General features: G+C 66.7%; 49 protein-coding genes and 2 pseudogenes (1 of these 51 running past the window's edge). 26 read left to right on the plus strand and 25 right to left on the minus strand.

Translation table 11 applies throughout. The features are described from left to right. Positions 1-37: 37 nt before the first annotated feature. The 6 genes from QMX81_RS06915 to QMX81_RS06940 all read right to left on the minus strand — a co-directional run bounded on the left by QMX81_RS06915 (position 38) and on the right by QMX81_RS06940 (position 8362). Positions 38-2290, minus strand: a complete 2253-nt coding sequence (locus tag QMX81_RS06915) for a TonB-dependent receptor (RefSeq protein WP_282259976.1) — start codon at positions 2288-2290, stop codon at positions 38-40. Positions 2291-2514: 224 nt separating this feature from the next. Further along, complete coding sequence (locus tag QMX81_RS06920) at positions 2515-3513, minus strand: dipeptide epimerase (RefSeq protein WP_121036855.1); 999 nt, start codon at positions 3511-3513, stop codon at positions 2515-2517. Positions 3514-3698: 185 nt separating this feature from the next. After that, positions 3699-5141 (minus strand): serine hydrolase, encoded by a 1443-nt coding sequence (locus tag QMX81_RS06925; protein ID WP_282259980.1) that lies wholly within the window; start codon positions 5139-5141, stop codon positions 3699-3701. Between the two features lie 37 nt (positions 5142-5178). Beyond that, on the minus strand, positions 5179-6798 hold the full coding sequence (locus tag QMX81_RS06930; protein ID WP_282259982.1) for a D-aminoacylase: 1620 nt from the start codon (positions 6796-6798) through the stop codon (positions 5179-5181). Beyond that, a complete protein-coding gene (locus QMX81_RS06935; RefSeq protein WP_282259984.1) occupies positions 6798-7817 on the minus strand; it encodes an alpha/beta hydrolase in 1020 nt (339 codons plus the stop codon). The genes QMX81_RS06930 and QMX81_RS06935 overlap by 1 nt, the downstream gene beginning before the upstream one ends. Positions 7818-8164: 347 nt before the next feature. Continuing rightward, entirely contained in the window at positions 8165-8362 is a 198-nt protein-coding gene (locus QMX81_RS06940; protein WP_282259986.1) for a hypothetical protein, read from the minus strand. Between the two features lie 167 nt (positions 8363-8529). Here QMX81_RS06940 and QMX81_RS06945 point away from each other — a divergent pair, with 167 nt between their 5' ends. The 4 genes from QMX81_RS06945 to QMX81_RS06960 are packed head-to-tail and all read left to right on the plus strand — an operon-like array spanning position 8530 to position 13184. After that, positions 8530-9882 carry a TolC family protein gene (locus tag QMX81_RS06945; protein WP_282260069.1) on the plus strand — a complete coding sequence of 451 codons (1353 nt, stop codon included), beginning with the start codon at positions 8530-8532 and terminating at the stop codon, positions 9880-9882. After that, complete coding sequence (locus QMX81_RS06950; RefSeq protein WP_121036860.1) at positions 9875-10891, plus strand: efflux RND transporter periplasmic adaptor subunit; 1017 nt, start codon at positions 9875-9877, stop codon at positions 10889-10891. The genes QMX81_RS06945 and QMX81_RS06950 overlap by 8 nt, the downstream gene beginning before the upstream one ends. Next, entirely contained in the window at positions 10888-12075 is a 1188-nt protein-coding gene (locus tag QMX81_RS06955) for an ABC transporter permease (protein ID WP_121036861.1), read from the plus strand. The genes QMX81_RS06950 and QMX81_RS06955 overlap by 4 nt, the downstream gene beginning before the upstream one ends. Then, positions 12072-13184 (plus strand): ABC transporter permease, encoded by a 1113-nt coding sequence (locus QMX81_RS06960; RefSeq protein ID WP_152153148.1) that lies wholly within the window; start codon positions 12072-12074, stop codon positions 13182-13184. Before QMX81_RS06955 ends, QMX81_RS06960 begins: the two co-directional genes overlap by 4 nt. A 29-nt stretch (positions 13185-13213) precedes the next feature. On the opposite strand, the gene QMX81_RS06965 is transcribed toward QMX81_RS06960, so the two are convergent. Next, positions 13214-13570: a YkgJ family cysteine cluster protein gene (locus QMX81_RS06965; protein WP_282259992.1), complete on the minus strand. Its 357-nt coding sequence runs from the start codon at positions 13568-13570 to the stop codon at positions 13214-13216. A 157-nt stretch (positions 13571-13727) separates the two neighbouring features. On the opposite strand from QMX81_RS06965, the gene QMX81_RS06970 reads away from it, so the two are divergent. Continuing rightward, positions 13728-14975: an arsenic transporter gene (locus QMX81_RS06970; RefSeq protein ID WP_282259994.1), complete on the plus strand. Its 1248-nt coding sequence runs from the start codon at positions 13728-13730 to the stop codon at positions 14973-14975. 60 nt (positions 14976-15035) lie between these two features. Here QMX81_RS06970 and QMX81_RS06975 read toward each other — a convergent pair whose 3' ends face one another. From QMX81_RS06975 to QMX81_RS06995, 5 genes are all read right to left on the minus strand, one after another. Next, on the minus strand, positions 15036-15326 hold the full coding sequence (locus QMX81_RS06975; RefSeq protein ID WP_282259996.1) for a hypothetical protein: 291 nt from the start codon (positions 15324-15326) through the stop codon (positions 15036-15038). A gap of 82 nt (positions 15327-15408) precedes the next feature. Further along, a complete protein-coding gene (locus tag QMX81_RS06980; RefSeq protein ID WP_282260003.1) occupies positions 15409-16680 on the minus strand; it encodes a carbohydrate porin in 1272 nt (423 codons plus the stop codon). Then, positions 16677-18074 carry a c-type cytochrome gene (locus tag QMX81_RS06985; protein WP_282260006.1) on the minus strand — a complete coding sequence of 466 codons (1398 nt, stop codon included), beginning with the start codon at positions 18072-18074 and terminating at the stop codon, positions 16677-16679. The genes QMX81_RS06980 and QMX81_RS06985 overlap by 4 nt, the downstream gene beginning before the upstream one ends. Next, positions 18071-19711 carry a GMC family oxidoreductase gene (locus QMX81_RS06990; RefSeq protein ID WP_282260008.1) on the minus strand — a complete coding sequence of 547 codons (1641 nt, stop codon included), beginning with the start codon at positions 19709-19711 and terminating at the stop codon, positions 18071-18073. Before QMX81_RS06990 ends, QMX81_RS06985 begins: the two co-directional genes overlap by 4 nt. Positions 19712-19756: 45 nt before the next feature. Next, a complete protein-coding gene (locus QMX81_RS06995; protein ID WP_282260012.1) occupies positions 19757-20302 on the minus strand; it encodes a sugar dehydrogenase complex small subunit in 546 nt (181 codons plus the stop codon). Positions 20303-20482: 180 nt separating this feature from the next. On the opposite strand from QMX81_RS06995, the gene QMX81_RS07000 reads away from it, so the two are divergent. The 4 genes from QMX81_RS07000 to QMX81_RS07015 all read left to right on the plus strand — a co-directional run bounded on the left by QMX81_RS07000 (position 20483) and on the right by QMX81_RS07015 (position 24441). Continuing rightward, complete coding sequence (locus QMX81_RS07000) at positions 20483-20725, plus strand: hypothetical protein (RefSeq protein WP_121036869.1); 243 nt, start codon at positions 20483-20485, stop codon at positions 20723-20725. Positions 20726-20731: 6 nt separating this feature from the next. Beyond that, complete coding sequence (locus QMX81_RS07005; protein WP_282260015.1) at positions 20732-20890, plus strand: hypothetical protein; 159 nt, start codon at positions 20732-20734, stop codon at positions 20888-20890. A 139-nt stretch (positions 20891-21029) separates the two neighbouring features. After that, positions 21030-22616 carry an SDR family oxidoreductase gene (locus tag QMX81_RS07010; RefSeq protein WP_121041068.1) on the plus strand — a complete coding sequence of 529 codons (1587 nt, stop codon included), beginning with the start codon at positions 21030-21032 and terminating at the stop codon, positions 22614-22616. Positions 22617-22653: 37 nt separating this feature from the next. Then, positions 22654-24441, plus strand: a complete 1788-nt coding sequence (locus QMX81_RS07015) for a sensor domain-containing phosphodiesterase (RefSeq protein WP_282260019.1) — start codon at positions 22654-22656, stop codon at positions 24439-24441. Here the strand turns inward: QMX81_RS07015 and QMX81_RS07020 are convergent. Next, positions 24431-25114 carry a ChrR family anti-sigma-E factor gene (locus tag QMX81_RS07020; protein ID WP_282260021.1) on the minus strand — a complete coding sequence of 228 codons (684 nt, stop codon included), beginning with the start codon at positions 25112-25114 and terminating at the stop codon, positions 24431-24433. The genes QMX81_RS07015 and QMX81_RS07020 overlap by 11 nt on opposite strands. Next, positions 25111-25737 (minus strand): sigma-70 family RNA polymerase sigma factor, encoded by a 627-nt coding sequence (locus QMX81_RS07025; RefSeq protein ID WP_282260023.1) that lies wholly within the window; start codon positions 25735-25737, stop codon positions 25111-25113. Before QMX81_RS07025 ends, QMX81_RS07020 begins: the two co-directional genes overlap by 4 nt. Positions 25738-25931: 194 nt before the next feature. On the opposite strand from QMX81_RS07025, the gene QMX81_RS07030 reads away from it, so the two are divergent. The 5 genes from QMX81_RS07030 (at position 25932) to QMX81_RS07050 (ending at position 30482) form a co-directional block, all read left to right on the plus strand. Then, positions 25932-27071 (plus strand): SPFH domain-containing protein, encoded by a 1140-nt coding sequence (locus QMX81_RS07030; protein WP_121036873.1) that lies wholly within the window; start codon positions 25932-25934, stop codon positions 27069-27071. A gap of 21 nt (positions 27072-27092) precedes the next feature. Beyond that, positions 27093-28439, plus strand: coding sequence for a TFIIB-type zinc ribbon-containing protein (locus QMX81_RS07035; protein WP_121036874.1), 1347 nt, complete (start codon positions 27093-27095; stop codon positions 28437-28439). Beyond that, positions 28436-28702 (plus strand): hypothetical protein, encoded by a 267-nt coding sequence (locus QMX81_RS07040; RefSeq protein WP_282260025.1) that lies wholly within the window; start codon positions 28436-28438, stop codon positions 28700-28702. The genes QMX81_RS07035 and QMX81_RS07040 overlap by 4 nt, the downstream gene beginning before the upstream one ends. A gap of 70 nt (positions 28703-28772) precedes the next feature. Further along, entirely contained in the window at positions 28773-29720 is a 948-nt protein-coding gene (gene pip / locus QMX81_RS07045) for a prolyl aminopeptidase (protein WP_282260027.1), read from the plus strand. Between the two features lie 9 nt (positions 29721-29729). Then, positions 29730-30482: a sulfite exporter TauE/SafE family protein gene (locus tag QMX81_RS07050; RefSeq protein WP_282260029.1), complete on the plus strand. Its 753-nt coding sequence runs from the start codon at positions 29730-29732 to the stop codon at positions 30480-30482. Here QMX81_RS07050 and QMX81_RS07055 read toward each other — a convergent pair. Then, positions 30421-31887, minus strand: a complete 1467-nt coding sequence (locus QMX81_RS07055; protein WP_282260032.1) for a serine hydrolase domain-containing protein — start codon at positions 31885-31887, stop codon at positions 30421-30423. The genes QMX81_RS07050 and QMX81_RS07055 overlap by 62 nt on opposite strands. 144 nt (positions 31888-32031) lie before the next feature. Beyond that, the gene (locus tag QMX81_RS07060; protein ID WP_282260033.1) at positions 32032-35505 is read right to left on the minus strand and encodes an autotransporter outer membrane beta-barrel domain-containing protein; all 3474 of its coding nucleotides are present in this window, start codon (positions 35503-35505) and stop codon (positions 32032-32034) included. 202 nt (positions 35506-35707) lie between these two features. On the opposite strand from QMX81_RS07060, the gene QMX81_RS07065 reads away from it, so the two are divergent. Further along, a complete protein-coding gene (locus QMX81_RS07065; protein ID WP_282260034.1) occupies positions 35708-36931 on the plus strand; it encodes an MFS transporter in 1224 nt (407 codons plus the stop codon). A gap of 10 nt (positions 36932-36941) precedes the next feature. Here the strand turns inward: QMX81_RS07065 and QMX81_RS07070 are convergent, their stop codons facing one another. Both QMX81_RS07070 and xth read right to left on the minus strand, forming a co-directional pair. Next, entirely contained in the window at positions 36942-37739 is a 798-nt protein-coding gene (locus QMX81_RS07070) for a helix-turn-helix transcriptional regulator (RefSeq protein ID WP_152154324.1), read from the minus strand. A 104-nt stretch (positions 37740-37843) separates the two neighbouring features. Then, positions 37844-38620: pseudogene (gene xth / locus QMX81_RS07075) on the minus strand (exodeoxyribonuclease III); the annotation flags it as partial. Positions 38621-38801: 181 nt separating this feature from the next. Here xth and QMX81_RS07080 point away from each other — a divergent pair. The 4 genes from QMX81_RS07080 (at position 38802) to QMX81_RS07095 (ending at position 41687) form a co-directional block, all read left to right on the plus strand. Beyond that, positions 38802-39422, plus strand: coding sequence for a DNA-3-methyladenine glycosylase (locus QMX81_RS07080; RefSeq protein ID WP_121036883.1), 621 nt, complete (start codon positions 38802-38804; stop codon positions 39420-39422). Further along, positions 39419-39997 carry a M23 family metallopeptidase gene (locus QMX81_RS07085; RefSeq protein WP_121036884.1) on the plus strand — a complete coding sequence of 193 codons (579 nt, stop codon included), beginning with the start codon at positions 39419-39421 and terminating at the stop codon, positions 39995-39997. Before QMX81_RS07080 ends, QMX81_RS07085 begins: the two co-directional genes overlap by 4 nt. Before the next feature lie 89 nt (positions 39998-40086). Beyond that, entirely contained in the window at positions 40087-40584 is a 498-nt protein-coding gene (locus QMX81_RS07090) for a ferritin-like domain-containing protein (RefSeq protein ID WP_121036885.1), read from the plus strand. Between the two features lie 23 nt (positions 40585-40607). After that, positions 40608-41687 (plus strand): catalase family protein, encoded by a 1080-nt coding sequence (locus QMX81_RS07095; protein ID WP_152154320.1) that lies wholly within the window; start codon positions 40608-40610, stop codon positions 41685-41687. Positions 41688-41719: 32 nt separating this feature from the next. Here QMX81_RS07095 and QMX81_RS07100 read toward each other — a convergent pair whose 3' ends face one another. From QMX81_RS07100 to QMX81_RS07125, 6 genes are all read right to left on the minus strand, one after another. Continuing rightward, positions 41720-42343 carry a hypothetical protein gene (locus QMX81_RS07100; RefSeq protein ID WP_121036887.1) on the minus strand — a complete coding sequence of 208 codons (624 nt, stop codon included), beginning with the start codon at positions 42341-42343 and terminating at the stop codon, positions 41720-41722. A 3-nt stretch (positions 42344-42346) separates the two neighbouring features. Beyond that, positions 42347-42688, minus strand: a complete 342-nt coding sequence (locus tag QMX81_RS07105) for a type II toxin-antitoxin system prevent-host-death family antitoxin (protein WP_121036888.1) — start codon at positions 42686-42688, stop codon at positions 42347-42349. A gap of 94 nt (positions 42689-42782) precedes the next feature. Next, positions 42783-45077: a GH92 family glycosyl hydrolase gene (locus QMX81_RS07110; protein WP_282260070.1), complete on the minus strand. Its 2295-nt coding sequence runs from the start codon at positions 45075-45077 to the stop codon at positions 42783-42785. A 154-nt stretch (positions 45078-45231) separates the two neighbouring features. After that, complete coding sequence (proP, locus tag QMX81_RS07115) at positions 45232-46719, minus strand: glycine betaine/L-proline transporter ProP (RefSeq protein WP_121036890.1); 1488 nt, start codon at positions 46717-46719, stop codon at positions 45232-45234. A 280-nt stretch (positions 46720-46999) separates the two neighbouring features. Then, complete coding sequence (locus QMX81_RS07120; protein WP_282260043.1) at positions 47000-47329, minus strand: thioredoxin family protein; 330 nt, start codon at positions 47327-47329, stop codon at positions 47000-47002. A 9-nt stretch (positions 47330-47338) separates the two neighbouring features. Further along, positions 47339-47752 (minus strand): host attachment family protein, encoded by a 414-nt coding sequence (locus QMX81_RS07125; protein ID WP_152154312.1) that lies wholly within the window; start codon positions 47750-47752, stop codon positions 47339-47341. Positions 47753-48134: 382 nt separating this feature from the next. Here QMX81_RS07125 and QMX81_RS07130 point away from each other — a divergent pair, with 382 nt between their 5' ends. From QMX81_RS07130 to QMX81_RS07155, 6 genes are all read left to right on the plus strand, one after another. Beyond that, complete coding sequence (locus tag QMX81_RS07130; protein WP_282260047.1) at positions 48135-49259, plus strand: MFS transporter; 1125 nt, start codon at positions 48135-48137, stop codon at positions 49257-49259. A 75-nt stretch (positions 49260-49334) separates the two neighbouring features. Next, the gene (locus tag QMX81_RS07135) at positions 49335-50519 is read left to right on the plus strand and encodes a hypothetical protein (protein ID WP_282260049.1); all 1185 of its coding nucleotides are present in this window, start codon (positions 49335-49337) and stop codon (positions 50517-50519) included. A gap of 78 nt (positions 50520-50597) precedes the next feature. After that, on the plus strand, positions 50598-51275 hold the full coding sequence (locus tag QMX81_RS07140; protein WP_121036895.1) for a DUF3348 domain-containing protein: 678 nt from the start codon (positions 50598-50600) through the stop codon (positions 51273-51275). Between the two features lie 10 nt (positions 51276-51285). Further along, positions 51286-53691, plus strand: a complete 2406-nt coding sequence (locus QMX81_RS07145) for a DUF802 domain-containing protein (RefSeq protein ID WP_282260053.1) — start codon at positions 51286-51288, stop codon at positions 53689-53691. Then, the gene (locus tag QMX81_RS07150) at positions 53688-54335 is read left to right on the plus strand and encodes an OmpA family protein (protein ID WP_121036897.1); all 648 of its coding nucleotides are present in this window, start codon (positions 53688-53690) and stop codon (positions 54333-54335) included. The genes QMX81_RS07145 and QMX81_RS07150 overlap by 4 nt, the downstream gene beginning before the upstream one ends. After that, the gene (locus QMX81_RS07155) at positions 54325-54930 is read left to right on the plus strand and encodes a DUF2894 domain-containing protein (RefSeq protein ID WP_282260056.1); all 606 of its coding nucleotides are present in this window, start codon (positions 54325-54327) and stop codon (positions 54928-54930) included. Before QMX81_RS07150 ends, QMX81_RS07155 begins: the two co-directional genes overlap by 11 nt. Positions 54931-54938: 8 nt before the next feature. Here the strand turns inward: QMX81_RS07155 and QMX81_RS07160 are convergent. After that, positions 54939-55139 (minus strand): annotated as a pseudogene (locus QMX81_RS07160) (addiction module antidote protein); the annotation flags it as partial. A 240-nt stretch (positions 55140-55379) separates the two neighbouring features. Here QMX81_RS07160 and mdcA point away from each other — a divergent pair. After that, on the plus strand, positions 55380-56888 hold the 5' portion of the coding sequence (mdcA, locus tag QMX81_RS07165) for a malonate decarboxylase subunit alpha (RefSeq protein WP_282260058.1). The gene runs 135 nt beyond the window's last position; the window shows 1509 of its 1644 coding nt (coding positions 1-1509); it begins with the start codon at positions 55380-55382; its stop codon lies off the right edge, out of view.

A 56888-nucleotide genomic window follows, 5' to 3' on the forward strand; every position in this document is an offset into this window, starting at 1 on the left:
GCACCGGGAAGGTGCCGCGCCGCCCTGCCCCGCTCGATCAGAAGCTGTAATCGAGCGACACACCCACGGTCCGCGGCTGCATCATCACCGCATTCCAGCGGCGGTACTGCTGCGCGCCGGCGGCAGGAATCGTCCTGCCGGCCGCCACGTAGATGTCCTTGTTGGTGAGGTTGGTGACGAAGAAGCGCACCGTCGTGTTCTGGCTGCTCACTTCGGCAGTCAGGTCAACGGTGGTGTAGCTGGGCAGGTCGAAGGACTGCGTCGCCGCCACCGATGCCGCACGCTCGCCGTAATAGCGCAGCGCGCCACCGACGCTCCAGCCCCATTCGCCGCTCGTCGGGAACTGGTAGTCGGCCTGCAGGCTGCCGGCCCATTCGGGCACCTGCGGCAGCTGGGCACCGGATTCGGCCTGGTTCGGGCCGCCCGGGCGCGCCGGGGGAATCGGCGCGGTCAGCTTCGCGTCGGTGTAGGTCAGGCTGCCGCTCAGGCGCAGGCCGTCGACGGGCATCAGCGCGCCGGTGAATTCAACGCCCTGGCTGCGTGCTTCGCCGCCATTGACGCCATAGGAGATGCCCTGCGCCGTGAGCAGGTTCAAGCGGATGTCATCCCAGTCGATCCGGAAGGCCGCCACTTCCACCAGTGCACGACGATCCCAGAAGTGGCTCTTCAGGCCGGCTTCGTAGTTGATCAGCGTGTCCGACTTGACCTGCGACGGCACCTCCGGGGCGGCCGGCAGGATGGGATTCGGGCTGCCGGCGCGGTAGCCGGTGGCCACGCGCACGTAGGCCATGGTGTCTTCGCCCAGGAACAGGCGCGGGCTGGCGCTCCAGGTGGTCACGCTTTCCGAAGAGTCGGTGATCCGCTGCACCCCGTCACCGCCCAGCGGACCGCCGAGGGTCTGGCGGAATTGCTGGTCATTGCGCGCATGGCGCACGCCCAGGGCCAGATCGAAGCGGTCGGTGAACTTCCAGGTGGCATTGCCGAACAGCGCCTTTTCTTTATACGTGGTCAGCACCGAGGCGGTGAACAGGTCAAGCACCGGATTGAACGCCGGGCTCAGTGCACTGCCGCGCTCGATGTAGGCGGCATCTTCATCAGTATAGAACGCGCCTAGCTGCCATTGCAGGCGACTGTCGCCCTGGGAGGTCAGGCGGAATTCCTGGGTCCACTTCTTCAGTTCGATATCCGTGTCCAGGCCGGCGTATGCCATCACCGGGCCCACGCCGGGCTTCTGGCCCAGCAACGGGATGTACTCCACCGACTGGTCCTGCAGGCGCCAGGAGTTGGATTTCATCCAGCTGCTGGCGGAAGTGAAGTCGGCCCAGCCCAGATCCCAGTCCACCGTCAGGCCGTACACGTCGTACTTGATCGTGCTCGGCTGCAGGAACAGATACTCGTTCGAGTAACCGGGCAGCTTCGGCTTGAAGGTGGCCGGGTCGAGCGCGACCGTCGCGAAATTGTCGCCCTTGTTTTCCTGGCGCATCGCGGTGAGCAGCACGTCCACCGTATCGGAGGCCTTCCACAGCAGCGAAAGGCGGCCGGCGTTCTGGTACACATCGTTGGTGTCGCGGCGATGCAGGACGCTGTTGTCGATCCAGCCCGGACTGGTCTGCTCGGCGTAGCTGGCGCGCAGGGCCAGCTGACCCTTCACCAGCGGCACATTGACGGCGGCGCGCTCGGAATGGCCCACCCGGCCGCCATCGTCGACAACGCGCATCGTGGCGCCGGCGCGGCCCGAGAAGTACTCCAGGTCCGGCCGTTTGGTCACGTATTTGACCACGCCGCCCAGTGCACTGGCACCGTACAGCGTGCCCTGCGGGCCGCGCAGCACTTCCACGTTCTGCACGTCGTACGGCAGCAGGTCGAACATGCCGGAGGTGGCGCCGGACAGTGAGCCATTGGCGGTCAGCGGCACGTCGTCGACGTAGATCGAGGTCGCGGCGGTGTTTCCCATCGGGGTGATGCCGCGGATCGAGATCGTCGAGCGGCCCGGCGCACCGAGGCTGGTGATCTGCAGGCCGGGAACCAGCCCGGCCAGGTCATTCATGTTGTTGACCTGGAGGCGGTCGAGCTGCTCTTCGCTGATGACGCTGATCGACATCGGGATATCGGTGACCACCTCCACGCGTTTCTGCGCGGTCGCGGTCACGGTGCCCAACGTATGTACGTCGTCGCGGTTGGGGTTCTCGGCGGCGACCTGTGCCAGTGCCGTGGCGCTGCAGCCCAGGGCCAGGATGCCTGCAGTGCAGGCCAGCGACAACGCGTTCATTCGGAGCGAACAGTGACTCATGTGATGAGACCTCGGTAGCGAAGCTGGACGCCCACGGCAATGGGCACGGAATGCGGCAGTCAGGGCACCCCGTCGTGCTGGGGTGGGGGCCGGCCTGGCAGTGACGCTCCTGGGATGAATGGCTATGTGTAAGCCCATGTAGGACACAATAGTCCTGTTCAGAGAACTGTCAATCCTGCGTCGCAGCATTGACATGAATTCATGCGCCAGGCGCGCCCCGAACCTCAGCGTCCAGCGCCCCAGACCGCTTCGTCACACCAGATCGTGCCGTCGCGATAGAGCACCCCGGGGGTGCGGTCCTGCTTGAGGAACGTGGGCCCGTCCAAGTCGACGAGATCGCACAACTGCCCGACCACGAAGCCCGGCGCAGCGCCCAGGCTGCTGCAGACCATGCAGCCGACCATGACGCCCAGCTCGGCCTCGCGTGCCGCGGCGGCGATCAGCAGCGCCTCGGTCAGGCCGCCGCATTTGTCGAGCTTGATGTTGAATACGTTGAAGCGACCCTTCAGGCCGTCGACATCGGCCAGGGTGAGCGCGCTTTCATCGGCGGCCAGAGGAATCGGCGACACGAATCCATCCAGATCGGCCTCGCGCCCGCGGGCCAGTGGCTGTTCGATCAGCGCCACATCGGCGTCCACCATCGCAGCCACCAGCCGCTCGAGATCGCCAACCTGGTAACCCTGATTGGCATCGACCCCCAGCCATACCTCGGGGCGCACGGCACGGATCGCTGCGACGCGTGCGATGTCCAGGTCGAGATCACCGGTCAATTTGACCTTGATCGAACGCGCCTGGCGATACGCGACCGCAGCGGCCGCCATGGCCGCCGGCTCATCGGCGCCGACCGTGAAGGTCGTGGGGAGCGGCCGCGGCGGGGGCAGCCCGGCAAGCGCCCAGACGGGCTTGCCCGCCTGCTTCGATTCCAGCTCCCATAGGGCAGCATCCACCGCGTTGCGTGCGCCACCGGCTGGCAGGATCGTGCGCAGTTCCTCGCGCGTGGGGTGTGCCTCGATGGCATCACGCACCGCTTCGAGCTGGATGCGCATGGTCTCGATGTCTTCGCCCAGGTAATAGACGCCGGTCGCCTCACCGCGGCCGATGTGCGTGCCGTCATCCAGGGTGACAAGGCAGGCCAGCCGGCTGTCGAAGACGTGGCTGGCGATGCGGAACGGCGCGGCCAGGCGCAGCGCGTCAACCGCGATGCCGAGGGTGAGGCGGGCCATCAGGCGTTCACTCCGGATGCGGCCACGTCACGCGCCACAGCGGGCGTTGCCAACAGCTTGATCGAGTACATCTGGTTTCCCTGCCTCAAGGTGAGTAATTCTCACATTGAGACATTAGTTCTCCGTAAAGAGAACTGTCAATGGGCGCCGTGTCCGGCGCCCCCTCCCTCGTGACGCGTTACGGATTACTTCGCAGGTACCGGGGCCGGTGCAAGTGCGGCCGCGATCTGCGACAGATACTTGTTCCAGTCGAATTTCTGCCCTTCCGGCGTCCAGCCCAGACGCACGATCACCGCATCCTGCGAAGGAATCACCGCCATGATCTGATGGTTGTGGCCCATCGCCATGAAGGCATCGGGTGGCACGTCCTGCAGCACCTTTCGACCTTCTTCTGCAGCCGCGGGCCGGTTCAACCACAGCTGCGCGCCGTAGGAGGGGCGCGTTGATGCCGGCGTGGGCGTCACCGCGAACTGGAGCCATTCCGGCGACAGCAGCCGCTTGCCACCGGCCTCGCCGTGGTTCAGATGCAGCAGCCCATAGCGTGCCCAATCCCGCGCCGTTGCATATCCATAGGAGCTGCCGACCAGCACACCGGACTCATCCGGCTCGATCAGCGCGCTGCGCATGCCGGCCGGCTCGAACAACCGTGTCTGTGCAAATCGGGTCATGCCCTCCAGAGTGCCGCCGGTGGCCTCGAAGACGATCCGCGACAGGATGTTGGTCGTGCCCGAGGAATAGCTCCAGTGCGTGCCTGGCGCATGTTCAAGCGGCATCGCGGCGGCCAGCGCGCCCATGTCACCGGCTTCGAACAGCATCTTGATCGATTCGTTGCCGGGCTTGTAGCTCTCGACGAAGGCCAACCCGCTCGACATCGTCAGCAACTGGCGCAGTGTGATCGCGCCACGTGGATCGGCTTCGCCCTTCCATTCCGGCACCGGAGCGGGGTCATCCAGCTTGAGCACGCCGTCATCCACCAGCAGGCCAACCAGCGTGCCCATGATGCTTTTGGTGGCCGACCAGCCCAGCATGCGGGTGTTCTGGTTGAAGCCGGGCGCGTAACGCTCGGCAACGATCGCCCCACCCTGCACCACTACGATCGCACGGGTGTCCGGGTAACCGCCCACGTTCTGCTCATCGAAGGCCGCACTCACGGCCGCGTCCAGTGCGGCACGGTCGAGCTTCGCTTCTGCGGCGGCCTGCAGCGCCGGCACCGGGCGGTCGCCCTGCGGCCACGGCCGCGCCGCCAGTGGCGATAGTGGCGTGAGCTGGGCCGCCTGGGCCTTGAGCGCGGTGAGCGGCACGTCGCCCGTGGTCAGCGTGCAGCCGACCGCCGGGCGATGCAACGCCGTCCGGGTGGCCGTACCAGGCGCGGAGGCGGTGACCGTGCCTGCCTTGCGATCGACCGCCAGCGCCACCGTCCTGGTGAACGGCGCCAGTGCGTGGATGTCATCGCGCAGCACGTCGGCCTCAGCGCGGTTGGCCACGAAAATGCCGGCGCAGGCGATCTGTGCCGAGACCGCGGTGCCCAGATCCTCCGCGCTGGTGATCGGTGGTGCGGCGGCCAGTGCCGGCGCGGAGGCGGCGAGCGCCAGAGAGAGAAGACTCCAGCCGGAGGCGTGTCGGATCATGAGGTGTTTCCTGTGTCTGTTGAGGCGCGCACGTGGATCACCGCGCGCGGCATGGGTGGCGCAGCGCAGAGCCCGCCCGGGCGCCGGTGTGCTTGCCGCCCTCGAAGCTCACCACACCGTTGACGATCACGGTTTCGATGCCGGTCGGCGCGCCGGCGGGCGCATCCCAGCTCGCCACATCGTCCAGCGTGTCCAGATCGAACAGCACGATATCGGCGCGCATGCCCTCGCGGATCAACCCGCGATCGCTCAACCCCATCCGCTGTGCGGGCCAGCTGGTCATCTTGCGGACCGCGTCTTCCAGCGTCAGCACATGGCGCCGCTTGACGTACTCGGCGAGGATGCGTGGGAAAGTGCCGTACGCGCGCGGGTGCGGCAGGCCGATGGCACCGTCGCTGCCGTAGTTCACCGCCGCGGCGGCATCACTGCCGATGCTGACCCAGGGTTGGCGCAGCGCGAGCTGCACATCCTCTTCGCTGATCATGAAATACAGCGCGACCGCCCGGTTGGGCAGCCCTTCAAGCGCGATGTCCCAGGCCGCATCGGCCGGATCCAGATTCAGCTCGGCACCGATCTCGGCCAGCGTCTTGCCATGGAAGCGACGGTACTTGTCACTGAAGCTGTTGGCCAGGCGCACGTTCTGGAAGCCACCCGATGCATGCACCAGGTTCGACCAGCCCGGCATCGAACCGGCGGCGACCTCCTTCTTCATGCGCTCGCGCACCTTGGGATCGCGCACGCGCTCGATACCTTTCTCAAGCCCGTCGGCCCAGACCCAGCTCGGCGCGATGATTTCCAGCCCGGTGCCGCCGGCGGTGTACGGATACAGATCGGCGGCTACATCGACGCCACGGTCGCGGGCGGCATTGATCGTCGCCAGTGCCTGCGGCATCAGCTTGCCCCACTCCGGCGCATAGGCAGCCTTCAAGTGGAAGATCTCCACCTTGACCCCGCCCTTCTCACCAATCTCGATCGCTTCCTCGATCGCCTTGACCACGCCCTCGCTCTCATCACGCATATGCGTGGCGTAGAAGCCGTCGCATTGCGCGGCCACCTTGGCCAGCGAGACCAGGTCCGAGGTGCTCTGAAAGCTGCTGGGTGCATAGATCAAGGCGCTGGAGATACCGAACGCGCCGGCCTCCATCGCGATCTTCACCTGCTCGCCCATGGCATCCAGCTGCTTGCTGGTCGGCGCACCGGCGGCATCGCCCATGACATGCACGCGGGCCTGGGTGGAGGAGTAGTACGTGCCGAAGTTGACCGCGATACCCTGGGTTTCAAGCTGCTTGAAGTAGCCCGGCATGCCCGCCGCAGGCACCGGCGGTCCGCCCTCGCCGCCGATCAGCGTGGTCACGCCCATCCGCAGCTTGTTCTCCGCCGCGCCATCCTTGAGCAGCGCCGCGCCGGATTGATCCATCATGTCGATGAAGCCCGGCGACACATAGCGCCCCGTCGCGTCGATCTCGCGGGTGCCCTGCCCGGGGACCTGACCCACCCGGACCACGCGCCCCTCCTTGACCGCCACATCGGCACGGACCCACGGATTGCCGGCGCCGTCGAGGACGCGTCCACCGCGGATCACCAGGTCATAGTCGGCGGCGGCCGCATTGGCGGCGAACAGCATCGATACGCCCGCCCAGAGCAGGGTGCGCTTCATCATTTCATCTCCTTGTCGGTGCGCGCCTGCGCACGCACGTCATCCACGACCTCGCGAACCGCATCCACGACGCGGTCAGGCTGATCGATCTGGATGTAGTGACCGGAATCGCTCACGATCTGTTGCTGCCCACGGCTGGACAGGGCTGCCTGCTCGGCATGCAGGGTGCGCCATTCCTGCTTGAACCGCGCGCCCTCCTCCGCCGTCAGGCCCATCTTCTTCAGCTCGTCGGGCTTGAACGGTTTCAACGCGGTCAGCACGATCACCGGGCGGTCGCCAAACGACGTGACCGCGCGGGCATCGTCCATGGTGCTGTCGAAGCCGTCGAGTTCAGCGGTCGCGCCCGTGACCGAGGCACTGGAGAAGGCAGTGATCTCCGCGGCCTCATCCTTCGGGCGTGGGCCATGATCGGCGCGCGAGAACAGGAAGCGCACCAGGCCGGTCCGCGATAGTGTGGTGGCCGTATGCATCAACAGCGACACCTTCTTCGGGTGGACATCGATGCTCACCACACTGCCGAGCCGGGCGATCTGATCCGGGTGCGAGGGGTCGACCATCACCAGCCCGGCAACCTGCTCGCCGTAGCGCCCCACATAGGTGCGGATGTACGGCCCGCCGATGGAGTGGCCGACCAGCACCAGCGGATCGGTGATGCCCGCGCCTTTCAACAGGGCATGCAGGTCCTCGGCCACGGCCGACGCACGCTGCGGGGTGTCCTTGGCATCGCTGCGCATGATGCCGGCGCGGTCGTAGGCACAGGCGCGGGTGAAGCCGGCGATCCGGTCGTGCACCCGGGTCCAGTCCATCGTGCCGCCCGTGCCGAGGCCGGACTCGAAGATCACGGTCGGGGTGCCACTGCCGCGACACTCGATATGCATCTGGCGTCCGCCGATATCGACCATCTGGCCGCGCAGCGGGTGGTCCACCTCTGCATTGCGGCGCGCCAGCGCCTCGTACACCACCCCGACCAGGGTGAGAAGGATCACGAGCGCGAGCAGACCCAGCAGGATCCACTTCACCCATCGCCAAAACCGCCGCCAACCCTTTACTGCTGTCATGTCGTGCTCTCTTGAATGGCGTACTGAAGCGCGTGCCGCCCCGCGGATCCGGCCCGGGGAGCGTTCAAGGGAGGACTGACCCATGCGGCAGGCAATCATCCCGAATGGGATATAAACGTCCTGATGGGAGAATTGTCAATGTGCGGTGCGCCACCCCGCGGTCGTTTGGGGCGAGGTTGAGCGCGCAGATCGCACGGGGGCAAAGACGATGGCGGTATCAATGCCGGGCTGATCGCCTTATTCGGCGGGCGGAATCGCCGGGAGGTGCATGGTGTCGACGGGCCTCTGCCGCCCGCCGATCTCGAACTTCACCGGCATCCGGATACGACCGGCCACCGGCATCCGCACGCGTTGGCGTTCTCCGCTTTGCAATGCAGTTCAGCCAGGCTGACCCGGGCATTGGCCACGGTGCAGCTCTCGTCCAACATGGGCTGTGCCGATGCAGTTGTGGCGGCGAGGTAGATAATGACGGCCAACGTGCCTGCAGTGATGTAGCGCTTGTCCACGGTCAGTCCATTGATGGGCAAAGACAACAAGGGTACCGACATGTGTGAAGACCCGCACTTCACGCGGCGCACACTACCCTCTTGCCGTCACACCCCCATGGAGCTGCCCCCTCGTGAGCCGGCAATGGCCGCCAACGCGCGCGTTAAAAGGACTTACCAGTCTCCCCCTGATCCTCTGCAGTGCGTTTGCAGCCGCCCAGGTCGCGCCCGACGGCGCTGCAATCCCGGCATTGGACTGGCAACAGTCGCACCAGCGGCTGGAGCAGGTCTCCGATGCCTTGGCCGCCGCGGACGCGTCGGTGCGCAACAAGCAGGACCTGCAGGACGCCACCCGGCTGCTGCGCCTGCCGGAGATCACCGGTGAAGTGCGCCGCCTGCAGTTCCAGAAGACGCTGACCCTGCCCCTCGGTTCGCTGGCCCCGGTGGCCGAGGCGTTCGGTATCGACTCGCCGCTGCAGTTCACCGAGCGCGATTGGCGCACCCGCCCGGTGGTCACGGCGGTGTTGCCGCTGTACACCGGTGGGTTGATCCCTGCCGCCCAGCAGGCCGCGGCAGGCGCGACCGACCAGGCCAGCGCCGAGCGCGAATCGCAGCGCCAGTCGCTGAGCGTGCAGCTGGTCCAGGCCTATTTCGGCCAGCGTCTTGCCGAGCAGGCCGTAGACGTGCGCCGCGAGGTGCGCGATGGGCTGCAGCGTCACCTTGATGATGCGATGAAGCTGGAACGCGAGGGCTTCGCCACCCGCGCCCAGCGGCTGCAGGCCAACGTGGCCCGCGACAAGGCCGAGCGCGAGTATCAGAAATCGCTGAATGATCTGCAGACCCTGAAAGCGGCACTGGCCACGCTGTTGCGCAGCGGCGGTGAAGTCCGGCCGCTGTCGCCTCTGTTCGTGCATCGCGCGCCGATCGGTGCGCTGCCCACCTTCGAACGCGATGCACAGGCCCGGCAGCCGCAGATTGCCCGGCTGCGGGCCGTGGTGGCGCAGGCCGAACAAGGCGTGCGTGTGCAGCAGGCCAAGCTCAAGCCAACCATCTTCCTGTTCGGCCAGTACGATTTCCGCCGCCGCGACGAGATGCTCACCGACCCGGACTGGGCATTCGGCATCGGCCTGAAGTACACCTTCCTCTCCCCCACCTCGCGCCCCGCCCAGATCAGCGCCGCCCGCGCGCAGCAGGATCAGGCCGAAGCCGGCCTGCGCGAGGCCGAGAACCAGGTGACGCTGGGCGTGCGCAAGGCCTGGTACGAACTGGATACCGCCCGCCAGCAGTACCTGCTGCTGGACAGCAGCATCGAACAGAACCGCGAAAACCTGCGCCTGCAGGAGCTGGCCTTCCGCGAGGGCCAGGCCACCTCGCTGGATGTGATCGATGCACGCCTGGGGCTGGGCGGCGCGCAGGTGGAACGCGCACAGGCTGCCTATCAATATGACGTGGCGCTGGCCCAGCTGTTGGAGATCAGTGGACAGATGGACCGATATGAAGAATTCCGCCGCCGGGGCGACGAGGTGATCACGCATGAATGACACATTGCAGGCACCGGCCGACGCGCCGCCGCCGAAAAAACGCAAGGTCGGCCTCCTCATCGGGCTGGTGCTGGCGATCGTGGTGGTGGTCGGGCTGTGGCTGGCCTGGCGCACCCCGGCCGAACAGTTGCAGGGCATGGCCGACGCCGACACCATCAACGTGGCCGCGAAGATCACCGCCCGGCTGGCCGAGCTGAAGGTACGCGAGGGTGACCGGGTCGCCGCCGGTCAGGTGCTGTTCGTGCTGGACAGCCCGGAAGTCGCTGCCAAGGAGGAACAGGCGCACGGTGCACTCGAAGCGGCGCGTGCGGTGGCCGACAAAGCCGATGAAGGCGCGCGCAGCGAGGACATCCGCGCCGCGCAGGCCAACTGGAAACGTGCCGAGGCCGGTGCCACCCTGGCCGATGCGACCTATCAGCGCGTGCAGAACCTCTTCAACGAAGGGGTGATGACCCGCCAGAAACGTGACGAAGCACTGGCCCAGGCGCGCAGCTCGCGCGAGCTGGCCAATGCCGCACGCGCCCAGTACGACCAGGCACTGGCGGGCGCACGCGACCAGGACAAGCGCGCCGCACAGGGTCAGGTGCGCCAGGCGCAGGGCGCGGTTGCCGAAGTGAACGCCGCCCGCGAGGAGGTCAATGGCCGCGCGCCCGTGGCCGGCGAGATCAACAAGCGCATGTCGGATATCGGCGAGCTGGTGCCGGCCGGCTACCCGGTCTTCACGCTGGTCGACATCGACCGCATGTGGGTCTCGGTGAACCTGCGCGAATCGCAGATGCGGGGCCTGAAGGTCGGCGCCCGTCTGCGTGGCACGGTGCCCGCGCTGGATCGTGATGCGGAATTCGAGGTGTATTTCATCAATCCCGCCGGTGACTACGCCACGTGGCGTGCCACCCGGCAGTCCTCCGGGTATGACGTGCGCAGCTTCGAAATCCGGCTGCGCCCGGTCGCCCCGGTGGAAGGCTTCCGCCCCGGGATGAGCGTGTTGTTCGGGTGGCCGCAGGGATGAGCCGGCCGGTGTGGGCGAGCGCTGCGGCGTCGTTCCAGCGCGAGCTTCAGCACCTGCGCCGCGATCGTGCCGATCTGCTGCTGGTCACCCTGCTGCCGGCGCTGATGCTGGGCGTGATGGCCTGGCTGTTTGCCGCCTCGGTGATGCGCGATATCCCCATCGCCATCGTCGACCTGGACCGCAGCGCGGAAAGCAGACAGCTGGCCCGCATGCTCGATGCCAGCCCCGGCGTCAGCGTGGCCAGCCAGCCGTCCAGCCTGGCCGAGGCGCAATCGCAGCTGCGCCGGTTGGACGTCTTTGCAGTCGTACTGGTGCCGCGCGATGCCACGCGGCAGGCACTGCGCGGCGAACAGGGCACGGTGTTCGCGTACTACAACGCCACCTACCTCACCACCGGCCAATCGGCCGTGCGCGATATCGTCGAAGCGGTCAGCGCCTGGAATGCGCGGCTGCTGGGCGAGCGCATCGGCAAGCAGGTGGGCCCGGGCAAGCTGCGCGCGCCGCCGATCGCGGTGCAGTCGGACATCCTGCACAACCCGGCGCGCAGCTATGAGTTGTTCCTGCTGCCCTTGCTGTTCCCGGCCGTGCTGTCGCTGGGGCTGGCATTGACGGTCGCGGCCAGTCTGGGGCGCGAAGTGCGTGACGGGCACCTGCGCGAATGGCTCGGCGATGCCCCATGGTCGGCGATCGCCGGCAAGGTCGTGCCGTACGTGCTGCTGTTCTCGGTCTACGGTGCGCTCGGGGTGCTTTACCTTGCCCTGCTCCGTGGCGACGGCATCGCCGGCAGTGCCCTGCTGCTGATGTTGGGGCAACCGCTGTTCTACCTGGCCTGCGCGGCGGTGGCTCTGCTGTTTGTCGGGCTCACCCGTGACATGGGCACGTCACTGTCGGCGATCGGCTTGAGCATCGGCACCGCGCTGGCGTTTTCCGGCGCCACCTTCCCGGTGGTCGATGCGCCGCTGTTCACCCGTATCTGGAATCTCCTGCTGCCGCTGACCGCCTACGTGAAGCTGCAGACCCAGCAGCAGTTCGTGGGCGCGCCGTGGAGTGTCTCGCTGTGGCCGCTGGGCACGCTGCTGCTGATGGTGCTGGTGGCCGGTGGCATCGGTGGCTGGCGATTGATGGCGGCCGCGCGCAACGCCGATCCGGTGCTGCCGGGTGCACCGCGCGAGACCCGTGCATGAAGCGCTTCGTCGACAGCCTGCGCCTGACCCTGCGCACGGTGCTTACCGATCGCTATGCCGTCGTGCTGATGGTCGGCGCGGTAGTGCTGTACTCGTTCTTCTACCCGGCCGCCTACCGCCACCAGGTGGCCAGCAACCTGCCCATCGTGGTGGTCGACCATGATCAGAGCGCCACCAGTCGGGAATTGCTGCGCCGGGTGGACGCGCTGCACACGGTACGCATCGTGGATCAGCCGGCCAGCATCGACCAGGCCCGCGACGAGATGGAGGCCGGCAGGGCCGAGGGCATTCTGCTGATTCCGGCCAACCTTGAACGGGACGTCCTGCGCGGCGGCCACGGCTATCTGGTGTTGATGGGCAACGGTGCCTACCTTGGCCGCGCCAGTTGGGTGCTCGGCGGCGTGGCCGAGGCCCTGACCGCGTTCGCGCGCGAGGCGGCCGTGTCCCAGGCGGCGTTCATGGGGGCACCCCAGGCACCGCCGATCACGTTGGTGCAGCGGCCGCTGTTCAACACGCAGGAAGGGTACGGCAGCGCCATCGTGCCCGGCGTGGCCGAGCTGATCGTGCATCAGACGCTGCTGATGGGCATCGGCGTGCTGCTTGGCGCCCGGCGGTTGGCGCTGGGTCGGCGCCTGCGTTTCGATCTGCCCACATTGGCCGGCATGGCGGTGGGCTTCGGTGCCATCGGCCTGCTCGGGCTGCTCTATTACGCCGGTTTCACCGCGTGGGTGCAGGATTACCCGCGCGGTGGCAATCCACTCGGGCAGCTGCTGGGCGGCACCTTGTTCATCGCCGCCACGGTGGCATTCGGTTTGTTCGTCGGCAGTTTCTTCGCTACCCGCGAGCGTGCGTTCCAGGTCGTGATCGCCTGCTCGATACCGTTGTTCTTCCTGGCCAACCTGTCCTGGCCGGCGGTCACTTCGCCGCCGGCGCTGGTCGCGCTGGCGCACCTGCTGCCCACCACCCCCGGCATCAACCTGATGGTGCGGTTGAATCAGATGGATGCCCGCCTGGGTGAAGTCAGCCACGAGCTCTGGACATTGCTCGCGCTGCTGGTGCTGTACGGGGGCCTGGCGATATGGCGGCTGGGTGCCCGCAGGTCGAACTGATCCTGGGCCTCGCTGGAGGCCTCGCGCTGCTAGATGAGCACCTGCCGGGTGCTGCGCAGGAAGTGATGGATCTCTTTCTCCACCGATTCATCCAGCATGTAGACCGGCCGCTGGCCGTTGGGGCAGCGCAGGCTCGGAGTCGTCCCGAACATGCGGCAGATCAAGGGACGTTCTTCGTAGACCTCACAGCCCTGCTTGCCCAGATAGGGACAGCTCAGGTCCGCCAGCGCGGCAGCGTGCTCGGCATCGCTCTTGACCGGCAGCCGCGCCACTTCTTCGCTGGAGGCGGTGACCGGGCCACAACAGTCCGTACACCCCACGATGCAGCGGAAGGTGGGGATCTGGTCGCGCAGACGCTGGATCGCGTCGCGGGTGGCGTAAGGCATTGCGATGGGCCTTGGAACGGCGTCGGCGGTGGGCCATTTTAACGCGTTGGCAAACGCGACGTATCCAGGGTGCTTCATCTGGGCGCGCAGGCGTGATCCCCTCGTCCGCTGGGTATGATGTCGCGTTCGCCAAGCTGTGTGCCCAAGCAACCCCTCCATGCACGCCCCCACACCCTCCCTGATCATCTGGATAGTGACCGCCGTTGCCACCAGCGGCGTCATCTTCCGTCCCTGGCGGATCCCCGAGTATGTCTGGGCACTGGGCGCTGCCGTGCTGCTGGTCGCGACCGGGCTGGTGCCCATCCCCACGGCCATCGCGGCGGTCGCTGAAGGCGGCGATGTCTACCTGTTCCTGATCGGCATGATGGTGCTGGCCGAGCTGGCGCGTCACGAAGGCCTGTTCGACTGGCTGGCCATGTATGCCGTCCAGCATGCCAAGGGGTCTGGACGGCGCCTGTTTGACCTGGTCTTCCTGGTCGGCACGCTGGTGACCATTTTCCTTTCCAACGACGCCACCGCCGTGGTGCTCACACCGGCGGTTTACGCGGCCTGCAAAGCGGCCCGCGCCAATCCCCTGCCCTACCTGTTCGTCTGCGCGTTCATCGCCAACGCAGCCAGCTTCGTGCTGCCGATCTCCAACCCCGCCAACCTGGTGGTGTTCGGCAGCCACATGCCCTCGCTGCCGGAGTGGCTGCGGCAGTTCAGTCTGCCGTCGCTGGCCGCGATCTTGATGACGTACCTGGTGCTGCGTTTGGCTCAGCGCCGTGAGATCGCGCACCCGCTGGCGGAGCGGATCGAGCACCGCGCCCTGTCCGAGGGCGGTCGCCTGTGCGCCATCGGTATCGGGCTCACCGGCATCGTGCTGCTGGCGACCTCGGCGATGAACGGCCCGCTCGGCTTGACCACCTTCTGCGCCGGTGCGCTCACGTTGGCGGCGGTTCGCCTGCGCCAGCGGCGCAGTGCCATGCCGATACTTCGGCACGTCGCCTGGGGGGTGCTCCCGCTGGTGGCAGGCTTGTTCGTGCTGGTCGAAGCCGTCGCGCAGACCGGCGTGATCCGCACGGCCGCGCATGCATTGGAAGCACTCGCACGAACCTCGCCGAGCGAGGCCGGCTGGGCTGCGGGTATTGCCGCCGCCATGGCGAGCAATCTGGCCAACAACCTGCCCATCGGGCTGGTCGCCGGATCACTGGGGCAGATGGCTGATTTGCCGGCGCAGACGCGCGCGGCGCTGCTGATCGGCGTGGATCTCGGGCCGAACCTGTCGGTCACCGGCTCGCTCGCCACGATGCTGTGGCTGGTCGCGCTGCGGCGGGAGGGCGAGAACGTCAGCGCCCTGCAGTTCTTCAAACTGGGGGTACTGGTGATGCCGCCGGCGCTGATCGCGGCGTTGCTGCTGCTGTAGCGATGCTGATGCGCTAACGGTGCAACCGTGTCGTCGGGCTGCCGTGACGCTACATCCGTCTCAGGCGGCGTTCGGCGCCCACTGGCGCAGGGTGGCGGCTTTCAGCGACTGCTCGCCGCAGCCGGTGGGGCAACGCAGTACCCGCGCGGCCGCGTTGCTGACAAAGCCAGCGCCTTCCTGCGCCTTGAAGATCACCTCACACGACAGGCAGCGCGCCACCATCGAATACAGGTGAACGATGCGGCCGCTGCAGGGATCCTGCAGCGCGCTCACATCCAGCAGGTCGAAGTGGCAGCTGTCGGGCATCGCGCGGCGGGGAAACGGTGGGGAAACGGTCGTCTGCGGATTCACGCGTGCCAGCCTCGATGGTGTGGGCATCACTTTAGGCACCCGGATGTGGAGCGTGCGTGCATTGGACGACCGTCCCGCGTGATCACAACGTCGCCTGCGCCTGCAGCGTGAACACCCAGCTGTCCGGCCGGCTCTCATACGCCCCCGGCCGGGCCACATACTGCACCGCAGGCCGCAGGATCAGCCACGGGGTCACCTGCACACCGTAATTGAGCTCCACGAACTGCTCGTTGCTCTGCACGTCCTTGCCGGTGATGCGCTGGTACTGGGCAAGGCGGTCGGAGATGTCCAGCCGGGTCCACGCCAGGCTGAGCACATCATCCTCGCGTGAGGCCACCACACCGCGCCAACTCAGGCCGGCTTCCCACGAATACCGCATGAGTCCGGTCTTGGCATCGGCACGCGTGGCCACGCCGAATACCGACAGGCCGCGCACGGTGTCGCCTTCGGGCTTCAGCACGCGCTGCGCCAGCTGGATGTACGAACCGCTGCGATGCGAAGCGCGCGGCGCGGCCGGATTGCCGATGTCGTCGGCGTTGGAGGTATCCAGGTAGTAGCCGGCCTTGTAGGTACCGCCGTAATGCTCGCCGGTGTTGCCGTGGCTGTAGCCCACTTCCACGGGCAGGAACAGGCCGGTCTTGCCGCGGTCGGACACGCGGAAGCCACTGCCCTCCTGCTTTCGCATCGGCACGACATCGTAAATGCCGGTCTGTGCGTACCAGCCTGAGGGATCGGCCCACTTCACCCGCATGCCCCACTGGCCGGTCGGGTTGTCCAGCCAGCCGGAACTGTAGATCGGCCCCAGCGGATGCCCGCACTGGCCGTTGTTGTTGAAATTGCAGGTGTACGGCAAGCCGCCGAAGTCGTTGCCCATCGAGTAGAAGCCGCCCTTCAGGCTCAGCCGCTTGTCCAGCAGCCAGCGCTCGTAGGAGAGTTCGTTGAAGCGCAGGTTCTGCCCTTGGCCATAGAACGCCTGGTTCTGCACGTAGGAACCGGTCGAGCGGTCATTGACCGCATTGCCGAAGCGGTCGGAGAACACCACCCGCATCGTGCCGTCGAAGCCGAAGGCCTTGCCGGTATCGATCATGGCACCGAAATCAACGTGCTCGGCGGTGGACCAGCCGGTGCCTTTGTAGCCGTCGCTGTTGACGCCCGTGGCAATCACGATGCGGGCGCTCGGCGTCACGCCCCGGTCCTGCAGCCAGATCCGGGCCGCCCAGTCCGCGCTGAGCGGGGTCTGGGCAATGGTGTCCACCGGTTTGGGCGTGGGCGCATCGCTGGCGGCGGCCCAAGCCGGTAGGCTGGCGGCGATCGCCATCAGCCCGAGGCTGATCAGATAAGGGGTGTGTTTCATGTCGAGGCCCTCCGCAGCCTGCGTTTCTTCCAGGCGCGTCGCACCATCAGGATCACCACCACGAACGCCGCAAGCCCGAGGATGAGCAGCGGCAGCCACAGGCGCGCGATCTTGGCCAGCAGCGGTTTCTCACCGCCATCGCGGATCAGCGCGACCTGGGCTTCCGTGACCTGGTCACCGGGCCCAAAGCTGGTCCGCACATAGCTCGCGACCGCCGCGACATCGGCATCGCTCAGCGCCTGCACGTACGAGCCTTCCGAAAAGTGCGGCATCACTACGTGCTGGCCGTCCACCTCGCGGTCGATGCCGCCGATGATGGTGGCCACCAGATTCTGCGGCCGGGTCATGCCGACGGTGCTGTTGTGCACCAGCGAGGGGTAATAGCCGTCCTTGCTGCCCTCCCCTTTGGGGCCATGGCAGCTTGCACACAGCCCGGAATACAGCACTGCACCGGAGGCCAGGGGGGCATTGGTGCCACGCACCGGTTGTTCGCCCGGCGCCGCGGTGGGGTCACCCCAGGCAAAGGCCGCACGCGTGGCGTCCTTGTCGGCCACGGCAGGCACGGTGCGCAGGTAAGTCACGATGGCACGGATGTCTTCATCGCGCAGTTTGGAGAGGCTGTTCGTCACCGCTTCGGCCATACCGCCACCGGCCTGCCCCTTGCCCTCAACCCGGCCGGTCTTCAGGTACTGGGCCAGTTCGTCATCGGTCCACCCGCCGATCCCGCTGATCGGGTGCGAAGTGATGTTGGGCGCATACCAATCGCCCAGCGAACCACCGGCGAAGGCTTTACCGCCCACCTCCTGCATCATCAACCCGCGTGGACTGTGGCAGCTGGAGCAGTGCGCCAACCCTTCCACCAGGTAGGCACCCCGATTCCACTGCGCGCTCTGTGCCGGATCCGGTTTGAACGGGGTCTTGTCCAGGAAAAGCAGATTCCACACCGCCATGGACGAGCGCACGCTGAAGGGGAATGGCAGTTCGGTGGCACGTGCTTCCTCATCGACCGGTGCGACCGCCTGCATGAAATAGACGTACAGCGCGTGGATGTCCTCGTCGGTCAGCTTGGCGTAGGAGGTGTACGGCATCGCCGGATAGAGGTGGGCGCCGTCCTTGCGTACACCTTCGCGTACGGCCTGGGCGAAATCGGCCTCCGTGTAGTTGCCGATGCCGTGGGACTTGGACGGAGTGATGTTGCTCGCCCAGATCTCACCCAGCGGCGAGGCGATCGCGTAACCGCCGGCGTAGGGCTTGCCCTGCTTCGGGCTGGTATGGCACGCCACGCAGTCCGCGGCCACGGACAGGTAGCGCCCACGTTCGATGGTGTCATCGGCGCGCGCAGTGTGGCTGACGCCAGCCAACAGGCCCAATGCGATGAGCAGAAAGGCCTTCATACGGCACGCTCGATGGCATCGGCCGCGCGCAGGGCCAGCGCGGCCATGGTCAGGGTGCTGTTGACGACGCTGGCCGAGACCATCGCGCTGCCACCTGGGAGCCACAGGTTTGGGTGATCATGCGCGCGGCAATCGCCGTCGACCACGGAATCGCGCGGATCCGCGCCCATGATGGTCGAGCCCATGATGTGGTTGTTGGCATTGAGCGCCGTGGTGATCACGAACTCTTCGGCGTTGAACAGCGTGCCGATGTGCCGCAGCTGCTCGCAGGATTTGTCGTAGCCCTTGCGCGCGTAGTCGCCCAGCGAGTAATGGATGTCCGGGCAGGCCAGGCCATGGCCATCGACGCGGGTCGTGGACAGCGTCAGCCGGTTGCTCGGGTCGGGCAGCGGCTCCAGGCTGATCGACAGATCCACCCCGTAGATCGCGCGGCGTCGGATCTCCGCGTCCAGCGCCTCACCGGCCAGTCCCATCTTCAGTGCCTGGTCGGTGGCGATCGCCACCCGGCTGATGTTGTTGAGGATGATCTTGGTCGCCGAATACTCCGACCGGAACGCGCCGTCACGCGGCCCGACCATGCAGCTGGACTGCGCCGGGCCACGCCCCAGCCAGATCGGGCGGTCGGCGATGAAGGAGCAGTGGAAGCCAGAGTGGTCCAGCATATTGCGCCCGACCTGGTCGGACGAATTGCCAATGCCGTTCGGGTTCTGTTCGTTGGCGGCCAGCAGCAGCAGTCGCGGCGTTTCCAGCGCGTTGCAGGCGATCACGAAACTGCGGCCGGTGGCCTTGTGGCTGACCTTGTCGCTGTCATACCAGTGGATGGCGGTGACACGGTTCTGCGCATCGGTGTCGATCTTGTACGCCACCGCTTCGGCCAGCACCTTGGCGCCCAGCGCTTCGGCGGCCTGCACGGTATGGACGCCGTTGTACATCGCCCCGATCGGGCAGATCGGCTGGCAGTTGTTGTTGCCACAGCACGCGGGGCGATCGTTCCAAGGCTTGATCATGCGCCCCTGCGGAATCGGCACCAGGTTGTAGCCGTGCGGATTGACCACCTCGGCGAATACCTTGTCGCCGTTGCCCCACGGAATCATGTCGGCCAGGTACGGCTTGGAGCGCTCCGAAGGGCTCTGCTGCGCGGGATCGTTCGGCCCGGAGACGCCCATGGCTTCCTCCGCGCGGCAGTAATACGGCTCGATGTCCTCGTAGCTGATCGGCCAATCGCGCCCGACCCCGTAGGCGGACTGCATCTTGAAATCGACCGGAAGATGGCGCCAGCAGGAGGCAGCCCAGTGCCAGGTCGTGCCACCAACCGCCTTGATGAAGCCCTGATGGAAGCTGCTGGCATCGGGGCCGGTCAGGCCGACGTAATCGTTGGCGGGGAAATACAGTGGCGCCGTCGCGAATTTCGATTGCGGGAACGGGCCTTGGAAATCGCTGCCGATGCGTCGTTCGAAGCTGACGTTGCGCCAGTTTTCGACCACGTCGGCGCGATTCAGGCGCGGCCCGGCTTCGAGCACAAGCACGGATTTACCGGCGCGCACCAGCTGGTGGGCGATCAATGCACCGACGACGCCCGAACCGACGATCACGACGTCGGCATCGGCATCGCCATCACGGAAAACCGGAGCTTTCATGAGAGGAATCCAGATCTAGAACAGAAGAGAGATGGCCGCGCGGACTTAGGCGCGTGCTCGAATCGGGGCCGGCGGCTCAGCCGTCCACCAGCCGGGGCCGCCTTGGACGTAGGTCGGTGGTGAAAGACCGTCATCCACGCAGCGCTGCATCAGTGCATCGCGGTAGGACACGGTCACGGCGTGCACGCCTTTGCCCACGGTGCCGGTGTACCACGCGGTGATGACGGCCAAAGCGGCGGGTTTCGCGTCGCCCGCCGCCGCGATCAGCGCCTGTGCGCCAGTCACCTGCCCTGCCAGAGTGACCAGGGTGGGGAACTGCGCATGCAGCTCGGGCTGAAGATGGGCGAACGCCTGCTCGATCCGGTCGGCCGTGGCCGGGTCCAGATCGGTCTTACCGGTCAGCGCGCAAGAGAGCTCGAGGAAGGCGGTGTCGGTCTTGGCCGCGGGCGCTGTTGCGGCTGGCGCTGCAACGGCAGGCGCTTTGTCACGGCAGGCTGCGAGCAGTGAAACCGAACCGACCGCAAGAAGGAAGCCTCGTCGTGTGAGGCCTTGCCCCCGACGATGCTCGTCCAATCCCTCGGGAATACTCATGATGTGAACTCTGCTCCGTAACACGCCGGCTCCCCGCCCGTAGACCACGGAACGGCTAAGCTTCGACGGCGACAAGGCTACTCCCCCTGTCTGTCATCACGGAGTGATAAGTGATGACTCACGCACCGCGCACGGAATCAGCGCTACAACGCGGGCTAGTCTCAGTTCCGGAGAGTTGCCATGCGAACCCTGTTGTTCAGTGCCCTCGCGGCGATGGCGTTGTCGGCCTGCAATCAGGCCGAGCCTACCGATCAGGGCAAGCACGCCGATACCATCGAGCAGCCTGCCCCGGCGGCAGGCAGTGAGCCCGCCCGTAACGTGCCCGGGGGCGGCAGTGGTACAGCCGCCTCCGAACAGCAGGACTCCGGGCATGGCACCGGGACCGGTGCGGAGCCGAAGCGCGAATCGCCGCCGAAGCCGTAGCACGTCATGACGCCACTCGATAAACCACTCCGCCGGGAAGTCCAGATCGGCGACGAGGTCTATACGTTGACCCTTGATCCGGAGGGCCTGAAGCTGGTGCCCAAGGGCAAGCGGAACGGTGTGACCCTGAAATGGGCCCGCACACGCTTTCTCCATTCAGGTTGATGGCAACGGGAAAGCAAGCAGACTCAGGATCAGGGACAATAGCCACCCACCGTATGCCCCCGGCTGCTGGCGGATGCCCCCATCAGGGGCCGTCGCGCGGCGGCCCATGCCTGTCTTCCTGCTGCTTTCCGGATCCGAATTGAATACCACTGCCCTGCCCCTTGCCGACGACGACCTGCCCCTGACCGACCGCCTGCGCACCGCGCTGGACCTGCTGGAGGCCATCGAAGCCGACCGCAGCGTGCTCGATACGCTGCCCGAAGCAGACCGCGTGCGCCTGCACCAGGTGGTGGCCAAGGTGTATCACCCCGAGCCCAAGGCCCGCCGGGCCAAGCTGAAGCAGCAGGCCAAGGCGCGGCACCAGGAAAAGGTGGCCAAGTCCGAGGCGCTGCTGGCGCAGACCGGTATCCGCGCCCTGCGCCGCAAGCCGGTGTTCAGCACCCCGAACTATTTCCCGCCGCACGCGGCCGGCCTGCATGACGCCTCCAACGGCGAGAATGCGGCGGCCACGCCGGAACCGGTGCATTCCCCGGAACTGCGCCATTGCTATGTCTGCAAGCAGAAGTTCACCCAGCTGCACCACTTCTATGACCAGATGTGCCCGGCCTGTGCCGAGCTGAACTTCGTCAAGCGCACCGAGACGGCGGACCTCACCGGCCGCGTCGCGCTGCTGACCGGCGGCCGGGTCAAGATCGGCTACCAGGCCGGCCTGAAGCTGCTGCGGGCCGGTGCCGAGCTGATCGTGACCACGCGCTTCCCGCGGGATTCGGCCGCGCGCTACGCCGAAGAGCCGGACTTCGGCGTGTGGGGCCACCGCCTGCAGGTGTACGGCCTGGACCTGCGCCACACCCCGAGCGTGGAGGCCTTCTGCAACGAACTGCTGGCCACCCGTTCGCGCCTCGATTTCATCATCAACAACGCCTGCCAGACCGTGCGCCGCCCGCCGCAGTTCTATGCGCACATGATGGCCGGCGAAACCGCCGCGCTGCATGAGGTACCCGAGACGCTGCGCAAGCTGATCGGCGATTACGAGGGCCTGCGCAGTGCCGAACTGCTCGGCACCACCGCCTCGGCCGCGCTGCCGGTGGTCCAGGGGCGTGATTTCAATGCCGCCAATGGCCTGACCCGTGCCGCCGAGCTGTCGCAGGTGCCGCTGCTGGAGGACGAGCTGGTCGCCCAGCAGCATCTGTTCCCGGATGGCCGGTTGGATCAGGACCTGCAGCAGGTGGATCTGCGCGGTCGCAACTCCTGGCGCATGCTGATGGCCGAAGTGCCGTCGGTGGAACTGCTGGAAACCCAGCTGGTCAATGCCATCGCGCCGTTCATCATCAATGCGCGCCTGAAGCCGCTGATGCTGCGCACGCCTGAGCGTGACAAGCACATCGTCAACGTCTCGGCGATGGAGGGGCAGTTCTACCGCAACTTCAAGACCACCCGCCACCCGCACACCAACATGGCCAAGGCCGCGCTGAACATGATGACGCGCACCTCGGCCGCCGATTACCAGAACGATGGCATCCACATGAACAGTGTGGACACCGGCTGGGTGACCGACGAGGATCCGGCGGACATCGCGGCCAAGAAGGTGAAGGAAGAGCGCTTCCATCCGCCGCTGGATATCGTCGACGGCGCTGCGCGCATCGTTGATCCGATCATCCACGGGTTCAACACCGGCGAACATGTCTGGGGCCAGTTCCTGAAGGACTACGCGCCGACCGACTGGTAAGCGCATCCAGGGGCGTGTTTCGTCCGTATAGCGTGGAATGACTCCCCCCACCTCACAACGCGACGAACGCAGCGCGGTCCTCAGTGCCATGCAGCTCGATGGCCTGGCATCCGTGCCTGCGCTGGACCGGCTTACGGCACTTGCCGGGTACACCTTCGATGCCCCGGTGGCGTTCGTCTCCATCCTCGGGGATGTGGAGCAGCGCTTCCTTTCCCGGATCGGCCTGCCCATGGCGCAGACCGACATCCGCGCCTCGATCTGCGCCCACGCCGTCACCTCCGAGGGCGTGCTGGTGGTGCCCGATCTCCAGCAGGACCCCCGCTTCCGGGACAACCCGCTGGTCACCCACAGCCCGCATCTGCGCTTCTACGCCGGCGCCCCCCTGGTGGCCAAGAACGGCGTGCCCATCGGGGCCTTGTGCATCATGGACACGCGCCCGCGCACGTTCGATCAGGGGGATCAGGAGCAACTGAGCACCCTGGCCGAACTGGTGGTCGCGCAGCTGGAGCTGCGGGCGATGTCCGGCCGGCTGGACCCGGTCAGCGGCCTGCCAAGCCGGCACCAGTTCCATGCGGATCTGCCCGGCATCCTCGCGCGTTGCGCCCAAGGAACGGCCTATGCCGTTGCGGTGGACATCCTCGACATTCCGCGGGCCAACCAGGTGGGCCAGGTGCTGGGCCTGCGCCCGCTGGAGGCCCTGATCCGGCGCGGGGGCGTCCGCCTGCGAGCCGCGCTGGAGGGCGTGGCAACGGTCTACCACGTGGGGGTGACGCGCTTCGCCTTCGTGGTCGAGATGCCCGCCGCAGCACAGGTCGAGGCGCTGATCCTGGAGTTGAGAACGCGCATGTTGCGTCCGCTGATGGCCGCTGCGGTCCCGATGTCACCCCGCTTCCATGCCGGCATCTGTGCCGTCGATCCGGGCGAAGAGGACAGCCACGACCTGCTGCGACGGCTGCTGGTCAGCACGCAGGGTGCGTTCGATGCCCGACAGCCGTTCTGCTGGTACTCCGAACAGCGCGACGACACGATGCACCGTGCCTACCGCCTGGCCTCGGATGCCGAACGCGGGCTGCAGGCCGGTGACTTCCACCTGGACTACCAGCCGCGCTTCACCCTGGACGGTCGGCGCCCGGTCTCGGCCGAAGCCTTGATCCGGTGGAACCACCCCACCCTGGGGCCGATCAGCCCGGGCGAGTTCATTCCGGTCTTCGAGCGGACCGCACTGATGGATGAGGTGACCCACTGGGTGCTGGACACGGCGCTGGATCAGGTCCAGGCGTGGCGCGCCCAAGGACAGGACATTCCGGTCTCGATCAACCTGTCCAGCAGCTATCTGTCCAATGCCTCGGCCTGGCAGGACATCCGCAGCAAGCTGGAGCACAGGGCGCTGCCGTTCTCGATGATCGAACTGGAGATCACCGAAGGCGAATGGCTGCGCCCGGGATCGCCGGCCATCGGCCACATCGCGGCGATGGCACAGGCCGGCATCACGGTGGCGATCGATGACTTCGGCAGTGGCTACAGCAATTTCAGCTACCTGTCCGACCTTCCCATCCACACGGTCAAGCTGGACAAGTCACTGATCGACGGCATCGCCAGCAGTTCGCGCGCGCGCGCCAAAGTTTCGGCCATCCATCATCTGGCCCACGAGCTGGGCTACCTCACCGTGGCCGAGGGCGTCGAGCATCAGGCGCAGGTGGATGTACTGGCCGCGATGGGGGTCGATGAAGTGCAGGGCTACCTGCTTGCCCGGCCCATGGCGCCGGCCGCGGTGATGCAGGTGTTCGAACAGGCCGCGATCACACCGCGCCCCGTCAGAGTTTGAACACCTGCTGCAGCTTGCGCGCGAACCACCCGCTGAAGACCAGCGGCGCATCCAACGCTGACACACAGATGCACGCCACACCGGGGGTGGTCACGGGCTGATGCTCGACGTCGCTGTCCAGATCAGCCACATCGCCGGGGGCGAAATGCCCCAGGGAATCGTCATAGGCGCCGCGGAGAATCTGGGTCAGCTCGCTGTTGCCATGGCTGTGCATGGGCAGGCATTTGCCGGGGGCGATCTTGAGCATGATCAACGACGGGTGCGCCGGTGCACGTATGCAGTGGACACCCGGCGCCATCCAGCGCCATTTCAGCGAGCGGTAGGAGCTGCCGAAATGCGGCTCAAGCGCGGCCGGCATCCGATCCGGATCGTGCGCGCCCGCGGTGCCATGCTCCACGTCGTCCCGTCGCAGCGTTGGTGGCCCAGCGGAGGGTGTGGCCTCCAGCCTACCCAGCATCGCCTCGCGCAGTGCTGCCTGGCGATTCTCCTCGGGCGGCGGCGACAACTGCTGCTCCAGCAACACGCCCCCCAAACGCTCGGCCGAACGCAGCTGCTCCCGGCAGTGGGCGCACCCTTCCAGGTGGGCAGCGGCGACCACGGACATCTCCGGGGCCAACGTACTGGTCGCAAACCCCAGCACGGTGGCCGGATCCAGATGGTGCCGAGGATTCATCGCTGCTCTCCCATCAACGCCTGCAGTTGCAGGAAGGCCCGCCGGATATGTGATTTCACCGTGCCCAGCGGCATGTTCAACTCGTTGGCGATCTCGGCATGGGTCTTTGCTTCGAAATAGGACATCCGGATCAACCGTGCCTGGGTGGCGGACAGTTCATCCAGCCGTTGCTTGAGCCGGACATGCTCGGTGTGCAGCTCGGCCAGAGAGCCGCGCCCGTCGTCCTGCTCTGCCGCCTGCTCCACCACGTCATGGGCATGCACCCAGATGTGCTCGCGCCGCACGCGATCGATATGGAGGTTGCGGGCCACCCGGTACAGCCAGGTGCCCAGGCTGCTCCGCATCGGATCGTAGAGATCGGCGCGGTTCCACAACTTGAGCAGGACCTCCTGGGCCAGGTCCTCGGCCACGCCGTGGGGCGCGCCCAGCCCGTTCAGATATCGGCACAGGCGCGGCATGAAGTGATCGTAGATCCGCATGAAACACTCACGATCCCGCGTACTGGCGATCGCCGCCACGTCCGCAGCCCAGGCTTTCAGCTCCACCGGGTGTTGAGCAGGCGCGGCAGTCATCCGGGCAGCCTCGAAGGGCGTCATCCTTGCAGCTGGCAGGTCAGCGTCCATCGTAGGCCACTTCCGGGCGATCGGCGAGTTGGGGTTCATGGGCGGTCTACGGGCGGCGGAGCCGTTTGGATGCAGCCGCTACCTGACCGGCACCGCGGCCGGATCAGGGCGCCACTGCCGGCGCACTGGCTGCTGATATAGTCAGACGAGCATGGCGGGCACGGTGCCCGTCCACGAATCGCAGGGAGTGGGTCATGGGTCTTCGTCAGGCAGTGGCAGGGGCAGTCGGTGGTGTTCTGGCCGACCAGTGGAAGGATTTCTACACCGTCCCGACGGGCCTGCCCTCCACGGCAGCGCTGTTCGCGGCGGTGCCGCGTGGCACCAATGCCGGGCGCGGCTCCAACACCAGCGCCTCCTCCAACATCATCACCAACGGCTCGAAGATCGTCGTGCCCGAAGGGTACGGCCTGCTGCTGTTCCAGGACGGCGCGATCACCGGCTTCGTCGCCGAACCGGGTGGCTATGAATGGCGCTCGGACGATACCAATTCGCAGTCGATCTTCGCCGGTGACGGGTTCGTCAGCCCGCTGATCAAGCAGAGCTGGGAGCGCTTCAAGTTCGGCGGCCAGCCAGGGTCGCAGCAGGCGGCGTTCTTTGTCTCGCTGAAGGAACTGCCGGACAACCGTTTCGGCACGCAGTCCGAAATCTACTGGGATGACGGTTTCCTCGGCACGCAGGTCGGCGCGGTCACGCGCGGCTCGTACACGCTGAAGATCGTCGATCCGATCCTGTTCGTGAAGAATTTCGTGCCGGCCAGCTACCTCCAGCCCGGCCAGGTGTTCGATTTCACCGATCTGGACAACGCCGCCGCCAGCCAGCTGTTCAATGAAGTGGTGGGCTCGCTCGCGCCAGCCTTCAGCCTGTATACGAACGATCCCGGCAAGGGCAACCGCATCACCAAGCTGCAGCAGGATTCGCTCGGCTTTGCGCAGAGCCTGTCCGCTGCCGTCGAGCAGGGTTACCAATGGAAGTCCGACCGTGGCCTGGCCATCGTCAAGACCGCCATTGTCTCGATCGAGTACGACGCCAACACCCGCGAGCTGCTCAAGACCGTGCAGCGCGCCGATGCCCTGGCCGGCTCGCGTGGCAATTCCAACCTGCAGGCCAGTGTGGCCCAGGGCATCCAGTCGGCGGGCGAGAACGGCGGCGCGGCCGGCCTGGTCGGCGTGGGCATGGCCTCGGGCATGCTCGGGGTCGGCGGCATGCAGCAGCCGGTTGCTCCGGCCGCGGATGATCCGGTCGCCAAGCTCAAGAAGGCCAAAGAGATGCTGGACCTCGGCCTGATCACCCAGGACGACTACGACAAGCTCAAGGCCAAGGCGCTGGGGCTGTAAGACACCGAGCGCACCGACACCATGTCCGACCCCAAGATTCCACCGCCGATCCCGGCGGTTCCGCCGCCGTTGCCGCCTTCCCCGGTGGCCCCGGTCACTGGCCCGGGCTCGCCCCGGGAGGTGCCGCCGTTGCCGGGCAGTTTCCCGGTGGATCCAGCCACCCTGCCCCAGCCCATCCGCGATGAGGTGCAGGCCCCGGATCCGGTCGCGCTGGACACCGCCGCGGCCGAGCTGAAGGACGGTCTCAACCGCTGCCCGAAGTGCGGCTCCAGCGATATACGGCTCAAGCTGGGCACCGATGTGCTGGTCTGCCAGTTCTGCCGGCACGAATGGCACGGTGAGCGCGTTGAGGAGGCCTTTGGCTTTGGTGAAGGCATCGGTGAGCTGCGCGGCACGGTCATCGCCTCGGGCGCACGCGACATCGAAGCCGATACCGCCAGCCTGATGAGTTTCAAGTGCACTGGCTGCGGTGCCGAAGTCACGATCAACACCGAAAGCACCATGACCGCACGCTGCCACTGGTGCCGCCATGTGTTCGGGGTCAACGAGCAGATCTCCAATGGCGCGGTGCCCGATGCGGTGCTGCCGTTCCATATCAGCAAGGACGATGCGGTCGCGCGGATCCGCCAGTTCGTGGACAAGCGCCGCCTGTTCGCACTGAAGGCGTTCAAGGATCAGTTCACGCCCGAGAATGTCTCCGGCGTCTACCTGCCCTACATGGTGGTGGACAGCAATGTCAGCGCCAGCGTATCGGGCAAGGGCGAGATCCAGACCCGGCAGTACACGCGCGGCACCGAGAAGAACAAGAAAACGTATTACGACGCCGACGTTTACCAGGTGGATCGCCAGGTGGATTTCACCGTGGACGATCTCACCATGGAATCCTCGGCCGAGCGTGGCAACCTCGATACGCAGACCAACACCAACAACATCATCAACGCGATCCTGCCGTTCGATACCAAGAACGCCCTGAAGTGGAACGCCTCCTATCTGGCCGGCTTCACCTCGGAAAAGCGCAACCTCGACGTGGAAAAGCTGCGCCCACGGCTGGAAGACCAGCTGCTGTCGATCGCCCGCGCCCAGGTGGAAGGCTCGGTGCGCCGCTACGATCGTGGCGTGCGCTGGGAACGCGAGCGCGTGGATGTGCACGGCACGCGCTGGGTATCGATGTACCTGCCGGTGTGGCTGTACTCGTACCACCAGCCGGGCCGCAATGGCGGCATGCTGCACTACATCGCGGTGAATGGCCGCACCGGTGAAACCATGGGCAGCGTGCCGGTGCAGCAGTGGAAGCTGCTGCTGGCCGCGCTCACCACCGGCACCATCATTGAAGCCCTCGTTCTCTTCTTCCTGGTAGCTGCCTCATGAGCGATGACAGTGGACTCTGGCTGCTTGCCGCCGGCCCCGCCGGTGCCACGGCGTTGTACTGGGCGTTGTACCGGTACTACCGCAACACCGACAAATCGCATGCGTTCGAGCGTGATACCGCGATCGAGGCCAAGCCGGTGACCGGCGCGGACCGCAAGGTCGATACGGTGATCGGCACGCAGGAGCGACGCATCCGCGGTGACAACGTGGCGGCGTATCGGACGCGGGTGCAGCGCGACAGGGACAGCCCGCCGCCATTGTGACGCGTCACGGACGCGGCTCGACGAACCCGGGCGGTATCATGTGGGGTCAGTTTTCCGTAGGACGCCCACCATGCGCACGCTTTATCCCGCGATCACACCCTTCCGCACCCATCAGGTGGCGGTCGATGACCTGCACACCTTGTTCGTCGAGGAGTGCGGCGCTGCGGACGGCATCCCGGTGGTTTTCCTGCATGGCGGGCCGGGTGCCGGCGTATCGCCCACCCACCGGCGCTTTTTTGACCCGTCACGGTATCGCATCGTCCTGATCGACCAGCGCGGCAGCGGCCGCTCCACCCCGTTCGGTGAGCTGCGGGACAACACCACCCAGCACCTGGTCGCCGACGTGGAGATCATCCGCGCGCGGCTGGGCATCGAGCGCTGGCTGGTGTTCGGCGGGTCCTGGGGCTCCACGCTGGCACTCGCCTACGCCCAGGCCCATCCGGAACGCGCCACCGGCCTCATTCTTCGAGGGGTCTATCTGGGCCGTGCCGAAGAGAATCGCTGGTTTGCCGAAGCCGATGGCGGTGCGCGCTGGGTGTTCCCGGAGCGCTGGGCGGCCTACGAGGCGCATATCCCTGAAGACGAACGCGGCGACATGATCGCCGCATACTGGCGTCGCCTGGACAGTCCGGACCAAGCGACCCGCATCGCCGCCGCGCAGGCCTGGCTGGGGTGGGAAGATCACGCTGCCACGCTGGAACACGACGTCGACGCGGTGTCCGGTGACGATCCGCTGCACACCCTGGCCAAGGCGCGCATCGAAGCGCATTACTTCCGCAACCATGCCTTCCTCGATCATGCGCAGCTGCTTCGCGATATCGACCGCATCCGGCATCTGCCCGGCGTGATCGTGCAGGGCCGCTACGACATCATCTGCCCGGCCCGCAGTGCGTGGGACCTGGCCTGTGTCTGGCCCGAGGCCTCGCTGCAGATGGTGGTGTCCGGTCACAGCGCAACGGAACCGGCGACTGCCGATGCCTTGGTGCGCGCGACGGATGCCTTCGCCGACGCGCAGTAAGGAGTCATCGTGGATTCGATCTACCTGGTGGTGGCGTTGGGCGCCATCGTGGCGGGCTTTGTGCAGGGGCTGTCGGGCTTCGCGTTCGGGCTGGTGGCGCTCTCCTTCTGGGCGTGGGTGCTGGATCCCAGGCTGGCGGCCACCCTCTCGGTGTTCGGTGCCCTGACCGGCCAACTGCTGGCGGCGTTCACCGTGCGCCGCGGCTTCAATCTGAAGACCCTGCTGCCTTTCGTGCTGGGCGGGCTGGCCGGGATTCCGCTGGGCGTCTACCTGCTGCCCCTGCTCGACATGCACTGGCTCAAGGCGATCCTGGGCACCTTGCTGGTGCTGTGGTGCCCGGCGATGCTGCTGTCACGTCAGCTGCCGCGTATCTCGGCGGGCGGGCGCGCGGCCGATGGTGTGGTGGGATTTGCCGGCGGCATCATGGGCGGTCTTGGAGGATTCACCGGCACCCTGCCGACGCTGTGGTGCACGCTGCGCGGTTATGAGCGTGACGTGCAGCGCTCCGTGGTCCAGAACTTCAACCTGTCCATGCTGCTGGTGACCATGGGCACCTATGTCGGCACCGGCATCGTCACCCGCGAAATGCTGCCGATGTTTGCCATCGTGGCGCCAGCCATGTTGATCCCAACCCTGCTCGGCACCCGCCTGTACATCGGCATCAGCGACCTGCGGTTCCGGCAGATCGTGCTCAGCCTGCTCACCGTGTCCGGGATCGCGTTGCTGGCCTCGTCGTTGCCGGCGCTGCTGGGCTGGCGCTGAGGCCGCGCTGCGGCAGCGGCAGACGGTTGCCGACGAAGTTGACCACGTTCTCCATCGCATCGGGATCGACATTGCTCAGCCCGATCACCACGTAGCCGTTGCTGGGCAGCACGATGAGCGCGGCATTCGCACCGGGCGCCCCACCCTCGTGGCCATACTGGCGCTGCTCTCCCTCACCGCTCACCATGAAGCCGTAGCCGTACCAGCCCTTGGTATTCTGCGGTGAGGTGGCCGCGTCCAATGCCGCGGCCGGGATCAGCCGGCCACTGCGCAACGCCTCGGCGAACCGGAGCAGATCCTGGGCGGTGCTGTAACCGCCGCCCGCCGATGTACCGCGCAACGGCAGGCTCTTGGTCTCGCGCACCCAATGGCCCTCGCTCAGCGTGTAGGGCACCGCGCGGCCTGGCACCAGGGTCGCCTCGGGCGCCGCTCCCGTGGAAGTCATGCCCGCCGGCGCAAAGATGTGCTGTTCGACGTAGGCATCGTAAGACTGTCCCGATGCCGCCTCGATGATCGAGCCAAGCAGGATGTAGCCGTAGTTGGAATACTGGTCCTGGGTGCCGGGTTTGAAGGCCGGGGCCGCAGCGCCATAGACGGGCCAATAGTCGGCCAGCGTTTTGAGCGATGTCTTCCGCGCCTCGAATGCCTCGTCGAAGATCTCTCCAAGGCCGCTGGTGTGGTTGAGCAGCTGCCGGATCGTGACACCGGTGGCGACGGCCGGATTGGGGTAATGCTTCAGATGCTGGGCAATCCTATCGTCCAGTGTCAGCTTGCCCGCCTCGGCCAACTGCAGGATCGCCACCGCGGTGAACATCTTGTTCAACGAGGCGAGCCTGAATGTCGTGGTGCTATCCACCGGAATACCCTGCTCCCGGTCGGCCAGCCCGCCCTGCCACGCCATCAGCACCTTGCCGTCCTGCGCCAGCAGAAAGGTGCCGGAGAGCTTGTCCTGTGCTGCCAGCGCATCCAGACGGGCACGGCTCTGCGCGATGAGCGCGGGCATCTCAAGCCGCGCGGGCCGGAAGGCGACGGGTATCTCCACGCCTTCCAGCTGCAAGGTCTTGAGCCGCGGTCTGTTGGCAGGATCGATGGCCACGGTGATCAGCACCCCGCGATCGCTGGTTGTGCCGCGCACGATGGCCGCGACGGTATCGGGTGTCTCCACGGTTCTGGTCAGCACCTCGAACGGGCCGAAGGTCTCGCGGATATCCAGATACCGCTGCGCGGTGTGGTCGATGCCGGCGGTCGACAGCACGGCCCGCAGTGTGTCCGGATCGCCGGCGTTGTAGGCCGCGAGCCAGCGATTGAAGATCTGTTGGGCCGAAACAGGGGCCGCCGGTGTGGCGGCCCAGACGCTGGCGCTGACGAACAGCAGCGCAAAGGTGAGCAATCTGATCAACACCATCCTGTCCTCCCGTGCACGGGGCTTCGGCCCGGCCGTGAGATGGATTATGCATGCGCTCCTCAACCGCGCTGCATGCGCATCCACAGGGCAGCCCTGCCGATCCAGACGCTGCTCACCTGCTGGTGCTTTGCGTACTGCCGCTGCTTACCAGCGTGCGTTGAGGCCCAGCTGCGCACTCACACTGCGATACCCAGCATCGCCACGCTGCAGGCCGAGGTCGCCCCACGCCGACCAGCGCGTCCCCAACTGCAGCATCGCACCGCCGCGCACTTCGTAACGGTTCTTCGGCACCGCACCCTCGATCAGCGCATCGTCCATCCAGATCCGGTTTCCGCCACCCTCGTGAAGCCAGTGCGCAGCAACGAACGGCTGCACGCGGCGCTCCTCGGTGCGCACGTCACCACTCAGGCGCACGCCCAATCGAGAGGAAAGCCCCCCCGCGGCACCGACGGCGACCTGGGTGCCGTTGTGTTCGGTGATCCGGTCGGCACGATAGTCGGTGTAGGTGAGCTGCAGCTGCGGCTGCACCATCAGTTGGGTCCCGCTGCGCATCCGCATGGCCCACGCGTAGCCGGTCTCAACCGAGGCGGCCTGCGTCTGCGCGTCCTGACGCTCCTTCGCCAGACCGATGCCCTGCACGGTGTTGCGGTAGCGGCCATGCTGGACCCAGCCATCGGCATACGCGCCCGTTCCCTCGCCCGGACGCTGCAGCCACGTCGCATAGATGCCCAGCGCACCGCCCTTTACCGTGCCCGTCGCCGCATAACCGCTCAGCCGCGAACGCACGTCGGTCGAGGCCTGCCCGGCCGCCAGCAGCACACCGGCGCTGCCCTGGCTGGCCCCGCCCCAATGCAACACATCCAGGCCGCCCATCAGCACCGTTGCACGGCCTGTCAGTGCCAGCTGCCCGGCGACGTCCTGCCGGGTCTGGCTGCTGCTGACACGCAGCCAACCGGCACCGCGCACCTCGCCCATGCCGTCAGCACCATTACGGTCCTGCAGCCGATGCTGGAACAGGGACACGGCGGCCGCCTGGTTGGCCAGATAGGCCCCCGCTTCGGGCCGCACGATCTGCGGCGGCGGCGGGCGATCGCAGGCGGTGTCGCCTTCCGCGGCTTCGCAGGGATCCGGCGGTACGATGCCGCAGCCGGGGCCAGTGGGGTCGGCCTCACACGGTTCCGGCGGCGGTACGATGCCGCAGCCAGGGCCGGCGGGGTCGGCCTCACACGGTTCCGGCGGCGGTACGATGACGCAGCCGGGGCCGGTCGGGTCGGCCTCACACGGTTCCGGCGGCGGTACGATGACGCAGCCTGGGCCAGTGGGGTCGAGATCGCACGGTTCCGGCGGCGGCACGATGACACAGCCTGGGCCAGTGGGGTCGAGATCGCACGGGTCCGGCGGCGGTACGGTGACGCAGCCGGGGCCAGTCGGGTCGAGATCGCACGGGTCCGGCGGGGTCGGGGTCAGCGCAGAGCGCAGGTACCAACCCCCATCGCCGGGCGTGGTGACGCCGCCCTTGTGCAGGAAATAGTCATAGCTGCCTGCCACGGCCCGCCCGTTCAAGGTGTAAGCCGCATCGGACCGGCCATCGACCTGGATCAGCTGGATGCCGTTGCTCGTCTGCGCGCCCAGGCCGTGCACATTGTTGACCTGGATGCCCGCGCTGCCGCGGGTGTCGCCGCGCACGTGCAGGAAGTCGATCAGCGAGGTGTCATCGCCCAGCGCGCCGTTGAAGATCAGCAGCGCATTGTTCGCCTCGACGTCGCCGGACACGGTGAGCCGGTTGAAGCTCGTGCTGCCCGCTGCCGACAGGGCCAGGGTGCTGTCCTGCAGGTTCAGCTGGCCGACGCTGGCGTCCCCGGTGAGGGTCCAGCGGCTGTTGTCGGACAGCGCCACCTGGTTGACCGCGGTAGTGGCGCCCACCCAGTGCGAACGGCCGTTGAGGCGTACGCGGATGTCGGCCAGTACCGGTACGCCGGCGGCAATGTCCTCCGGGGTGATTGCGATGTCGCCCTGCGCGTAGACATCCTGGTCCAGGTGGAGCTCGAACGGGCTCGAAAAAGCAGCATCCACATCCATCAACGTCCCATTGCCGCCGATCAGCTGGGCGCCGTTGCGTGCTGCCACCTCGCGCGCGGTACGCACCCACAATGCAGCATGGCGCTCACTGATCAGCGAGCCGCCATCGATATCCAGCCGGCCGTTGGCATTGACCACGCCTGCATAGGCCTCCAGGCCCTGGGTGCGCACGTGCGTGTCGCGCAGCGTCAGCTCCCCCGGGCCACCGCTGAGCACGCCGTAGCCCTTGGCGCCAGTGGTCAGCAGGGTGCTGTCGCGCAGATGCACGATGCCGCCAAGACGTGCGACCGCACCAATGCTGCCTGCGCCGGTGGTGGTGACGTCGACGCCATCGGCTTCGAAGAGCGGCTGCGTCCCACCCGCGTCGTAGGACGCATACAGACCATGCGCCGAGGCGCCACCGGTGTGCATCGTCACCCCATCCAGCGTTGCAACGCCTTGGCGATTGTCGATGCCCACCCCACCATCGCCGCTGGTGGTGATGCTGCCGCGAAGCATGGTCAAAGCAGACGCTCTGGGCATCCAGATGCCGTTGCGCCGGTTTGCGGTGATCTCCACATCGCTCAGCCGCACATCGCTGCCGTCGCCGTTGATGTTGATCCCGTAGCCCCCGGCCGTGATCGTCGTCCCGATGATGTCGGCCCGGCTGTTCGCCCTGAGGTAAACACCATCGCCACGCTCGTGGTCCGAGCGCAGTGCACTGTTCTCGATGCGCAAGGTGCCACCGCTGAGTTCAACGCCCATGGCGTATTCGCCGGCGACGTGGAGATCGGAATTGATCAGCGACAGCGTAGCGCCCCCCGCCACCCGCGCCCCGGCGCTGCCATCGGCTGCGGTGCTGACCTGCACGTTGTCGCCCTCGATGCGTCCACCATTGAGCGCATACAGGCCGTCAGAGTAGCTGGCACCGGTCTGGATCCGTGCATCGCGCAGCGTCACCACTCCGTTGTCTGCCATCACGGCGTGGGACCGGTCACCGCTGGTCTGGATGTGGCCTCCCACCATCTCCACCTGCGCAGTGCCGGTGGCCAGCACCCCGTGCGACCCGCTACCGGTGGTTTCCAGCGTCGCATTGCCCATCACCAACGTGCCCGAATCGACCTGCGCCGCCGTGCTGCCCCGGCCACTCGTGGCGACCCTGGTGCCCTGTCCGCCAGCATCGGCCTGCAGCTCGATGCGGCCGCCCGTGGCGACAGAAAGCCCAACCGCACTGGCCCCCGAGGTGGTGATGTCGCCCGCAGCGAAGATGAGCGTGCCAGCACTTTCGGCGCGGGCGGCGGCCGTATTGGCACCGCTGGCGGTAAGCGATACGGGCCCGCCGGAGCCGATACTGCCGCCATTGAGCGCGTGGAAGACATACCCGGCGGCTCCGTCATCGGCGGACGCATAGCTGCCCGAGATGACGTCGAGCGGGTGACCATCGGCGACGACCGGCCCCAGGCTCTGGGCCAGGACGGGCCCGCTGCACGCGCAGGTCGCGGCAATGGCGAGCGAAAGCGGGCGCAGACGGTTCAGGCGACTGAGGGTGCGAGTGGTCATGTCGGGATAGCCGGTCGTTATGAAGCCGACGACTTTAGGAGCGCTGCCCTCTTGAAGATATGCAATTAGTTGTAATGTCACAGACGCCGGCATGTCCTTAACGCGACGATATCCGCCCAGATCGCGAGAGACGCGGTGCCATACACGGCTTACGCTTGCCCCGTCGATGCCCATGGCTCCATCCGCTCCTGATCCTGCCCCCATGACCACTGAAACCGCTGCCCCGCCCGTCCTCCCCACCGAACCCCTCACCCCCGCCCCCAACCAGGGCTTTGCGATCCGCATCGTCGGTGCCGCAGCGTTCGCGCACCTGCTCAATGACATGATCCAGGCGGTGCTGCCGGCGGTGTACCCGATGTTCAAGAGCGAGTTCTCGCTCACCTTTGGCCAGATCGGCATCATCGGCCTGGTGTACCAGGTCACGGCCTCGCTGCTGCAGCCGTGGGTGGGCATGTACACCGACAAGCGGCCGCTGCCGTATCTGCTGCCCTCGGGGATGATCGCCACGTTCGTCGGCATCGCGCTGATGGCGATGGCCACGAGTTACGAAATGCTGCTCATCGCCGCGGCCATCGTTGGCATCGGGTCGGCCACCTTCCATCCGGAAGCCTCGCGCGTAGCGCGGATGGCCTCGGGCGGTCGCTTCGGTACCGCGCAATCCACGTTCCAGGTCGGTGGCAATACCGGCTCGGCGATCGGGCCGCTGCTCGCCGCCGTCATCGTGATTCCGCATGGGCAGCGTGCGATCGCCTGGTTCATGCTGGCGGCCGCATTGGCCATCACCGTGCTGTTCCGCCTCACCGGTTGGACCGTGCAGCATGGTCAGGCCAAGATGAAGAGCCTGGCCAAGAGCCATGGCGTCGGGCTGAGCCGTGGCAAGGTGATCCAGGCCATCGCGGTGATCGCAGTGCTGATGTTCGCCAAGTTCGTGTACATCGCCTCGTTCACCAACTACTTCACCTTCTACCTGATCGAACGCTTCGGCCTGAGCGTGCAGCAGAGCCAGATGTACCTCTTCATCTTCCTGGCTTCGGTCGCGCTGGGCACCTTCATTGGCGGCCCGGTCGGGGACCGGATCGGTCGCAAGGCGGTGATCTGGATTTCCTTCCTGGGCGTGGCGCCGTTCGCGCTCGCCCTGCCCTACGCCAACCTCATGGGCACCGCCGTGCTGGCAGTGGCCATCGGGCTGATCATGTCCTCGGCATTCGCTGCGCTGGTGGTGTATGCGCAGGAAGCGGTGCCGGGCCGCGTGGGCATGGTGTCGGGCCTGATGTTCGGCCTGATGTTCGGCATCGGCGGTATTGGTGCAGCCGGGCTGGGCAACCTGGCCGACGTGCATGGCATCGTATGGGTCTACCACTTCACCTCGTACCTGCCACTGCTCGGGCTGGCGACGGCGTTCCTGCCGAAGACGACGATGCACTGAGGCGTTTGCCTCAGTGGAAGAACTGACTCGGCAGCTGGCCGAAGCGCTTTTTGAACATCGCGGTGAAGGCGCTCGGACTGGCATAGCCCAGCGCGAGCGCCACGTCGATCACCTTTTCGCCGTGCGCCAACTGTTCCAGTGCACGCAGCAGGCGCGCCTGTTGCCGCCATTGCCCGAAGGTCATGCCCAGCTCGCGTGCGCACAGGCGCTGGATGGTTTTGACATCCACGCCGAGGCGGCCGGCCCAGTCCTGCAGGGTGGACGGATCGTCGGGCATGGATTCCAGCTGCCGGCCGATCGCCTGCAAACGTGGATCGGCGGGCTGCGGCAGGTGCAACGGCAGTACCGGCAGCATCTGCAGCTCATCCAGAATCAACTGCATCAGCCGCCCGTCGCGCGAATCCGGCCGGTACGCTGGCGGCACCTCCATCGCGGCATGGATCAACGCCGCCAGCAACGGCGTCACCGATACGGTTGACGCGCTCGCCGGCGGGTGGGCGATCGCCTGCGGCAGGATGTACAGGCTGCGCATGCCGACCGCGCCGATGCAGCTGACCTTGTGGCCCATGCCGGCCGGGATCCAGATCGCGCGCGTGCTGGGCACTACCCAGCGCCCTGCCCCGGCCTGAACCACCAGCACGCCGGTTTCGGCGTAGACCAGTTGATGGCGGTCCGGATGGTGATGCAGCGCGATGATCGTGCCGGCAGGATACTCGCGCGCCCGGCAGAACACGGGCGTTTCCGGGCCGGCCGGCAGGCGTTTACCTTCGCCGACGCTTGGGGCGATGTCCCTTTTCCGATATGGCATGGCAATACCCTCGCAAACGACCTGCCGGAGGACTGTAGCGTGTCCAGCGTGTTTTCGATATCGGGCCGGTGCGGCTATCGGGGCTTGGGTGGCGCCACGATTTCGATCCAGGTCGGTGCATGGTCGCTGGGCTTTTCCAGCGCCCGCACCCAGCGGTCCACGCCCGCGTCCTTGAGGCGAGGCGCAAGCACCGGATTGAGCAGCAGATGATCGATGCGCAGCCCGCGGTCGCGGGCGAAGTGTTGGCGGAAGTAATCCCAGAACGTGAAGATCTGCGTGTCACCGTGCACCGCACGCAGGCTGTCGGTCCAGCCCTGCCCGAGCAGCGCCTGATACGCATCGCGCACCTCGGGCTGCAGCAGCGCGTCTTTGCGCCACGATTTGGGGTCGTAGATATCCGCATCCGTGGGCACGACGTTGAAGTCGCCAATCAACGCGACCGGGTGCGGCAGCGCGACCAGGCTGTTCGCGTGCCGATGCAGGCGTTGCATCCACGTCAGCTTGTAGTCGAACTTGGGCCCCGGCTGCGGATTGCCGTTGGGCAGGTACAGGCCGCCCACGATCACACCATGCGCAGCCGCTTCCAAATAGCGGCTCTGGTCGTCTTTCGGATCGCCAGGCAGGCCACGCCGGCTCTCGATCGGGTCCTGGCCGCGCGCCAGCAGCGCGACGCCATTCCATGAGCGCTGTCCCTGCCAGATGCACCCGTAGCCTGCATCGCGGATGGCGGCCTCCGGGAAGGCCTCCTGGGTCGCCTTGAGTTCCTGCAGGGCAACGATATCCGGTTGTTCGCGCGCCAGCCACGCGAGCAGATGCGGCAGCCGGGTCAGCACGCCGTTGACGTTGAAGGTCGCGATTTTCAGGCGCTTTCTGGCAGGCATGGTACGTGCTGCATGGCGGCGGAGACAGGCCTCGAGGATTGCCCTGCGCCAATCAACCTGCCGCGAATGCCAGGCGAGCATGGCGTGACGATGCCGGCGCCTTGATCGTGCATTGACCCTCGCCGCGTCACAGTAAGCGCTGGTTCCAGGCTGACAAGGTGCAACCATTGCGCGGAAGGTCATGAAGACGTGGAAGGTTCTACCGCGGCGCTTCTACCAGCGCCACCCGGCCGAGGTGGCGCCCGAGCTGCTGAACAAGCTGCTGGTGCGCGATGACGGTCGCGCGGGGCGCATCGTGGAAGTGGAAGCGTACGCAGGGGACCAGGACCCGGCGGCGCATTCGTATCGCGGCATGACCGCGCGCACCGCCACGATGTTCGGTGAAGCGGGTCATCTGTACGTATATTTCAGCTATGGCATGCACTGGGGCTCGAACGCGGTGTGTGGCGAGATCGGCCAAGGCTGGGGCGTGCTGCTGCGGGCGCTGGAGCCGGTGGCGGGACTGGCGTTGATCCAGGAGGCGCGGCCGGCGATCAAGCGCGCGCGCGATCTGGCCAGTGGCCCGGGCCGGCTGTCGCAGGCGATGGGCATCACCAACGCCCTGGACGGCGCGGATCTGGTGCGCAATGACCGTGGCATCCGGATCGTGTCCGATGGGATGGCGCCACCGCAGGCCCCGGTGGTCGGGCCGCGGATCGGCATCAGCAAGGCGATCGAGTTTCCGTGGCGCTGGCATGTACCGGCGCATCTGCATGTGTCGGGACGCACGGCGGCGAAGAAGAGGGGCGGGACCACATCGTGAGTGCCTCACCGTCCGCCACCTCCCCCGCCCGCCGCGTACGACGCTGGCTCGTACGGGTGTTCGTGCTTGTCGTCTGCATCGTGGTGGCCGGGGTGGTGTGGAACAGCCCCATCGCCGAATCGCCCCGGGCGCTGTGGCGCCTCTCGCAGATGCCCGCCCCCACTGCCCTGCCTGTGCCGGTAGCCGGCGTTGCCGCACGCCAGGTGGCCGATACGTTCGGTGCACCTCGCGGGCGCGACCGTACGCATGCCGGCGTGGATATCTTCGCCAAGCGGGGCACCGAGGTGCGCAGCGCCACCCCGGGGATCGTTGCCGATATCCGCGAGAGCGGCCTGGGCGGGCGGCAGGTCTGGGTAATGGGGCCGGCGCGCGAGCGCTATTACTACGCCCATCTGGATGACTGGCGCGAAGACCTGGCGCGTGGCGACATCATCGCGCAGGGCGACGTGCTGGGCTACGTCGGTGACACCGGCAATGCCAAGGGCACGCCGCCGCATCTGCACTGGGGCATCTATGGAGCCGACGGCGCCTACGATCCGCTGCCTTTGCTGAAAGCGTGGCCAGACGCGCCCTGAGCGCGTGCAGAGCCCCTTCACAACAAAGTGCACCGGACTAACACCCACGCGCCTAGCGTCGGACGCTCAAACCCACCGGCAGCACCTCCATGGCGATCAAGACCGCAGAAGACCTGTTCATCCACGAACTTTCGGATATCTACAGTGCAGAAAAGCAGCTGACCAAGGCGCTGCCCAGGATGGCGCGCGCCGCCTCCAACCCGGACCTGGCCGCCGCCTTCACCCTGCACCTGGACGAAACGCAGGGGCAGATCGAGCGCATCGATCAGGTCGTCGAACTGCTGGGCATCCGGCTCAAGCGGATCAAGTGCGCTGCGATGGAAGGCCTTGTCGAGGAAGGCAAGGAGGCCATCGACAGCATCGAAGAAGGCCCGGTGCGTGATGCCGCACTGATCGGCGGTGCGCAGAAGGTCGAGCATTACGAAATCGCCTCGTACGGCACCATCGCCGCATTGGCCAAGCAATTGGGCTACAAGGCGGCGGTGCCACTGCTGCTGGAAACGCTCAAGGAAGAGAAAGACACCGACGAGAAGCTGACCCTGCTGGCCTTGGCCGGCGGCGGCAATGCCAAGGCCGCTGCGGCCTGATCGCCACCACAAAGGAGCCTTGCATGTCGCTGCGCCCACCCGTTCTCTACCACGCCTCGCTCGAACACGCCGACGCGGACGAAGCCGCGCACATCCGCGAGCTGACCGAGGTATTCGCGCGCATGGCGTTGACCGTGGCCGAGCAGGAAGGCCATGCGCATCGTGCGGTCCATGCCAAGGGCCAGGGGTTGTTGAAGGGGCGGCTGCGCGTGCTGGATGGATTGCCGGCGGAGCTGCGCCACGGCCTGTTCGCGCGGCCGGGAAGCTACGACGCACGGGTGCGCCTTTCCTCCCCGCCGGCCGAGCAGCTCCCCGATGCCGTGTCCACTCCACGCGCGATGGCGCTGAAGGTGATCGGCGTGGAAGGCCCACGTGCCGAAGGTGCCGAAGAACAGCACACGCAGGATTTCCTGATGGTCAACGGCCCGGCCTTCAACACACCCGGCGTGGCCGGCTTCCTGCGCGCGGCCAAACTGCTGGCCGCCACCACCGAGCGGATGCCCCGCACCAAACGCATGATCTCGGCGACGTTGCGCAGTGCGGAGGCGGCGCTTGAAGCGCTCGGCGGGCAAAGCGCCACGTTGAAGGGCATGGGCGGCGAGCCGCAGCATCACCCGCTGGGGGAGACCTTCTTCACCCAGGTGCCCTTCCTCTACGGCCCGTACATGGCCAAATTCTCATTGGCCCCTGTCTCACCTGCCCTGCTCGCACTGACCGGTGACAAGATCGGCTCGGACGAGGATGCACAGCGCGAGGCGGTGGTGGCCTTCTTTACCGACCTCCCCAATCCGGTGGAGTGGGAGCTGCGGGTGCAGCTGTGCCGGGACGTGGAGCGCATGCCGATCGAGGATGCATCGGTCGCCTGGCCCGAGGCCGACAGCCCGTTTCTCCCGGTGGCGCGCCTGAGCGTGGCGCAGCAGCAGGCGTGGCAACCCGACACCTCGCCCGGCATCGAGGATGCACTGGCGTTCGCGCCGTGGCACGCGCTGGCCGAGCATCGTCCACTCGGCGGTTTGAATCGCGCGCGCCGCGTGGTGATGGCCGCCTCGCGTCAGTTCCGCTCGCGGTTCAATGGGTGTCCGATCCACGAGCCGGTGGGCTGAGGCCAGCTTCGGGCGCAGGCGCGAGGTGCGCCTCAGCGGATGTCGTGCAGTTCCATGGCGCGCATCACGATCGGCTTGGCCCAGTCCGGGGTCTGCAGCAGCTCGATCGCCGAGGCCGGATAGTGCAGCCCGTTGCGGTCCAACTGCAGCACGGGCAGCGGTTCGGCGCCATCGGCATCGGCCGGGGCACTGTTGTCGTAGACGTGCAGCTCAGCCAGGTGCGGCAGCAGGGCCAGCAGGTTCTCGCGCGATGAATCGTAGCGGGCGCGGATCTTGTCGGCGGGAATATCATGCCCGCCGCGGCTGACCCGTGCGGCCACGCGTTCGATGTGCAGCGCCACGCTCTGCAGGCCGCAGAACCAGATCGCCACATCGTGGCGGTCGCAGGCCTCGCGTAGCAGGCGCGGGATGGTATTGCCGCCCAGCGTGGTTTCGAACGCGAAGTCGGTGCCTTCGTCGATCGCCTGCCGCAGCCGGCGCGCGCCTTCGTTCCACGCCGCGGCATTGGCCTCGCCCAGCGACCAGCCCGTCTCCACCAGGCGGCGGGTGAACGTATCCGGGTTGAACCAGGTCAGGCCTTCTTCTTCCAGCCACATGCCCAGCAGCGAACTCTTGCCGGCGCCATTGACGCCGGCCAGCACCAGAATGCGTCCCATCGGTCAGAGCGGACTGCCGAGGGCAACCTTGCGGCCGCGGCGGATCGGCTGCCCCAGTACCTTGCCCAACCCGCCATCGCGGCCAAGGCTGGCCAGCGTGGTATCGAAGGCGTCGCGCAGACGTTCCAGCTCGCCCAGGCGCTCGTCGGCATCGCCGCCGGCGGCCTTGGCCAGCAGTTCCTGGTAGGTCTTGATGTCCACGATCACCGCTTCGGGGTGATTGTGGTTGGTGATCACCAGTGCCTGCTTCTCGCGGACGGTGCGCATCAGGCTGGGCCAGCCGCGGGTTTTCACCGACGAGGCCGTGGCCTTCTCAAGGCCGGGCAGATCCAGTGGCAGGGTCATGGCACGCTCCAGGACGGGATGTGCCCACTATACCCCTTCTGGCCAAATTGGACATAAATCCCATTTTGGCCAGAGGGGGGGGGGCGGCTGCCGGTCAGTGGGACATCGAGTACGGCTGCTCGGCGCCCTGCCCCGGCCAGGCCTTGTTGGGCTCGGCCTGCAGGGTGAAGCGCAGCTCCCCGCCGGCCAGGATCTCGTCGTGGCGCAGGAAGGTGCGCTGCAGCGGCTGGCCATTGAGGGTCACCGAACCGACATAGTCGTGGCCCTTGCCCAGCCCGTCGGTGACGATGGTGAAGGTCCTGCCGTTGGGCAGGTGCAGCGCCGCCCTGGGCAGGAACGGACGGCCGATGATGTACTCGCCGCTGCCCGGCGCCACCGGGTAGAAGCCCAGCGCGGTGAACACGTACCACGCCGACATCTGGCCCAGGTCGTCATTGCCGGCCAGGCCATCGGGACGGTCGGCGTACTGGGTATCCATGATCTGCTTCAGCCGGGCCTGGGTGCGCCACGGCTGGCCGGCATGGGCATACAGGTAGGCCACGTGATGGCTGGGCTCGTTGCCGTGCGCGTACCAGCCGATCAGGCCGGTGATGTCTTCCATGTGCTCGAAGATGGACGGGTCGACCTTGGCCTCGAACACCTGGTCCAGACGGGCCAGCAGCGCATCGCTGCCCCCGTGCGCGGCGGCCAGGCCGGCCACGTCGTGCGGCACGTACCAGGAGTACTGCCAGGCGTTGCCTTCGGTGTAATCCGTGCCGTAGCCGCTGGCGCTCGGATCGAACGGCGTGCGGAAGCTGCCATCGCGCTTGCGCGCCCGCATGAAACCGGTGTCCTTGTCATAGGCATTGCGCCAGTTCGTGGCGCGCTTCTCGAACTCGCTGGCGACCTGGGTGTTGCCCATCGCCTTGGCCATGCGCGCGATGGTCCAGTCGTCGAACGCATATTCCAGTGTCTTGCTGGCGGCCTCGCCTTCTTCATCGATCGGCACCCAGCCCAGCTCGCGGTACTGCGCGATGCCGTCGTACGGGCCGTAATTCGCGGTGGCCACCATCGCCGCCAACGCCTTGTTCTCATCGAACCCGCGGATGCCCTTGAGGTAGGCATCGGCGATCACCGGCACGGCGTGGTAGCCGATCATGCACCAGGTTTCCTGACCGTGGAACGCCCAGACCGGCAGCATCCCGTAGGCGCTGTTGTGCTGGTGCGCGAGCAGTGAATTGATGAAATCGCTGTTGCGCTTCTCCGACTGCACCAGGGTCAGCAGCGGATGCAGGGCGCGGTAGGTGTCCCACAGCGAGAACGTCGAGTAGTTGGTATAGCCCTCGGCGCGGTGCACGGCATTGTCCGAGCCGCGGTACTGGCCATCGCTGTCCATGAACACGGTCGGCCCGAGCAGGCTGTGGTACAGCGCGGTGTAGGCGCTGCGACGGTCGTGCTCGGGGCCGTCGATATCCAGCACCGACAGTGCCTGCGTCCATTGCGTTTTCGCCTCGGCACGGACACGGTCGAAATCGAAGCCCGGTACTTCACTCTCCAGGTTGGCGATCGCACCGGCCTCGCTGACCGACGAGATCGCCACCGTCACCACCAGCGGCGTGTCCAGCGTGCCGAAATCGAAGGTGCCGACCAGCTGGCGGCCTTCGATCTGCGCACGCTGGGCCGGGCTCTGATGCCCCGGCGGCGGGAAGCCTTTGTAGGCGATGTCGGTTTCGGTGTTGTGGAAGGCGTGACCGGTCAGCGGCCGCGAGAAGCGCATCGCGAAATACAGCTGGCGCCCCGGTGCCCAGCCGCGGGTCTCGCGGAAGCCGGTGATGGTGCCGTCCTCACGGGCGCGCAGGCGCGACCACATGATCTTGCCGGGGTAGTCGTAGAGGCTGGTGCGCAGGTCCAGCAGCACGCGTGCGGGCTGGTTGGCCGGATAGGTATAGCGATGCACGCCGACGCGGGTGCTGGTGGTCAGCTCGGCGCGCACCTTCGGATCATCCAGGGTGACGGCGTAGTAGCCTGGTTCGGCGCGCTCGTCGTCGTGGCGGAAGCGCGAGGTATAGCCGCTGCCGGGTTTGTCCGGATCGCCCCGCTCCAGGCTGGCATCGGTGCGCACCGGCATCAGCAGCACATCGCCCAGATCGGAATGGCCGCTGCCGGAGAAGTGCGTGTGCGAGAAGCCGACGATGCTGGTGTCGTCATGCCGGTAGCCCGCCGCCCAGCCATACGCCTTCTCGCGCGGCTGGATGCGGGTGTCCGGGCTGAGCTGCACCATCCCGAACGGAACGGTCGCGCCGGGATAGGTGTGCCCCTCCCCGGCCGTGCCGATGAACGGATCGACCGCCGCATAGGCGCGTTCGCCGAGCTTCGCCGGTGCCGCCGTGGCCGTGCCGGCCACCAACATCGCGCCTACCGCGAGCCCCAACCACCGCACCGTCCCCGTTTTTGTCATGGCGTTGAATTTAGATCGATTCAGGTGAGGTTGATCCTAGCACTGGCCGATCGAGCTGACATGTTGCGGTGCGGGTGTTGCCGGCGCCGGGCCGAGCGGACGGCGCCTACGCGGGACGCGCATCCTCCGGCACCGCAGCCACCGGCAGCGTCGGCTGGGTCGCATCCACCGTGACCGGCTCGTCGCTGTGCATCAGCGCACGGGCTTCGGCCTCGCTGGCTACCGCCGGCGGCGAACCACGCAGCGGCATCCCGGCCGTCTCACGCACGAACAGCATGGTGATCACGCCGATCACCGCCGCGCCCATCAGGTAGTACGCCGGCACCAGCGGATCGCCGGTGCGCTCCACCAGCCAGGCGGTCACCAACGGCGTGGTGCCACCGAACAGCGAAACCGAGACATTGAAGGCGATCGACAGCGCGCTGTAGCGCACCGGCGTGTAGAACAGCGCCGGCAGCGTGGACGGCATCGAGCTGGTGAAGCACACCAGCGCCACGCCGAGCAGCATCAACCCGAGGAAGATCAGCCAGTCATTGCCACTGCCGACCAGCTTCAGGCACGGGATCGCCAGCAGGAACAGCGCGATGCAGGCACCAATGATCATCGGGCGGCGGCCCAGGCGATCGCTGAACAACCCGCCCAGCACATTGAGCGGCATCATCACCAGCATCACGATGATGATCAGCAGCAGGCCCTTGCTCTCGGCGTAGCCCATCGTGACGCTCAGATAGCTGGGCATGTAGGTGAGCAGCATGTAATCGGTCACGTTGAACACCAGCACCAGGCCGACACAGATCAGCAGCTGTGCCCAATGCACGCGGAACAGCGCGCCCAGACCAGGGCGCTCGTGATCGCGCTTCTCGGCCTCTTCGGCATACGCGCGGAAGGCAGGTGTCTCTTCCAGCTTCATGCGCATGTACAGGCCAAGCAGACCCAGCGGACCGGCCACCAGGAACGGAATGCGCCAGCCCCAGTCCAGCATCTGGGTGCTGCTCAGGGCCATGTGCAGTGCGGTGACCGTGCCGGCACCGGCGATGTAGCCACCCAGCGTGCCGAACTCCAGCCAGCTGCCCATCAGGCCGCGGTTGCGGTCGGTCGAATACTCGGCGATGAACGTCGCCGCGCCGCCGTACTCACCGCCGGTGGAGAACCCCTGCACGATGCGGGCAAGCAGCAACAGCGCTGGCGCCCAGATGCCGATACGGTCGTACGAGGGAATCAGGCCGATGCTGAAGGTACCGGCAGCCATCAGGATCATGGTGGCCGCGAGCACCTTCTGCCGCCCGTACTTGTCACCCAACGGGCCGAACACCAGGCCGCCCAGCGGGCGCACCAGGAAGGCGACGGTGAAGGTGGCAAACGTGGCGATCAGCTGTGCGGTCGGGCTGCTGTCGGGGAAGAACACGTGGCCGAGGGTGACGGCGAGGTAGCCGTAGACACCGAAATCGAACCACTCCATCGCATTGCCGAGCGCGGCGGCGCCAACGGCCTTCTTCAACATGGGGCGATCAACGACGGTGACTTCGTCGACATGCATCTGGCGGCGGCGTTTGAACCAGCCGAAATGAGCGTGTGCGGCAGGCAGGTCCTGCATCTGCTTTCTCCTGGAAGCAGGCCATCGCGGCGCCCGAGGTCCCGCGCACGGCACAGGAAATACCGCCTCTGATGACACAGCGCGATGCGCGAGGAGGGGTTGCAACAGACGATCCCGGACGGCCGCGTGGACTCAGCGACGCTGCGGGAAGGATGACCAGGAAGCGGGCAATGGCCCGGGGGTGATCAAGCGGACCATATTACTACACTTGGCGCACTCGATCCCCTCCATGCGTGTCTGCGGCGCATGGAACAGCGTGTTTCAAGCTGTTTCCCTGGCGCTACTGGCCGCGTTCCAGCGCGTCGATCAGCGGCGCCAGATCCTCGCGCTGATGCGGCCGCACCGCCCGCGCGATTTCCTGGCCATCGCGAAACAGGATCACGGTCGGCCACAGCTTCACGGCAAAGGAGCGGCCCAATGGCCGCCCCTTCCCATCCTCGACCTTCAGGTGCGTCGCATCGTAGCCGCCAAGGAACTTCTGCAACAGGGGCTGGGCGGCACTGCAATGGCCGCACCAGCCGGTGCCGAATTCCAGCAGCACCCATCCGCTGCCCGCATCGATCTCGGCGCGGGTGATGTCCGATGGGCTGTACTCACGCACGAAGGCCATGGGCGGTCCTCAGGACAGTGCGCGCTGGATATCCTCCAGCGGCGCGTTGGTGAAGTCCTTGGCGAGATCCTTGATCAGGCGCTCCTGCGTTTCCTTGTGCAGCAGCGGGCGGATACGGCCCAGCGTCTGCGGATCGGCGATCAGGATCAGATGTGCGTAGCGGTTCTTCAACGCGTCTTCGTTCAACTGCGCCGCAACCTGCTTGGCAAACGTCGCCTCGTTGAGCTGGGAAATCGTCATTTCCTGCGGCACCGAGCCGGACGGGCCCTGCCCGGACGCGCCGGTTTCGCTGACGGCCTGCAGCTGCAGTTCCCCCTCCTGCTTGAGTTGCAGCTTATGCGCCGTGCCGACGTTGGTGAACACGCGGGCCGAGCCGCCATCGGCGACAACAACGAGGGTACCTTCGGGGATCTGCTGACTCATCATCTACTCCTTATGGGGAAAGCCGAGCGCGGTTGCACTCTGACTCTGGGTCCACCGTAGGCAACCGAGTGTGTGCGCAGTGCATAGGGATGTATGCATCCTGTATGCAGCCCCGCAGGCACGCATCGTTCGCCGCCGCAAGAACGCCGATGCAGGTCGATCCGCCAGCCGTGGCGGTGGTTTGGATTCCGTTTACTGACGCATTTGCCTCTACTGTTCGGATGCCCGGCCTTTCTAAACTGCGCACACGCCTTTTGCCCCCCCGCGAAGCGCGTCGCGACAGACAGCACAACGCGCAAGCGAGCGCATCGACGGCGGACGCTGCATCGACAACCCTGCTTCAGGCACATGCGCCATGCACCCCAGATCGACGCCGTTCATCATGCTGGGCACGCTGCTCACCGCCGCGGGCTATGGCGCCACCTTCCTCATCTCGCTATGGTTCCGCGCGCACGGCGGAACCGATATCGATGCTGGCAGCACCCTTGGCATGGCCTTGATCGGCACCCTGATCGGTGTTCCTGCGGTTGGCTGGAGCGCTGGCCGGATCGATGCGGCGCGTCTGGCGGCCCTGGGCGCGTTCACCCTCGCCTGCGGCTATGCCCTGCTGGCCAGTCTCCGCGGATTGGAACCGGCTCACCTGCCTGGGCTGGCTGCGCTGCTGATTGGCTTGGGCTGGGGAATGTTCTATCTAGGTGCGCCTCTCGCCTTGTCCGAGCGGCTGACCGATAGCGCCCGGGGCACTGCCTTCACCCGCTTCAGCGCGTTCCAGATGACGGGTATCTGCGGAAGCCCGATCCTGCTCGCGCTGGCAGTGACACACGGCGGGTTTCCGTTGAGTACTGCATTCATCGGTGTAGCCGTGGGCGGACTGGTGGCCTCACTGCTGCTGGCCGTATTCGCTCTGCGTGAACCGCGTTGCCCACGCGAGGGCGCGCTGCGACCGTGGGTGCGCAGCATCGCCACGCTCGGCAGAAGCGCCGCCATTCGTCCGATTGTGATGGCCGGATTCGGTGGCGCCGTCTTCTCCGGCATGATGGCCTTCCAGGGATCGCTGAGCGAAGGTACACGGGCGAGTGCCACCACCTTTTTTGCGGTTCACGCCGGCACCGCCGTGATAGCACGCTTGTTGCTGGCACGTCTTCTGCCCACATGGTCGCGGACCCCGTTGATCAGCTGTCTGTTGGGCTGCCTGATTGCAGGGCTGGCGTGCCTGCTCTGGGTGCCGGTGCATCCGGCGTTCCAGATTGCCGCCGCTGTCCTCACCGGCGCCGGTTACGGCCTGCTCTATCCGTTGATTCAGACCTGGGCGGTCCACGGAGCGCGCCAGGAAGACCGCCACGCAGCACTGACCTGGTTTGTCGTCGCCTATTTCATCGGCATCTTCGGATTCCCGCCCTTCGGCGGTTGGCTGCTGGTCACCGCCGGCAAGGCCGTGTTCATCTGGGCATTGGTTGCCTTGGCCGCCCTTGAGCTGGCCGTAGCCGTGTTGAAGAGACGCACCTGACTACAACTTCCGGCACCTGCATTCGGCTCTGCACCCTGCCACCCTGTGAAACACAACGTGTGCACAGGAGCCGTAATGAACAGGATGTTGGTCGTGGGTGTGGTGTTGGCAATGCTATCGCTGCCGGCAAGGGGCGCTCCGCCTGAAGCGGCAACCCAGGTGATCGTGCTGGGCGTGGATCATGCCGCACAACTGGTGGCGCGCGAGGATCGGCCGGCGGTGCTGGCGGCGTTCCTGGATCGCGCTGCACCCGATGCGATCTGCATAGAGCGATCGCCGGAGGCATTTGCGCGTAACGATTTCTATGAGTTCACCTACGAAGTGCAGGACGTGGTGGTGCCGTTCGCCCGGGAGCGCAACATCGACGTGTGCCCCTTCGACTGGCATCCCTCGACGGAAGACGCGCAACTGGGCTTCGGCATGGACCTGGAGGCGATCCCTGAGATCCGGCCGATCCGGGGCTTCCAACAGTTCCTCACCTTTCCCGAACCGGCGCAATTGCACCGGACCCTTTTCCACGCCGACGATCCGCAGAACGTGGCGCGCTCCACGCAATGGAGCCTCACCCCAGCGACACGTACCGCGCAGGACCTGCCGCGTCGCCTGTTCCTGTATCGCACCTTTTTGCAGGCCAAGCGCATCGCGGCGGCCGCGCGGGCGCATCCAGGCGGCACCGTGGTCGTGGTGGTCGGTGAGTTCCACAAGCGCGACATCGATGCTGTGCTGGCCGATGAGCCCGGCATCGTGGTGGTGCAGCCGTCGAGCCTGGGTGCCCCGAGCGATGCGGATATCCAGCGGCAGGAACTGCCGGCGTACCGCTTCGCGGTCGCCAGCTTCAACCTGCTCGGCAGACAGGCACAGACCGGCAACCGCGACGATGCCTTCCTGCGCGAAACGGTGGACGCCCTCTCCGGCAGCAGCGCTACCGCTGAGCTGCAGTTGCTGGCGACGCGGCTGGACCTGCTGCAGGGCCGCATCAGTCGCGCCGAGGCGATCGGGCGTTACAAACAGATTGCGGCGGCCGCCGGCGAGGCACGATTCACCTGGACCGGGGTGAAGGATGTGCGCCGTCTGGATTCCTGGTTCGACCCCTTCGGTAATCTCAGCGTGCGCCAACGCGCCCGCCTGGAACTGGCGCGCGAATCGATTCTGACCGGCCGGCCCGCTGAAGCGGACCGGCTCAGGACCGCACTGGGCCGTGAGCTCACCGCCCGCCAGCGCCGGCAACTGGACGGCTATTGGCCCCTGCTGGCGAAGTGAGGGCCCGCCGAGGCTGAACCCCGGGGCCGGGCGGCCACCGGTCATTACGGTGTAAAATTCATCGTTTTAACCGGAACAATGGCCAAAACCGCGCAACGGACGCCTGTCCCGGGCCCGGCCTTCATCCGGCTGCTGGCCCGCCTCGCTGAGAGCAACCTGTCTTCGACGGGCCCTGCCCTGTCAGACCGGCTCAGCGAGTGGGTGGACTGGACGCGGGCGGTGACGTTGTCCAAGGCGCTCGATGGCCGGCTGCCGGCCGCGGTCGAGGGGCCGGACTTCGATGCAGACGAGGACGCGGAATGTCAGCGGATCCGCGCGGCGCTGGAGGCGAGTATTGTTCAGGAACCTGAGCCCACCAAACCGCCTCGCCGGGTGGTTGACGCCGACGGTGCCGACGCCCCCATCGAATACACCGTGTACGGCGAGCGCTATCTCAGCCTGCAGCGCGCCATGCTCAGCGCCACCAGCCGTCTGCGGGGGCGCCTGCGCGACATGCTGACCCGCAGCTCGCCCGAGATGGCGCGCCTGGCCGAGGTGGATGCGCTGATGGAGCAGACCCTGAGTGCGCGGGAGTACAGCCTGCTGGCCAAGGTGCCGGTGCTGCTGAGGGTGCATTTCGAACGCCTGCGCGATAACGGCACCGATGATGCCTGGCTCGAGGTGTTCCGCCGCGACATGCAGAGCCTGCTGCTGGCCGAGCTGGATATCCGTTTTCAACCGATCGAAGGCCTGCTTGCAGCGCTTCGCACCCACTAACCGGGACGTCATGTTCAGAACCAGTCTTCACTACGTTGTTTTCCTGCTTGGCCTTGTTGCGGTGTGCTGGATCGGCGCGGGCTATGCCAGCACCAATCCGGTCGGTTTCGCGGTCGCCCTGCTGATCGCTATCTGCTACCTCGCCGGTGGCCTCGAGCTGTATCGCTACCGGCAGGCGACCGCCTCGCTCACGGCAGCCAGCACCAGTGCGGGCACCGCCAGCGCCGGGCTCGCCACCTGGCTGGGCCAGCTGCATCCCAGCCTGCGCAACGCGGTGCGCCTGCGCGTGGAAGGCGAGCGCGTTGCCCTGCCCGGCCCGGTCCTGACCCCGTACCTGGTCGGGCTGCTGGTGCTGCTGGGCATGCTCGGCACCCTGCTCGGCATGATGGCGACGCTGCGCGGCACCGGACTGGCGCTGGAAAGCGCGACCGACCTGCAGGCCATCCGCGGCTCGCTGGGTGCGCCGGTGGAGGGCCTTGCGGTCGCCTTCGGCACCTCGATCGCCGGTGTCGCCACCTCCGCGATGCTGGGCCTGCTCTCGGCCCTGTGCCGGCGTGAACGTCTGGAAGCGGTGCAGCGGCTGGACGTGGAGATCGCCACCACCCTGCACACGCATTCGCAATCCTGGCAGCGCAATGAAGCCTTCCGTTTGCTGCAGCAACAGGCCGAACTGATGCCGGCGCTGGTGGATCGGCTGCAGGCCATGACCACCGCGATCGAGCAGCAAAGCAGCGCCTCGGGTGACCGCCTGCTGGCTAACCAGCAGCGTTTCCATGCCAAGGCGGACGAGGAATATGCCCGCCTGACTGCGGCGATCGAACAATCGCTCAAGGCCAGCGTCGCCGAGAGCGCACGTGCGGTCGGTGCGGCCTTGCAGCCGGTGATGGACACCACGCTCGCCGGCATCGCGCGTGCCAACGCCACCATGCACGAAACGGTGACCGATGCGGTGCAGCGCCAGTTGGCCGGTTTGACTCAGGGTTTCGATGCCAGCCGTGCCGCCACCGCCGCGTCCTGGCAAGCCGCGCTGGACAGCCAGCAGCAAACCAATACCGCCCTGACCACCGACCTGCGCGCCGCGCTGGACGGGTTCACCGCGCAGCATGATCAACGCGCACTTGGCCTGCTCGATGCGGTCTCCGCGAAGCTGGTCAGCACCGCTGACGGTTGGCAGGCGGCACAGTCCGCACAGCAGCAGACCAATGAAGCCATGGCGACCGAGCTGCGCAGTGCACTGGCCCAGTTCGCCGAGCAGCATGGCGAGCGCTCCAGCGCGTTGCTTGAAGCCGTCTCGACCGAGCTCAACGCGACCGCGCAGCGCTGGCAGGAGGCTCAGGCTGCGCAGCAGCAGACCCATGCCGCGCTGACTGCCGATCTGCGCAGCGCACTGTCCAGCTTCACCGACACACATGACGCCCGGGCCACCGGCCTGATCGACGCGGTCGGCAGCCGCATGGAGGCCACCACCGCGCAGATCGCCGAGGCATGGCAGCACGCCCTCGCGCGCCAGGATGCCGCTGCGACCGCACTGAGCGAGCGCCACCAGCACGCGCTGGATGCCGCCGCCGCGACGCTGCAGGCGCAGGCGGTCTCGCTCGGCGAGGCGATGCAGCACTCACATACCCAGCTGCAGGACGCACTGGAAGCGCGCGATCAACAGCGCCTGAGCGTGTGGACCGATGCCTTCACCGGCATGAGCGCCAGCCTCGGCGAACGCTGGGAGCAGACCGGCGCCAGCGTGGCCAGCCGTCAGCAGGAGATCTGCGACACCCTCGCCCGCACCGCCAACGACATCACCCAGCAGGCCCAGGCGCACGCCAGCGAGACGATCAGCGAAATCTCGCGGCTGGTGCAGGCCGCTTCGGAAGCGCCCAAGGCCGCGGCCGATGTCGTTGCCGAGCTGCGCAGCAAACTCTCCGACAGCCTGGTCCGCGACACCGCCACGCTGGAAGAACGCAGCCGTCTGCTGGCGACCGTGGAAACCCTGCTGGATGCGGTCAACCACGCCGCCAACGAGCAGCGCGTCGCCGTCGATGCACTGGTATCGACCTCGGCCGAACTGCTGGACCGGGTTGGCACCCGCTTCACCGATCACATCGAAGCTGAGACCGGCAAGCTGGGCAGCGTGGCCGCGCAGGTCACCGGCAGCGCGGTGGAAGTCGCGAGCCTGGCCGATGCGCTGGGCAGCGCCGTGCAGTCCTTCGGGACGGCCAGCGACGGCCTCAACGAGCGGTTGGCCCAGATCGCCGCCTCGCTGGACGGCTCGCTGGCACGCAGTGACGAGCAGCTCGCCTACTACGTTGCCCAGGCGCGTGAGGTGATCGACCTCAGCGTGCTCTCGCAGAAGCAGATCATCGATGAGCTGCATCAGCTGGCCGGCCGCCGCAGCAGCAAGGCCGGAGCCGCCTCGGCATGAGCGACGAGATCGAAGTCGAGGCCGACGGAGGTGCGCCGATCTGGGCCGCGTTCGGCGACCTGATGTCGGTGCTGCTCGGTGCGTTCGTGCTGATCCTGGTCGGCGTGGTCGCGCTGCAGCTGGAGCTGACCCATCGCCTGGATGAAGAGGTCAAGCAGCGCCAGGCCGAAGTGCAGCGCCGCCAGACGCTGGAGCAGGCCTTGGCCGGCCCGCTCGCGGCCGGGCGTGTGACGCTGGTGGATGGCCGCATCGGCATCCGCGGCAATGTGCTGTTCGCGTTGAACTCGGACCAGCTGCAGCCGGAAGGTGCCGACGTCCTCAAGAGTCTGGCCGGGCCGTTGAAAGGCTATCTGGCCTCGCGCGAGGAAATCCTCATGGTCAGCGGCTTCACCGACGACCAGCAGGTGCGCGACGGCAACTGGCGTTTCGCCGACAACTGGGAACTCTCCGCCGAGCGTGCACTGACCGTGACCCGTACCCTCATCGCCGAGGGCGTGCCGTCCGATGCGGTGTTTGCCGCGGCGTTTGGCTCGGAGCAGCCGGTGAGTTCCAACGCCGACGAAGACGGCCGCGCCAAGAACCGCCGCGTCGAAATCGCCCCGATCCCGAAACCCAAGGCGAGCAAGGCCGCGGATGCCCCGTAACCCTGTCGCAACCGCTGAGATTCTCGAGAACTGGCGGGCGGACAAGCTCGACCAGATCGACCGCACGCGCTTTGCCGTGATCGAGGCGTTGCATGCCCGCGCGCAGGCGCATGACGGCGAGGTGCAGGCGCTGTTGCAGGCCAGGCTGGATGCGTTGATGGCGAGCTATAGGGAGCGGATTGCCCAGGCATCGACAGCGGTGCGATCCGCGCCGGGCCCGTCAGCCGGGCGCATCGGCCTGCAGGCGCTGGTCACGGAATTGACCGGGCAGCACAGTGCTGCGTATCCGGAATTGCCGGTGCTGGGCGAGGTCCGTGCGACGTGGGCCAGGCTTCGCAATGCCAGCCAGCTCAAGGAATCACTGGCCCAGATGCCCACCAATGGTGGGCCGTTGAACTCCGGTGTACTGGTCCATCGCGCGCTGACGCTGATGAAAGACACTTCGCCGGGGTATCTGACGCACTTCATGGCGTACCTGGATGCGCTGTCCGGCATGGAGCATCTGCATCAGTGGGGCGTGCTTGTGGCAACCCCGAAGGTGGTGCCGCGGGGGGCGAAGCCGCGGCGGCCGCGTGCGGGTAAGGCGCCTAGCTGATCGTCAGGGTCACGCGACAGACCCGCATCACGCGCCACTTTACTCATGCCTTGCGCGCGCGCGATCTCCCCAAGCGCCTTGGCGATGAACGCCGCATCGCCGTCACTTTCGATGATGCAAGCATCGAGATACGCCGCCATCTCGTCGGGTGTTCGCAGGTGCTCGGCCACATCAAATGTCTCCAAGCGCGTTTTCTTGTTCATTGCCATGGCATCTGTACTCCGAACCATTCGGGGCTATTGTCTTTTGTAGCCCACCGGCTACAACTCGTCCAAGCGCCCTGGGTAGGGTCCGCGCGGGCGCTCGGTCAACACGCATTTTGAACGAGGCAGGCATTCAACGCTGCAAACATGAATACGCCGTTCCAGCAATCTCATTCCAGCCCCCTTGCCCCCGCCAATCTTGGATGGTAGTTTCGTAATTACAGCGTAATTATGTAGAGGCAGCAGATGGCTCGAGACTGGAACACGCTTGCGGATCGCCGCCAGGCACGGCTGCAGCGGGCCACCGATGCCGGCCTTGGGCGCCTGGTGCCGTATGCGGAGGTCCCACAGCTCCTGCACACCGTGCTGGAACCCGGCGACCGGGTCTGCCTGGAGGGCAACAACCAGAAGCAGGCCGATTTCCTGGCCGAGTGCCTGGCCCAGCTCGATCCGGCGCAGGTCCACGGCCTGCACATGGTCCAGTCCGTGCTGTCCCTGCCCTCGCACCTGGATGTCTTCGAGCGCGGCATCGCCCAGCGCCTGGACTTCTCGTTCTCCGGCCCGCAGAGCGGCCGGCTCGCCAATCTGGTTGCCGAAGGCCGGATCGAGATCGGGGCGATCCACACCTATCTCGAACTGTTCGGCCGCTACTTCATCGATCTCACCCCGCAGGTCGCGCTGATCGCCGCCCAGGCCGCTGACCGCCACGGCAATCTCTACACCGGCCCCAACACCGAAGACACCCCCGTGATCGTCGAGGCCACCGCGTTCCGTGGCGGCATCGTGATCGCGCAGGTCAACGAAATCGTCGACACCCTCCCCCGCGTCGATATCCCGGCCGATTGGGTCAACTTCGTCACCGAGGCGCCTCGCCCGAACTACATCGAGCCGCTGTTCACCCGCGACCCGGCACAGATCTCCGAGATCCAGGTGCTGATGGCCATGATGGCCATCAAGGGCATCTACGCCGAGTACGGTGTGCAGCGCCTCAACCACGGCATCGGCTTCGATACCGCCGCGATCGAGTTGCTGCTGCCGACCTATGCCGAATCGCTGGGCCTGAAGGGCAAGATCGGCACGCACTGGGCGCTCAATCCGCACCCCGCGCTGATCCCGGCGATCGAATCCGGCTTCGTGCAGTCGGTGCACTCGTTCGGCTCGGAACTGGGGATGGAGCGCTACATCGAGGCGCGCTCGGATGTCTTCTTCACCGGCAGCGATGGCAGCATGCGCTCCAACCGCGCGTTCTCGCAGACCGCCGGGCTGTACGCCTGCGACATGTTCATCGGCTCCACCCTGCAGATCGATCTGCAGGGCAATAGTTCCACCGCCACCCGTGATCGCATCGCCGGCTTCGGCGGCGCGCCCAACATGGGCTCGGATGCCCGCGGCCGCCGCCATGCCAGCCCGGCCTGGCTGAAGGCGGGCCAGGAAGCGGCCCTGCCCGGGCAGATGCCGCGCGGGCGCAAGCTGGTCGTGCAGATGGTGGAAACCTTCCGCGAGCACATGGCGCCGGCCTTCGTGGAGCGTCTGGATGCATGGGACCTGGCCGAGCGCGCCAAGATGCCGCTGCCGCCGGTGATGATCTACGGCGATGACGTCACCCACGTACTGACCGAAGAGGGCATCGCCAACCTGCTGCTGTGCCGCAGCCCGGAGGAACGCGAACAGGCGATCCGCGGCGTGGCCGGCTACACCGCGGTCGGCCTGGGCCGCGACCGCGCGATGGTCGAGAACCTGCGCGACCGCGGCATC

Origin of the sequence: Stenotrophomonas sp. PS02301, from assembly GCF_029959485.1 — a bacterium.
GTDB lineage: Bacteria > Pseudomonadota > Gammaproteobacteria > Xanthomonadales > Xanthomonadaceae > Stenotrophomonas > Stenotrophomonas maltophilia_Z.

Coding starts and splice junctions, on each gene's coding strand:
- QMX81_RS06915 (WP_282259976.1), bottom strand. CDS start 2,290: ATGAGTCACTGTTCGCTCCGAATGAACGCGTTGTCGCTGGCCTGCACT.
- QMX81_RS06920 (WP_121036855.1), bottom strand. CDS start 3,513: ATGGCCCGCCTCACCCTCGGCATCGCGGTTGACGCGCTGCGCCTGGCC.
- QMX81_RS06925 (WP_282259980.1), bottom strand. CDS start 5,141: ATGATCCGACACGCCTCCGGCTGGAGTCTTCTCTCTCTGGCGCTCGCC.
- QMX81_RS06930 (WP_282259982.1), bottom strand. CDS start 6,798: ATGAAGCGCACCCTGCTCTGGGCGGGCGTATCGATGCTGTTCGCCGCC.
- QMX81_RS06950 (WP_121036860.1), top strand. CDS start 9,875: ATGAATGACACATTGCAGGCACCGGCCGACGCGCCGCCGCCGAAAAAA.
- QMX81_RS06955 (WP_121036861.1), top strand. CDS start 10,888: ATGAGCCGGCCGGTGTGGGCGAGCGCTGCGGCGTCGTTCCAGCGCGAG.
- QMX81_RS06960 (WP_152153148.1), top strand. CDS start 12,072: ATGAAGCGCTTCGTCGACAGCCTGCGCCTGACCCTGCGCACGGTGCTT.
- QMX81_RS06965 (WP_282259992.1), bottom strand. CDS start 13,570: ATGCCTTACGCCACCCGCGACGCGATCCAGCGTCTGCGCGACCAGATC.
- QMX81_RS06970 (WP_282259994.1), top strand. CDS start 13,728: ATGCACGCCCCCACACCCTCCCTGATCATCTGGATAGTGACCGCCGTT.
- QMX81_RS06980 (WP_282260003.1), bottom strand. CDS start 16,680: ATGAAACACACCCCTTATCTGATCAGCCTCGGGCTGATGGCGATCGCC.
- QMX81_RS06985 (WP_282260006.1), bottom strand. CDS start 18,074: ATGAAGGCCTTTCTGCTCATCGCATTGGGCCTGTTGGCTGGCGTCAGC.
- QMX81_RS06990 (WP_282260008.1), bottom strand. CDS start 19,711: ATGAAAGCTCCGGTTTTCCGTGATGGCGATGCCGATGCCGACGTCGTG.
- QMX81_RS06995 (WP_282260012.1), bottom strand. CDS start 20,302: ATGAGTATTCCCGAGGGATTGGACGAGCATCGTCGGGGGCAAGGCCTC.
- QMX81_RS07000 (WP_121036869.1), top strand. CDS start 20,483: ATGCGAACCCTGTTGTTCAGTGCCCTCGCGGCGATGGCGTTGTCGGCC.
- QMX81_RS07005 (WP_282260015.1), top strand. CDS start 20,732: ATGACGCCACTCGATAAACCACTCCGCCGGGAAGTCCAGATCGGCGAC.
- QMX81_RS07015 (WP_282260019.1), top strand. CDS start 22,654: ATGACTCCCCCCACCTCACAACGCGACGAACGCAGCGCGGTCCTCAGT.
- QMX81_RS07020 (WP_282260021.1), bottom strand. CDS start 25,114: ATGAATCCTCGGCACCATCTGGATCCGGCCACCGTGCTGGGGTTTGCG.
- QMX81_RS07025 (WP_282260023.1), bottom strand. CDS start 25,737: ATGGACGCTGACCTGCCAGCTGCAAGGATGACGCCCTTCGAGGCTGCC.
- QMX81_RS07030 (WP_121036873.1), top strand. CDS start 25,932: ATGGGTCTTCGTCAGGCAGTGGCAGGGGCAGTCGGTGGTGTTCTGGCC.
- QMX81_RS07035 (WP_121036874.1), top strand. CDS start 27,093: ATGTCCGACCCCAAGATTCCACCGCCGATCCCGGCGGTTCCGCCGCCG.
- QMX81_RS07040 (WP_282260025.1), top strand. CDS start 28,436: ATGAGCGATGACAGTGGACTCTGGCTGCTTGCCGCCGGCCCCGCCGGT.
- pip (WP_282260027.1), top strand. CDS start 28,773: ATGCGCACGCTTTATCCCGCGATCACACCCTTCCGCACCCATCAGGTG.
- QMX81_RS07055 (WP_282260032.1), bottom strand. CDS start 31,887: ATGGTGTTGATCAGATTGCTCACCTTTGCGCTGCTGTTCGTCAGCGCC.
- QMX81_RS07060 (WP_282260033.1), bottom strand. CDS start 35,505: ATGACCACTCGCACCCTCAGTCGCCTGAACCGTCTGCGCCCGCTTTCG.
- QMX81_RS07065 (WP_282260034.1), top strand. CDS start 35,708: ATGACCACTGAAACCGCTGCCCCGCCCGTCCTCCCCACCGAACCCCTC.
- QMX81_RS07070 (WP_152154324.1), bottom strand. CDS start 37,739: ATGCCATATCGGAAAAGGGACATCGCCCCAAGCGTCGGCGAAGGTAAA.
- QMX81_RS07080 (WP_121036883.1), top strand. CDS start 38,802: ATGAAGACGTGGAAGGTTCTACCGCGGCGCTTCTACCAGCGCCACCCG.
- QMX81_RS07090 (WP_121036885.1), top strand. CDS start 40,087: ATGGCGATCAAGACCGCAGAAGACCTGTTCATCCACGAACTTTCGGAT.
- QMX81_RS07095 (WP_152154320.1), top strand. CDS start 40,608: ATGTCGCTGCGCCCACCCGTTCTCTACCACGCCTCGCTCGAACACGCC.
- QMX81_RS07100 (WP_121036887.1), bottom strand. CDS start 42,343: ATGGGACGCATTCTGGTGCTGGCCGGCGTCAATGGCGCCGGCAAGAGT.
- QMX81_RS07105 (WP_121036888.1), bottom strand. CDS start 42,688: ATGACCCTGCCACTGGATCTGCCCGGCCTTGAGAAGGCCACGGCCTCG.
- QMX81_RS07110 (WP_282260070.1), bottom strand. CDS start 45,077: ATGTTGGTGGCCGGCACGGCCACGGCGGCACCGGCGAAGCTCGGCGAA.
- proP (WP_121036890.1), bottom strand. CDS start 46,719: ATGCAGGACCTGCCTGCCGCACACGCTCATTTCGGCTGGTTCAAACGC.
- QMX81_RS07120 (WP_282260043.1), bottom strand. CDS start 47,329: ATGGCCTTCGTGCGTGAGTACAGCCCATCGGACATCACCCGCGCCGAG.
- QMX81_RS07125 (WP_152154312.1), bottom strand. CDS start 47,752: ATGAGTCAGCAGATCCCCGAAGGTACCCTCGTTGTTGTCGCCGATGGC.
- QMX81_RS07130 (WP_282260047.1), top strand. CDS start 48,135: ATGCTGGGCACGCTGCTCACCGCCGCGGGCTATGGCGCCACCTTCCTC.
- QMX81_RS07135 (WP_282260049.1), top strand. CDS start 49,335: ATGAACAGGATGTTGGTCGTGGGTGTGGTGTTGGCAATGCTATCGCTG.
- QMX81_RS07140 (WP_121036895.1), top strand. CDS start 50,598: ATGGCCAAAACCGCGCAACGGACGCCTGTCCCGGGCCCGGCCTTCATC.
- QMX81_RS07145 (WP_282260053.1), top strand. CDS start 51,286: ATGTTCAGAACCAGTCTTCACTACGTTGTTTTCCTGCTTGGCCTTGTT.
- QMX81_RS07150 (WP_121036897.1), top strand. CDS start 53,688: ATGAGCGACGAGATCGAAGTCGAGGCCGACGGAGGTGCGCCGATCTGG.
- QMX81_RS07155 (WP_282260056.1), top strand. CDS start 54,325: ATGCCCCGTAACCCTGTCGCAACCGCTGAGATTCTCGAGAACTGGCGG.